Origin of the sequence: Mesorhizobium sp. M0904 (assembly GCF_040319475.1) — a bacterium.
In the GTDB taxonomy this organism is placed as follows: Bacteria; Pseudomonadota; Alphaproteobacteria; order Rhizobiales; family Rhizobiaceae; genus Mesorhizobium.
Map to the genome: position 1 here is coordinate 168,391 of NZ_JAMYOC010000007.1, position 56,642 is coordinate 225,032.

Consider the following 56,642-nt stretch of genomic DNA (forward strand, 5'->3'; position numbering starts at 1 on the left):
TAGCTCCCGCCAGTCTAGAAAAATGCAGCATTGGTTTCCTCCCGTTTTTGAAACGATGGCGGCAAGCGCCGTTAGAGCCGGTACGCCTTTTTCGCGAGCGTATAGGCAAGTTCCTGCGCCAGCTCGTGCGCCTCGTCTTCGCCGAGCCGATGCTCGGTGACGAGACGCGCCAGAAAAGCGCAATCGACCCGGCGCGCCACATCATGGCGAGCCGGTATGGATGGGAAGGCGCGGGTGTCGTCGTTGAAACCGACGGTGTTGTAGAAACCGGCGGTTTCGGTGGTCATCTCACGGAACCTGCGTATGCCTTCGGGGCTGTCGTGGAACCACCAAGCCGGCCCGAGCTTCAATGCCGGGTAGACGCCGGCGAGCGGCGCCAGCTCGCGCGCATAGCTGGTCTCGTCGAGGGTGAAGAGGATGACGGTGAGGTCGCGCTCCAGCCCGACGCAGTCGAGCAGCGGCTTCAGCGCCGTCACATAATCGGTTCGGGTCGGGATGTCGAAGCCTTTGTCCCTGCCGAACTTCTGAAAGATAGAAGGCGAATGATTGCGCCAGGAGCCGGGATGTATCTGCAGGACCAGCCCGTCGTCGCGGCTCATCTTGGCCATCTCGGTCAGCATCTGGGCGCGAAACAGTTTTCGCTCGCGCTCGTCGTCCGAGCCCCGGCGGATACGGTTGAACAGCTCCGCGGCGGCGGCATCCGAAAGATTGGCGGTGTCGGCCGTCGGATGGCCGTGATCGGAGGACGTCGCACCGAAACTCTTGAAGAAGGCGCGCCGCTGGCGATGCGCATCGAGATAGCCGGTCCAAGTACCGGTGTCGCGGCCGGTGATCTCGCCAAGCCGGTCGAGATTGGCTGAGAAGCCTTCGAAATCGGGATCGACGACCGCATCGGGCCGGTAGGCGGTGACGACGCGGCCCTGCCAGCCGCTCTCGCGGATCATCTGGTGCCATCTGAGATCGTCGAGCGCACCTTCGGTCGTCGCGATGACCTCGATGTTGAAGCGCTCGAACAGCGCCCGAGGGCGATAGTCTTCACGCTGCAGCAGCGTCGCGATCGTGTCGTAGTGGCGGTCGGCTGTCTTGGCATTCAGCGGCTCGCCGATGCCGAACAGATGGGCGAGCACATGGTCGAACCACAGCCGGGTCGGCGTACCCCGAAACAGGTAATAATGCTCGGCGAAGCGCCGCCAGATCGTTCTGCCGTCGGTCTCCACTGGCGAGCCGTCAAGCGTCGGCACCCCAAGCTCCTCAAGCCGAACGCCCTGGCTGAACAGCATGCGGAAAATGTAGTGGTCCGGCACGATCAGCAATTGCGCCGGATCGGGAAACGCCTCGTTGAGCGCATACCAGCGCGGATCGGTGTGGCCGTGCGGGCTGACGATCGGCAGATCCTTGACCGCGGCGTAGAGATCGCGGGCCAGCGAAAGCGGGCGCGCCTCGGCGGCAAACAGCAAATCCGGATCCGTCAATGCGGCCACGTAATCCTCCCAACTCGGACATCGGTAGGGTTGGAAAGAAATAATGTCAACATACAAAAACTGGGTTGTTGTATGATGACTTTTCGTCGGCCATTGCCCATTGTGCGTGACGGCATCGGGTGTTACGCCGCCTGCCAGCAGGACCCAACAATCTCGATCAGACACGTGGCGCAATGACCAATAGACGCCTTTCCAACAGCACGCTGAAGGCACTGCCGGCTTCGGTCGCGGTTCCGCGCTACGCCCGCGGCGGCGTCGCACCGGGCATCGTCCATCTCGGCGTCGGTGCGTTCCATCGCGCCCATCAGGCGGCCTATGTCGACCACTGCCTGGCGGCGGGAGAGGCGGACTGGGGCATTGTCGGCGTGTCCTTGCGCAGTCCAGACACACGCGACGCACTAGCGCCGCAGGATGGCCTCTACACGCTGGCGATCAGGAGCAGCATCGGCGAAGAGCTGCGCGTCGTCGGTTCGATCCTGTCGATGCTGGTGGCGCCGGAAGATCCGGCTGCGGTGCTCGCCGCTCTGACGGATCAGCGCACCCGCATCGTTACGCTCACGATCACCGAAAAGGCTTATCTGAGAGCAGCCGGCGGCGGTCTGGACAGCACCCATCCGGACATCGTCCATGATTTGGCTAACCCGCAAATGCCACGGACGGCGCATGGTTTTCTCACCGAAGCGCTGTCGCGCCGCCGTTTCGCCGGCATCAAGCCCTTCACCGTGCTCTGCTGCGACAACCTTCCGGCCAATGGCGCCACGCTGCACCGCCTGCTGGTCGAATTCGCGGCACTGCGCGATCCCGGCCTTGCCGGGCACATCGCCGACGGCGTCGCCTTCCCGTCGAGCATGGTCGACCGCATCGTGCCGGCGACCACCGATGCGGACCGGGCGCGTATCGCCGTCGAGCTCGGCGTCGAGGATGCCTGGCCGGTGATGACCGAGCCGTTCTGCCAATGGGTGGTCGAGGATGATTTCCCGGCAGGCAGGCCGGTCTGGGAAAAGTTCGGCGTCACCATGGTCGGCGACGTCGGGCCCTTCGAGGACATGAAGCTGCGGCTGCTCAACGGTTCGCATTCGGCAATCGCCTATCTCGGCCTGCTCAGCGGCTACGACACGGTCGACCGCGCCTTTGCCGATCCGGCGATCCGGCAATTCGTCGACGGACTATGGGCCGAAGCCATCCCGACGCTGCCGCAGGACGCCGGGCTCGATACGGCCGGCTACACGGCCCAGCTCGCCGAACGCTATTCGAACACCGCCCTCGCCCATCGCACGGCGCAGATCGCCAATGACGGCAGCCAGAAACTGCCGCAGCGCATCGTCGCCTCGGCCGTCGATCGGCTGGGTGCCGGTGACCCGCCCGCGCATCTCATGCTGGTGGTGGCGGCCTGGATCGCCGCTTGCGAGGCGCGCGGCAAAACTTTGCCGGAAGCCCATTTTACCGACCCGATCGACACTCGGCTTACTGTGCTCGGCAGCCGGCCAGCTATCGAAACGGTGACAGCGATGTTCGATCTCGCCGGCTTCGCCAAAGACCATTCCCACCGCATGACACTGATCGATCTGACGGCAGCCCATCTCGAGCGCCTGCGGCGAGGCGGACCTGCCGCTGCCTTCGTGGCGCTTGGCATAGGGAGTGAGAAGCCATGAGACAAACCTGGCGCTGGTTCGGGCCAGACGATCCGGTGACGCTTGCCCATGTCCGTCAAGCCGGCGCCGTCGGCATCGTCAGCGCGCTGCACCACCTCAACGACGGCCGCGCCTGGCCGGCGGACGAGATCGCCAGGCGCAAGGCCGACATCGAGGCAGCGGGCCTGACCTGGGATGTGGTAGAAAGCATTGTCGTCCATGAGGACATCAAGACCCGCAGCGGCAACTGGCGCACCCTGATCGACAATTACAAGGCGTCGGTCCGCTCCGTCGCCGCCGCCGGGATCAATACCGTCTGCTATAATTTCATGGCGATCACCGACTGGACGCGCACAGATCTCGATTATCCCATGCCGCATGGCGGCACGGCGCTGCGCTTCGATGTCGTCGAGCTCTGCGCCTATGACGTGTTCATCCTTGAGCGAGAAGGGGCGGAGGCCGATCACCCGCCGGCCCGCGTCGAGGCCGCGCGTGTGCGACTGCAAGGGATGAGCGACAGCGACAAGGCAAGGCTGGAGCGCAACCTGATCGGCTGGGTTCCGGCGCGCGAATTCATCTTCGATCGGGCAAGCTTCCGCCGTGCCCTCGACCTCTACAAGGACGTCTCAACCGAAGGTCTGCGCGAAAACCTGTTTGCCTTCCTGCGCGAGATCGTGCCGGTGGCCGAAGAGGCCGGCGTCAGGATGGCGATCCATCCCGACGATCCACCTTTTTCGCTGTTCGGCCTGCCGCGCATCGTTTCCAACGCCAATGATGCCCGCGCGCTGCTCGACGCCGTCGCTTCGCCGGCCAACGGGTTGACGCTGTGCACCGGCTCCTACGGGGCGGGCGCGCAGAACGATCTGCCGACGATGGCCAAGGCCTTCGCCGAAAACATCCATTTCGCCCATCTGCGCAACGTCACCAAGGAGCCAGACGGCTCCTTCCACGAAGCCGAGCACCTCGACGGCGACACCGACATGGTGGCGGTCGTGTCGGCGCTGATTGGCGAAGAGCGGCGGCGCAAGGCGGCAGGCAGGGCGGACTGGCAGATCCCGATGCGTCCGGACCATGGCCACGCGATCGTCGACGACATCGGCAAAAAGGTGAACCCCGGCTATTCCTGCATCGGCCGCCTGAAGGGCCTCGCCGAACTGCGCGGCGTCATGCGCGCAGTAGAGGCACTGACGGTGTGACCAGCCCCCCTTCTCCCCTTGTGGGAGAAGGTGGCCGAGCGGAGCTCGGTCGGATGAGGGGTGCTCCAGGGATCGCCGCCGTCTCGTTTCTTCCAACACCCCTCAACCGTCTCGGCGCTGCGCGCCGATCCACCTTCTCCCACAAGGGGAGAAGGCAGGGGGCGCCTGTTAAGCCGGCAACAGCGCGCCTTCAAGCGTCGTAAGCTGGTTGAGGAACTGCTCGGCCTTGCTGCGGGTCTGGTCGTCCTTGGCGTCGGCGGCGTCTTCCCTGGCCTCCTGGATGCGGCGGGCAAGGTCGGCGCGGTCGATGTCGCCCACGGCCACAGCCGATTCGGCGAGCAGCGTGCAGCCGGCCGGAACGATGTCGGCAAAGCCGCCGAACACCACATAGCGCTCTTCCTTGCCGGAAACGGTCTTCAGCGTGACGACGCCGGGCTTGATCGTGGTCATGACGGGTGCGTGATGCGCCATGACAGTCATCTCGCCTTCGGCGCCCGGAATGACGACGGATTCGACCTGCTCGGAAACCAAGAGGCGCTCCGGCGAGACCAGTTCGAATTTGAAAGCTTCAGGCATGATCAATTTAGCGACTGGTGAATGGTGAATGGTGAATGGTCAGAAAGAATGACCTTCACTCAGCCCCCGATTTCCTATCCGCTACTCCCCATTCACAATTCACTATTGACCATTCACCATCAGGCCGCTTCAGCGGCCAGGCGCTGTGCCTTCTCGACCGCTTCCTCGATGCCGCCGACCATGTAGAAGGCGGCCTCCGGCAGATGGTCGTAATCGCCGTTGCAAAGGCCCTTGAAGCCCTTGATGGTGTCGGCGAGGTCGACCAGCTTGCCCGGTGCGCCGGTGAACACTTCGGCGACGAAGAAGGGCTGCGACAGGAAGCGCTCGATCTTGCGAGCGCGGGCCACGGTCTGCTTATCCTCTTCCGACAGCTCGTCCATGCCCAGGATGGCGATGATGTCCTGCAGCGACTTGTAGCGCTGAAGGATCGACTGCACCTGGCGGGCGACCTGATAATGCTCTTCGCCGACAACCATCGGGTCGAGCATGCGCGAGGTCGAATCGAGCGGATCGACCGCCGGATAGATGCCCTTTTCCGAAATCGCGCGGTTGAGCACGGTCGTCGCGTCGAGGTGGGCGAACGAGGTCGCCGGTGCAGGGTCGGTCAGGTCGTCGGCCGGCACATAGATCGCCTGCACCGAGGTGATCGAACCCTTGGTCGTCGTGGTGATACGCTCCTGTAGCGCACCCATGTCGGTAGCCAGCGTCGGCTGGTAGCCCACGGCCGAAGGAATGCGGCCGAGCAGCGCCGACACTTCCGAGCCCGCCTGCGTGAAACGGAAGATGTTGTCTACGAAGAACAGCACGTCCTGGCCCTGATCGCGGAAATATTCGGCAACCGTCAGCCCGGTCAGGCCGACGCGGGCGCGGGCGCCCGGCGGCTCGTTCATCTGGCCATAGACGAGCGCGGCCTTGGAGCCTTCGCCGCCGCCCTTCTTGTTGACGCCGGACTCGATGAACTCGTGATAGAGGTCGTTGCCTTCGCGGGTGCGCTCGCCGACGCCGGCGAACACCGAGAAGCCGCCATGCGCCTTGGCGACGTTGTTGATCAGTTCCTGGATCAGCACCGTCTTGCCGACGCCGGCGCCGCCGAACAGGCCGATCTTGCCGCCGCGGGCATAGGGGGCCAGCAGGTCGAGCACCTTGATGCCGGTGACCAGGATCTGCGCTTCCGTCGACTGCTCGACATAGGTCGGCGCCGGCTGATGGATCGAGCGCATCTCGATGCCGTCGACCGGGCCTGCCTCGTCGACCGGCTCGCCGATGACGTTGATGATGCGGCCGAGCATGCCCGGGCCGACCGGCACGGTGATCGGTGCACCGGTATCATAGACGTCCTGGCCGCGGACCAGACCTTCGGTCGAGTCCATGGCGATGCAGCGCACGGTGTTTTCGCCCAGATGCTGGGCCACCTCTAGCACCAGGCGATTGCCGACGTTGATCGTCTCAAGCGCGTTCAGGATCGCCGGCAGATGTTCGCCGAACTGGACGTCGACAACGGCGCCGATGACCTGGCGAACCTTGCCTGCCAGGCCGGTTTTCTTGATGGTGGCGGCCGGCGCATTCACAGCGGCGACCTTGGTTGCTGCCGCTTTCTTGGCCGGAGCGGCCTTTGCTGCTGCTGGTGCCGCGGCCTTCGGGGCTGCCGTCTTCGGGGTCGCTGCTTTCGCCATCGTCCTTACCCTTTTCGTCTCTTTGTTTCTCACACGCTTGAGGTCGATGACCTCCTTGTGAGCGTGCCTAGAGCGCCTCGGCGCCCGAAATGATTTCGATCAATTCCTTGGTGATCTGCGCCTGCCGCTGGCGGTTGTAGGTGATCGACAATTTGTTGATCATGTCGCCGGCGTTGCGCGTCGCATTGTCCATGGCGCTCATCTTGGCGCCCATCTCGCCGGCAGCATTCTCGAGCAGCGCGCGAAAAACCTGCACGGAAATGTTGCGCGGGATGAGATCGGAGAGGATCTCGCCCGGCTCCGGCTCGTATTCGTAGACAGCGCTGCCGCCGTCCCTCACTTCCGCGCCAGCCGCAGGCGCGCCCGCCGGGACAATTTGCTGCGCCGTCGGGATCTGGCTGATCACCGACTTGAACTGCGAATAGAACAGCGTGCAGATGTCGAAGCCGCCTTCGTTGAACAGGTGGATCACCTTCTTGGCGATGGCATCGGCATTGACAAAGCCCAGCGTCTTGACCTCGCGCAGGTCGACACGCTCGATGATCAGCGCCCCGTAGTCGCGGCGCAATATGTCGAACCCCTTCTTGCCGACGCAGATGATCTTGACCTGCTTGCCGTCTGCCAGAAGCTTGCGGATGTGGTCGCGGGCAAAGCGGGCGATCTGCGAATTGAAGCCGCCGCACAGACCGCGTTCGGCCGTGCAGACGACAAGCAGATGCACGTCGTCCTTGCCGGTGCCGGTCATCAGCGCCGGGGCATCGCCGCCGCCGCCGATCGCCTGGGTGATATTGGCCAGCACCGCGCCCATGCGCTCCGAATAGGGACGCGCCGCTTCCGCCGCTTCCTGCGCGCGACGCAGCTTCGCCGCGGCGACCATCTGCATCGCCTTGGTGATCTTCTGCGTCGCCTTGACCGAGGCGATACGGTTACGAAGGTCTTTTAACGAAGGCATGCTTTAAACCTGATCCCGTCCGTCCTGCTCAAGCAAAGGTCTTGGCGAAGGCGTCGATTTCTGCCTTCAGCCTGGCGCGCAGATCGTCGGACAGCGCCTTCTCCTTGCGGATGCCGTCGAGCACGTCCTTGCCGGCCGAGCGCATATGCGACAACAGACCATGCTCGAACTTGCCGACCTGGTTGACCGCCAGCTTGTCGAGATAGCCGTTGACGCCGGCGAAGATCACCGCGACCTGCTCCTCGACTTTGAGCGGCGAGAATTGCGGCTGCTTCAACAGCTCGGTCAGACGCGAGCCGCGGTTGAGCAGGCGTTGCGTGGCGGCGTCGAGATCGGAGCCGAACTGCGCGAAAGCAGCCATTTCGCGGTACTGCGCGAGCTCGCCCTTGATCGACCCGGCAACCTGCTTCATCGCCTTGATCTGCGCCGAGGAACCGACGCGCGACACCGAAAGGCCGACATTGACCGCCGGGCGCACGCCCTGGAAGAACAGATTGGTTTCCAGGAAGATCTGGCCGTCGGTGATCGAGATGACGTTGGTCGGGATATAGGCCGACACGTCGTTGGCCTGCGTTTCGATGATCGGCAGCGCAGTCAGAGACCCACCGCCATTTTCGTCATTGAGCTTGGCGGCGCGCTCGAGCAGGCGCGAGTGCAGGTAGAAGACGTCGCCGGGATAGGCCTCGCGGCCCGGCGGACGGCGCAGCAGCAGCGACATCTGGCGATAGGCGACGGCCTGCTTCGACAGGTCGTCGTAGCTGATCAGCGCGTGCATGCCGTTGTCGCGGAAATATTCGCCCATGGTGCAGGCGGTGAACGGCGCCAGGAACTGCATCGGCGCCGGATCGGAGGCGGTCGCGGCGATGATGATCGAATAGTCGAGCGCGCCGCGCTCTTCCAGGACCTTGACGAACTGCGCCACCGTCGAGCGCTTCTGGCCGACGGCGACATAGACGCAGTACAGCTTTTCCTTCTCAGGGCCGTTGTCGTGCACCGATTTCTGGTTGAGCATGGTGTCGAGGATGATCGCGGTCTTGCCGGTCTGGCGGTCGCCGATGACCAGCTCGCGCTGGCCGCGGCCGACCGGGATCAGCGCGTCGATGGCCTTGAGGCCAGTCGACATCGGCTCGTTCACCGATTTGCGCGGGATGATGCCGGGCGCCTTGACGTCGACGCGCTTGCGTTCGGTGGCCTGGATCGGGCCTTTGCCGTCGATCGGGTTGCCGAGCGCGTCGACGACGCGGCCGAGCAGGCCCATGCCGACGGGCGCATCGACGATGGCGCCGGTGCGCTTGACGGTGTCGCCTTCCTTGATGTCGCGGTCGGCGCCGAAGATGACGACGCCGACATTGTCGGCTTCGAGGTTGAGCGCCATGCCGCGGATGCCGCCGGGGAACTCGACCATCTCGCCGGCCTGGACATTGTCGAGGCCGTAGACGCGGGCGATACCGTCACCGACGGACAGCACCTGGCCGACTTCGGAGACCTCGGCCTCCTTGCCGAAATTCTTGATCTGGTCTTTCAGAATTGCGGAAATTTCCGCGGCGCGGATGTCCATCAGCCGACCTCTTTCAGTGCAAGCTTGAGCGAATTGAGTTTGGTTTTGAGCGACGTATCGATCTGGCGCGAGCCGATCTTGACCACCAGTCCGCCGAGCAGCGATGGATCGACGGTGACCGTGATCGCCACGTCCTTGCCGGCGACGCGTTTCAGCGCAGCTTTCAGCTCGGTTTCCTGGGCAGGCGTCAGCGCATGTGCCGAGGTGACCTCGGCAGCGGTCTCGCCGCGGTGTTCGGCGGCGATCTGGCGGAACGCCTTGATCATGCCGGGCACGGCGAACAGCCGGCGATTCTGGGCAACGACGCGCAGGAAATTGCCGGTGAGGCCGGTAATCCCTGCTCTGTCGGCGATCGCGGCGATCGCCTTGGCCTGGTCCTCGCTGGAGAAGACAGGGCTCCTGATCAGCCGCGAAAGGTCAGCGCTGCCTTCGAGCATCGTTTCGAACCTGTTGAGGTCGGCCTCGACGCTGGCGACCGAATTGGCCTGCAGCGCGAGTTCGAACAGCGAACCCGCATAGCGTTCTGCGACACCTGAGATTGGCGATGACGATTGGGCCACGGACCGTCTTTTCTCTTGTCTGACAGGCCGCAGATTGTTGGCGCGAGCAAAAACTCTGGCTAAATCTTTGACCTTACTGCATTTTTCCAAGCACGGAGGCGCGGCTTCCGCTATCCCCGGTCGAAAGTCGATTGCCGTCTAGCACAGGCATTTTCAGACCGCAATGCGTCGTCCGGCATGGTTTTCAGGCACTATTGTCGCATCCGCCGGGCGAGTTCAGCAACCAACCCCGGATTGATCCCTGATTCAGGGCAAAAAGCCGAAGGCGAAGGCAAGCGGCAGCGCCGCCAGCACCAGCTCGACGACGATGGAAGCCCAGTTGAACGGCGTGTTGGCGCCGTCCGACATCATCGATAGCAGCCGGCCGAAGGCGGTGAACAGCCAGGAGAAGCCGAGCGCCATATAGAGCAGCGGCTGCGCCAAGAGGATGCAGCACAGGCTGACACCGAGATAGAAGCCCGACATCCTGCCGCGACCTTCGGCGATCGCCGCCGCCTTCTCGGGCTTGACCTGCAGCCTGAGAATCCGGAAGGCCAGCCCTGGCGCCAGGAACAGCAGCAGCCCGAAAAGCAAGGTCACCACGGCGCTTGACCATGCCAGCCACTCGCCCTGGCTCATCGGCCATGGAAACGCAAATTCCATCCTTGTCCCCTCGTAGATGCATCCCTGAAATCTCGGGCAGTTTAGCGAAGCAAGAGACATTCGCCAGATAGATATTGGACACTCACGCACGATCTCTTTCAGCGGGCGATAAGAGGTCGCCGCCGATTCCAGCTCATCCCGTCGAGCAAGCTAGGCCTGTTCCTTTCCTGTATAGTTGCTATATATTATGACCACATGAGACCACAGGAGAGCGGTTGTGAAAACGATGCAGGTTCGGGATGCCAAGGCAGGATTCTCGGCGCTCGTCGAGGCCGCGGAGAACGGCGAACCAACCATCATTACGAAGCATGGTAAACCAGCGGCGGCGATCGTCTCGATCGAGGACGTTCAAAAGCTGTATCCCGTCAAGCGCCGGAACTTCGGGGAATTTCTTTTGACCTATCCCGGAGGGATAGAACTTGAGAGGAACGAAGCACCCTCGCGGGATGTCGATCTTTGAATGGCTATCTCATCGATACATCGATTCTATCCGCCTTCGCGCCCGGAAAGCCGGAGCTTGCAAAAGATGTTTCCACATGGATTGTAACGCAAGGCGAAAAGCAGACGCTGTTCGTACCTGTAATAGCAATCGTTGAAATCGAGAAGGGCATACGCAAGCTCGATCGTGCGGGTGCTACAAAACGGGTGGAGAGTCTTACTACTTGGCTCAATGATATCATCGAAGGGTTTGCTGGTCAGATTCTGGAGGTCGATACCGATATTGCGCGAAGAGCAGGCCAAATGGAGGAAGCAGCCTCTGCGCAGGGGAGAAATCCAGGCTTAGCTGACATACTCATCGGCGCCACGGCAGCAATCAAAGAGCTTACTGTGATAACAGCCAATATCCGACACTTTGAAGCGCTCGACGTGTGGTGCTGGAACATACTGCAAGACCCGCCTGCGGCCGATTAATACACTCAAGCGAGTTACAAAAAGCTCTGCGGGTCGATGTCGACCTGGACTCGCACCGAGCCCCTTATCCTCGGTCCCTCAGCCAGCATGGTGCGAATGAACCCTTGCATGTCGGCGCGCCGTTCGCCTTGGATCAGCAGGCGAAAGCGATGGCGGCCGCCGATCAATGACAGCGGCGCCTCGGCCGGGCCGAGCACGAACAGGTCGGTGGCTTGCGGCGCGGCGCGACGCAGGCCACGGGCGTGCGCTTCGGCTTCGGCCCGTGTCACCGCGCTGACGATGACGCCGGCGAGCCTGCCGAAGGGCGGCAGCCCCGCCCGCTCACGCTCGGCGATCTCGCGCTCGTAGAAGGCCTCGGCATCGCCTGAGACGATCGCGCGCATCACCGGGTGGTCGGGTTGGAAGGTCTGCAGCAGGCCGAGGCTTTTCTTGCCGGTGCGACCGGCGCGGCCGGTCACCTGGCTGAGCAGTTGGAAGGTGCGCTCGGCGGCGCGCGGGTCGCCATTGGCAAGGCCGAGATCGGCATCGACCACACCGACCAGCGTCATATTGGGGAAGTTGTGGCCCTTGGCGACGAGTTGCGTGCCGATGACGATGTCGGCCTCGCCATTGGCGATGGCTTCAAGCTCGAGCCGCAGCCGCCGCACGCCGCCCATCAGGTCCGACGACAAGACGATGGTGCGGGCATCGGGGAAATGCGCGACGACCTCCTCGGCGATGCGCTCGACGCCTGGCCCGCAGGCGACCAGATGATCGAGCGTGCCGCATTCCGGACAGGCTTCGGGCCGGCGTTCATTGTGCCCGCAGTGGTGGCAGACGAGCTGGCCGCGAAAGCGGTGCTCGACCAGCCAGGCCGAGCAGACCGGACAGCCGAAGCGGTGGCCGCAGACCCGGCAGAGCGTCAGCGGCGCATAGCCGCGCCGGTTGAGGAACAGCAGCGACTGTTCCTTTCTTTCCAGCGTCTGCCGCATATGGCCGAGCAGCACCGGCGACAGGAAGCCGCCGCGTGCCGGCGGCGCGCGGCGCATGTCGACCGTCTTGAGATCGGGAAGTGCCGCCTCGGCAAAGCGCGCCGAAAGCACCGCCCTGCTATAGCGGCCCTGGCTGGCATTGACCCGGCTTTCGACCGACGGTGTCGCCGAGGCGAGCACGACCGGAAAGCCGCCGATATGGCCGCGCACCACGGCCATGTCGCGCGCGTTGTAAAAGACGCGATCCTCCTGCTTGTAGGCGGGATCGTGCTCTTCGTCGACGACGATCAATCCAAGCTCCCTGAATGGCAGGAATAGCGCCGAGCGCGCGCCTGCGACGACCCGCACGCCGCCTTCCGCTACCTGCCGCCAGACCTTTTCGCGCATCCTTGGCGGCAGGTCCGAGTGCCATTCCGCCGGCTTGGCACCGAACCGCTCCTGGAAGCGTTCGAGGAAGGCATGGGTCAGCGCAATTTCCGGCAGCAGGATCAGCACCTGCTTGCCGCGATCGAGCGCGGCCGCGACCGCCTCGAAATAGACCTCCGTCTTGCCGGATCCGGTTACACCGTCGAGCAGGGTGACCCCGAATGTACCGGTCGCGACATTGGCGCGCAGCGTCTCGGCGGCATCGCTCTGGTCGGGCATCAGTGAAGGCACGGCGTAGCCGGGATCGGGTGCTGCGACCACCGGCCGCGGCGGGATCATCACCGTCTGGAATACGCCCTGCGCCCGCAGCCCGTCCACCACCGTCGACGACACGCCTGCCGCATGCGCCAGGCCGGACCGCGTCCAGGCCAGTCCGCCTTCGGCTGTCTCCAGCACGCGCGTCCTCGCCTCCGTCATCCGGTCGGGTCTGGCGAAGGTGCGCTGCAGCCCTTCGATCCACGGCTCCGGATCGAACGCCTCTGGCGCCCTGAGCAGCATGCGCGCCACCATGCCGGGCGGCGACAGCGTGTACTGCGCCACCCAATCGACAAAACGCCGCATCGCGCGGTCGATCGGCGGGCAGTCGAAAACCTGCTCGATCGGCCGCAATTTCTTCGCGTCGACCTTTTCGACGACGCCGTCCCAGACGATGCCGGCGACCTGGCGGGGCCCAAGCGGAACGCGCACGATCGAGCCCGGCACCACGCGCATGCCAGCCGGCACCGCATAGGTGTAGGGGCGCTCGGCGGGCATCGGCACCAGCACCGGTGCGGCCGCGACAAAGGGCGAATCTTCGATCATGAGGCGTGACCTTGCCCCGACTTTGGTCTAGATCAAAGTCCGACCCCAAATGTGCATGACGTGCACATGAAAAATCTTCAGGAGACCGCCATGAAATTTTTTGTCGACACCGCCGATGTCAAGGAAATCCGCGAGCTGAACGATCTGGGGCTACTCGACGGCGTAACCACCAATCCGTCGCTGATCCTGAAATCCGGCGGCAAGATCGCCGACGTCACAAGAGAGATCTGCGAGATCGTCAAGGGCCCGGTCTCGGCCGAAGTCGTCGCCACCGAATACAAGGACATGATGGCGGAGGCCAAGATCCTGGCCAGGATCGCCGACAATGTCTGCATCAAGGTGCCGCTGACGCTCGACGGCCTGAGAGCCTGCAAGGACATCCGGTCGGACGGCCGCATGGTCAACGTCACGCTGTGCTTCTCGGCCACCCAGGCGCTGCTCGCCGCCAAGGCCGGCGCCTCCTTTATCTCGCCCTTCGTCGGCCGCATCGACGACAGCGGCTGGGACGGCATGGAGCTGATTGCCGATATTCGCACCATCTATGACAATTATGACTTCCAGACTGAAATCCTGACCGCTTCGGTGCGCACCGTGAACCATGTCAAGCAGGCGGCGCTGATCGGCGCCGACGTCATCACCGCGCCGCCGGCAACTCTCAAGGCACTGGTCAAGCACCCGCTGACCGACAAGGGCCTGGAGCTGTTCCTCGCCGACTGGGCAAAGACCGGGCAGAAGATCGGCTGAAGCGACTATCCTGCGAACAAAAAAGGCCGAGCAATCGGCCTTTTTTGCAGATTGCGCACTCTGGAAACACCTAGCTTGCCGCCGGCTTGCCGTGCTTGATCAGATCCTGGGCGATCGACAGCCGCAGCACATCCGCCAGTTCGCGCGCCGCACGGTTCTCGGCGTCGATCTGGGCTCGGTATGACGCGAATTCCTGGCGGGGCCTGTCGTATGACGACGGAATCGAGCGCTTGCCCCTCGCTATGACCGTGCCCGTCTTGGCATCGCTGAGCACATAGTTGGCGGTCAGCGTCACGGTGCCGGCGGTCGGCTCGTCCTCGTCGGTCGTGACCTGCTCGATTGCCGCCGATTCGACGAGTTCGGAGACGCCCAGATCAAGCGAATAGACCGGCGAAGCTGGCTCGCCGGCGCCCTGGCCGAGTGCGAAGATCAAATTGTTGCGGACCTGCTGGGCGTAGCGGGTCTTGACCGGCTTGACGGAGATCGATGCCAGCTCGGCAGCAGCGCCGACCTGCGAGCCGGCGACCAGCGGCGCGCTCGAATAGAGCGGCCGCACCGTGCAGGCGGAAACCAGCGCCACCGAGGCGAGCAGCCCGCAAAGCACGATACGGCGCACCGTCAGCTCTGTCTTTCGCGGCTTAGGCAACGACATTGACGATCCTCTGCGGCACGATGATCACCTTGCGCGGCGCCTTACCTTCGAGCGCTTTCTGAACGAAGTCGAGAGCCAGAACCGCCTTTTCGACCGCACCTTGATCCGCGTCGCGGGCAATTGTCAAATCGCCGCGTTTCTTGCCGTTGACCTGCACCGGCAGCACGATCTCGGCGTCGACGACAAGCGAGGGATCGTAGTCCGGCCAGGGCCGTTCGGCGACAAGGTCGGTGCCGCCGAGCGTCTGCCAGCACTCCTCTGCCAGATGCGGCATGACCGGCGCGATCAGGTGCACCAGGACCTCGACGGCCTCACGGCAGGCCGCTTGCAGCGCCGGACCGGCTTTGCCCTCTGCCGCCTCGTTGAGCGGTACGGTCAAGGCATTGGCGAGCTCATAGATGCGGGCGATGGCGCGGTTGAAGGCGAGCTTTTCGATGTCCTCGCCGACCGATTTCAAGATCTTGTGCGCGGCCTTGGACACTGTCCCGGCCTCGCCGTCCTTCGCCGCCTCTGGCCGGACTCCGGCGAGCGATTCGGCAGCCGTCGACACCAGGCGCCAGATGCGCTGGATGAAGCGATGCGCGCCGGCCGCACCCTCGTCGGTCCATTCGACATCGCGCTCGGGCGGCGAGTCCGACAGCATGAACCAGCGCGCCGTATCGGCGCCGTAGCCATCGGTGATCTCTTCCGGGCTCACCGTATTCTTCTTCGACTTCGACATTTTTTCGAGCGGACCGATCACCGCCTCTTCGCCGGTGGCGATTTCGAAGGCGCGGCGCTTGCCGTCGGCGTCTTCCAGCCTGACCTCGCTGGGCGCAAGCCAGCGGCCGTTCGAGGCGCCGCCAACCCGATAGGTCTCGTGCACCACCATGCCTTGCGTGAACAGGCCCCTGAACGGCTCGGCCAGATCGACATGGCCGGTCTCGCGCATGGCGCGGGTGAAAAAGCGCGAATAGAGCAAATGCAGGATCGCATGCTCAATGCCGCCAATATACTGGTCGACCGGCAGCCATTCAGTCGCGGCCTTGGGATCGGTCGGATCGTTTGCCCAGGGCGCCGTGAAGCGCGCGAAATACCACGAAGAATCGACGAACGTGTCCATCGTGTCGGTTTCGCGCCGCGCGTCCTTGCCGCAACGCGGGCATTTGACGTGCCGCCATGTCGGATGGCGATCGAGCGGATTGCCCGGCCGGTCGAACTCAATATCATCCGGCAGCTTGACCGGCAGGTCGGCTTTCGGCACCGGCACAACGCCGCAATCCTCGCAATGGATCATCGGGATAGGGCAGCCCCAATAGCGCTGGCGCGAAATGCCCCAGTCGCGCAGGCGGAAGTTCACCTTGCGCTCGGCCATCGGCCGGTTGCCGATGGTCTTTTGTTCCAGCAGCTTCGCCACCTCGTCGAACGCCTGATCAGGCTTCATACCGTCGAGGAAGCGCGAATTGATCATCACGCCGTCGCCGACATAGGCCTCATCGATGACCTGGAAGCTTCCTTGATTCTCGCCTTCCGGCATCACCACCGGAATGACCGGCAGGCCGTATCTGATGGCGAAGTCGAGGTCGCGCTGGTCACCGGACGGGCAGCCGAAGATGGCGCCGGTGCCGTAGTCCATCAGCACGAAATTGGCGACGTAGACGGGCAGCGTCCACTTCTCGTCGAACGGATGGACGACGCGGATGCCGGTATCGAAACCCTTCTTCTCGGCCGTCTCCAATGCCGCCACCGAAGTGCCCATATGGCGGACTTCGTCGATGAACTTTGCCGCCGCCGGATTGTCTTCGGCGGCCTTTTTGGCCAGCGGATGGTCGGCCGCAATCGCCATGAAGGAGGCGCCGAAGATGGTGTCGGGCCTTGTCGTATAGATTTCGAGCTCATGCTCGCCGGCGACTGGCTTGGCCAGCGGCCAGCGGATCAGCAGACCTTCCGAACGGCCGATCCAGTTCGCCTGCATCAGCTTCACTTTTTCCGGCCAGTCGTCGAGCTGATCGAGCGAATCCAGCAGGTCCTGCGCATAGTCGGTGATCTTGAAGAACCACTGCGTCAGCTCGCGCTGCTCCACCAAGGCCCCTGAGCGCCAGCCGCGTCCGTCGATGACCTGCTCGTTGGCAAGCACCGTCATGTCCTCCGGATCCCAGTTGACCTTGGAGGATTTGCGCGTCACCAGCCCCTTCTCGACGAAATCGAGGAACAGCATCTGCTGGCGGTGATAGTAATCGACATCGCAGGTGGCGAACTCGCGCGCCCAATCGAGCGACAGGCCCATGACCTTGAGTTGCTCGCGCATGGCGGCGATGTTCTGATAAGTCCAATCCTTGGGATGGACCTTGTTCTGCATCGCCGCGTTTTCGGCTGGCATGCCAAAGGCGTCCCAGCCCATCGGGTGCAGCACGTTGAAACCCTTGGCCCGCTTGTAGCGCGCCACCACGTCGCCCATCGTATAGTTCCGCGTATGGCCGATATGGATGCGCCCCGACGGATAGGGGAACATCTCCAGCACGTAATATTTCGGGCGCGGGTCGTCATTGTCGGCTTCGAACAGCTTCTTGGCGTCCCAGGCCTTCTGCCATTTGGGCTCTGACGCGCGCGGATTGTATCGTTCGGTTGCCATCGGGTGTTTTTCACTTAAAAGCATGCGCGAGCCGCCGGACAATGCCCGGGCGGCTCAGGAAATGTCGTCGCGGTGTTCACCATGGATTGCCGGACCCGTCAACTGCGGCGATCCGGCGAAAGCCAAACACAGGCAGGATATAGGCATGGCGAGCGCCGTCGAACAGCTTTTCACGGTCAAGGCAAGGATCGCTGCCGCTGAGCGCGAGGCAGGACGCGACGCCGGAGCGGTGACACTGGTCGCGGTCTCGAAAACCTTCGACGCCGCCGATATCCGCCCCGTCATCGAGGCCGGCCAGCGCGTCTTCGGCGAAAACCGGGTCCAGGAAGCACAAGCCAAATGGCCGGTGCTGAAACATGACTTCCCCGACATCGAGCTGCATCTGATCGGTCCTCTGCAATCGAACAAGGCGAAGGAAGCTGTCGCGCTGTTCGACGTCATCGAAACCGTCGACCGTGAAAAGATCGCCGCCGAACTCGCCAAGGAGATCGCCAGGCAAGGCCGGTCACCAAGGCTGTATGTCCAGGTCAACACCGGCTCCGAGCCGCAAAAGGCCGGCATCGAGCCGCGCGAGGCTGTCGCCTTCGTGGCCCGCTGCCGCTCGGTTCACGGCCTCGCCATCGAAGGGCTGATGTGCATTCCGCCGGCCGGCGAGAACCCCGGTCCGCATTTCGCGCTGCTGGAAAAGCTTGGGCTTGAGGCCGGCGTCGACAAGTTCTCCATGGGCATGTCCGGCGACTACGAAACCGCGATCGCCTTCGGCGCGACCAGTGTCAGGGTTGGATCGGCGATTTTCGGCGCCAGATGAGGCGCAGCCGGCCTTAGGCCACAGGCTGACATCGACTAAGCCAGGGTATAGAAACGGAACGTTTCGTTCCTATATGGGTCGAGTTATTCTCAACCCGTCTGGAGCCACCATGCGTTACAATCAACTTGGAAATACGGGGATGTTCGTGTCCGAACTTTGCCTCGGCACGATGACGTTCGGCGCGGCCGGCGAGAACGCCCAATGGGGCCTGATCGCCAGCCTCGACCAGAAGGGCGTTGACGAGATCGTTGCCCGCTCGCTCGCCGGCGGCGTCAATTTCTTCGACACGGCGGATGTCTATTCCTTTGGTGCCTCGGAACGGCTTCTCGGCCAGTCGCTCAGGAACCTTGGCGTCAACCGGCAGGACGTGATCATCGCCACCAAGGTTCATGGGGCCATGGGCGGAGGCCCGAACCAGCGTGGTTCCTCGCGCGGCCACATCATGGATTCGGTCGAAGGCAGCCTCCAACGGCTGCAGCTGGATCATATCGATCTCTACCAGCTGCACGGCACCGACACGGTGACGCCGATCGACGAAACGCTGCGGGCGCTAGACGACCTGGTTGCCGCCGGCAAGGTCCGCTATGTCGGCGTCTCGAACTGGCAGGCCTGGCGCATCGCCAAGGCGCTGGGTATTGCCGAGCGCAAAGGCTTTGCCCGCTTCGAGACCGTGCAGTCGTATTATTCGATCGCCGGCCGCGATCTCGAGCGCGAAATCGTGCCGCTGCTCAACGAGGAGAAGCTCGGGCTGATGGTCTGGTCGCCGATGGCTGGCGGCCTGCTCTCCGGCAAATACGGACCGGGCGCCCCCGGCAATGGCGAGGGCCGCCGCGCCAGCTTCAATTTCCCGCCGGTCAATGAGGACCGTGCCTGGGCAGCAGTCGCCGTCATGCGCGAGATCGCCGCCAAGCACGGCGTCAGCGTCGCGACGGTGGCGCTCGGCTATGTCCTGGCCAAGCCATTCGTGATGAGCGTCATCATCGGCGCCAGCCGCATGGAGCAGCTGGAACAGAACCTTGCAGCCACCGAGTTGCAGCTCGATGCCGATGATCTTGTTCGCCTCGACGAAGTCAGTGCCCTGCCCGCCGAATACCCGGGCTGGATGCTGGAGCGTCAGGCGGCCGGCCGGCGGCCGGCGCCCTTTGCGCCGAAACAGTAACTCAATCTTACCTTCTTACCTTCGTTGCTTCGGGAGCCGGCAGGCTCCCGATCGTTTTGGGCTCAGTTCAGCCGGACAGTCTCGACCAAAAAGTCCAAAAAGGCCCGCACCCGCGCCGGCAGATGCTTGCCTTGGCCGACATAGACGGCGTGGGTGAGTTCCTCGTCGCCGGGATTGAACTCTTCCAGCAGCGGCAGGAGCCGGCCGGCGGCAATGTCGGCCTCCACATGCCAGCTTGCCAGCCGGGCGATGCCTGCCCCCGAGAGCGCCATCAGCCGCATCGCTTCGCCGTCGCTGACCAGCGTATTTCCGATGATCGACAGGGTGATCGGCTTGCCGGCGGCATCGATAAAAGGCCAGCCCTCGAGGTGGCGTACGAAACGGAAGCCCATCCGGTTGTGACGATCGAGCTCGGCGGGCGTCATGGGCGTGCCACGCGCTTCGAGATACGATGGCGCCGCAACGACGACCACCCGGCTCTGCCCGAGCTTGCGCGCCACCAGCCGTGATTCGCCGAGCGGCCCGGCCCGGATGGCGACGTCAGCGCGCTCCTCCATCAGGTCGATGACATCGTCGGTCAACACCAGATCGACCGAGATTTCGGGATAGCGCTCCAGAAAACGCGGCAAAAGCGGGATCAGCCGATGCTGCCCGAAAGGCACGTAGCTGTTGATCCGCAGCCGGCCACGCGGCGCGGCACCCGCCGCCGCCTCGCGCTCGGCCGCTGCCATGTCGGCCAGGATACGCACGCCGCTGTCGAAAAAGGCCGCCCCCTCCGGCGTCAGTTGCAGCCTGCGCGTCGAACGGCTGACCAGCCGCGCGCCGAGCCGTGCCTCCAGCCGCGCGATCAGCTTGCTCACCGCCGACGGGGTCATCCGCAACGCACGGGCAGCGGCCGAAAAGCTGCCCGCCTCGACCACGCGGACGAACACTTCGATCTCGCCGGAGCGGTTGATGTCGGGTCTGGTCATTGGTGAATCTATTTCACAGACGATGTGCCCGATGCAAGGCTGGTTCACAGCACATCGCGACACGATCTTCCGAATTGGGGCGTGGGAGGAACACGGCGCCCGTCGTCAAAACTGGTCGTCATCGAAGTGGGAACCGCCATGCCCCTTGCTCTTTACGCTCTTGCCGCCGGTGCGTTCGGCATCGGCGTCACCGAATTCGTCATCATGGGCCTGCTGCTCGACGTCAGCACCGATCTCGACGTCTCGATCTCAGCTGCCGGCCAGCTTATTTCCGGCTATGCGCTCGGCGTTGTCATCGGCGCGCCGCTGCTGACGATCGCAACCGGCCGTTGGCCGCGCAAGACCGTGCTTCTGTCGCTGATGGCGATCTTCACGCTGGGCAACCTCGCCTGTGCGCTTGCCCCAGACTACTGGACGCTGATGGGTGCGCGCGTGCTGACCGCCTTCGCCCACGGCACCTTCTTCGGCGTTGGCTCGGTCGTGGCGACCGGGCTGGTGGCGCCCAACAAGAAAGCTTCGGCGATCGCCCTGATGTTCACCGGCCTGACCATCGCCAACATCCTCGGCGTGCCTTTCGGCACTTGGCTCGGCCAGGCCTTCGGCTGGCGCGCGACGTTCTGGGCGGTGACCCTGGTCGGCATCGCCGCCTCCGCCATCATTCTCTTGGTGGTGCCGCGCAGCCGAACAGAACCTGAGAAGAGCAATTTGCGTGCCGATCTCGCCGTGCTCGGCCGCACGCCCGTCCTGCTTGGCTTTGCCACCACCGTGCTTGGCTATGCCGGCGTCTTTGCCGTCTTTACCTACATCGCTCCGTTGCTGACCGAGATCACCGGTTTTGAGGAAGCAGCGGTGTCGCCTATCCTGCTGGTCTTCGGCGGCGGCCTCATCGCCGGCAACATCGCCGGCGGCAAGTTCGCCGACCGCCGGCTGCTACCTTCCGTTCTCGGCAGTCTCGTCGTCCTGGCGCTGGTGCTCGGCACCATGACGTTCGCCCTGCACAGCCAGGTCATGGCCGTTATCTATGTCGGCCTGCTCGGCGCCGCCGCCTTCGCCACCGTGGCGCCACTGCAGATGTGGGTGCTGGAAAAGGCACAAGGCGCCGGCCAGAGCCTCGCCTCGTCCTTCAACATCGCCGCCTTCAACCTCGGCAACGCGGCCGGCGCCTGGCTCGGCGGCGTGGTCATCGCGCACGGTCCCGGCCTCGGCGCCGTCACCTGGGTCGCGGCCCTGTTGCCGCTTTCAGCGCTTGCCGTGGCGGCGTTTGCTCTGCGCCTCGACCGAGACCCTGCCCTCTCCACACCGGAAATCGCGCCGTCATAGAACGGCAAACCTCAACCAATCCTTGAAACAGCCATCCTTCCACAAGGAGCAAACCCATGGATTATCGAAATCTTGGCGCATCAGGCCTGAAGGTCCCGGCACTCTCGTTCGGCGCTGGAACCTTCGGCGGCTCAGGCCCGCTGTTCGGCGCCTGGGGCAACAGCGATGCGACGGAAGCACGGCGGCTGGTCGACATCTGCCTAGAGGCCGGCGTCAACCTGTTCGACACCGCCGATGTCTATTCGATTGGCGCTTCCGAACAAGTGCTCGGCGCTGCCATCAGGGGCCGCCGCGACGCCGTGCTGATCTCGACCAAGACCTCGCTGCCGATGGGCGACGGTCCCAACGATGCCGGCTCGTCACGTTCACGCCTGATCAAGGCCGTCGAAGACGCGCTGAAGCGTATTGGAACCGATTACATCGACCTGCTGCAACTGCACGCCTTTGATGCCGCAACACCGATCGAGGAGGTGCTGTCGACGCTGGACGGTCTCGTGCGCGCCGGCAAGCTGCGTTATGTCGGCGTCTCCAATTTTTCCGGCTGGCAAGTGATGAAGTCGCTCGGCCTGGCGGATAGATATGGCTATCCCCGATACGTCGCCCATCAGGTCTACTACTCGCTGGTCGGACGCGATTATGAATGGGAGTTGATGCCGCTCGGCCTCGACCAGGGTGTCGGTGCGCTGGTGTGGAGCCCACTCGGCTGGGGCCGCCTGACCGGCAAGATCCGCCGTGGCCAGAAGCTGCCTGAGAAAAGCCGGCTGCACGACACGGCAAGCTTCGGACCGCCCGTCGAGGATGAGCATCTCTATCGGGTCGTCGACGCGCTTGATGTTGTCGCCGAGGAAACCGGCAAGACCATACCGCAGATCGCCATTAATTGGCTGCTGCAGCGGCCGACCGTCGCCTCCGTCATCATTGGCGCGCGCAACGAGGAGCAGTTGCGCCAGAATCTCGGCGCCGTCGGCTGGTCCTTGACAGCCGAGCAGATGAAGAAGCTCGACACGGCAAGTGAGGTCACCGCACCCTACCCGTATTTTCCCTATCGCCGGCAGGAGGGGTTTGCCCGGCTGAACGCGCCCGCAGTCTGACGCTCCAAAAGCTGGCGGCGGCTCCCGGGCTGCCGCCCCGGCTAATGCAGCACGAACTCGCCGTCGACCTTGCGCCATTCGTTCGGCGCGATCAGCTTCTGGTGCGTGTAGCTCACCGAATGCAGCGGGCCTTCGAGCTCGGCCTTCCAGAATTCGATGAAGCGGATCAGCACCGGAAATTTCGGGGCGATGTCGTAATCCTGCCAGATGAAGCTCTGCAGCAGATGCGGATGATCGGGAAAGTGATAAAGAATCTTGGCCGTGGTCAAGCCATAGCCCTTGAGCATCAGGTCCATTTCTGAATGGTCGCGCATTGCGGTCCCCTGGTTGATTCTCCTTCCTCCCAGCCTGAAATTGTGCACCCCATTTGCTTATTCGTCTATTGATATTTCTGCGATCAAACCAGATTCCTCCCGCAAAAACATGCGCTTAGCAGCCGCCTCACGAGAGTGCTGACACGACCCGGCAAGGCACCTGCGGCATCCCGCCGCGCGAATCCAACGTCTAATGTTGCCGTCACCGCCGAACTGTTAATAATGCGCGCGAATTCGCGGCCGCATCGCTGCGATCCTGCCGGCGGTCAAGCCGGCGGTTTGGTTTTGGGGAGGAAGGCGAAGAAATGTCCGATGTTCATGTCCATCGCGTCCAGCCGGCGTGGAAGAAGAACGCGCTGATTGACAATGACACCTACCTGAAATGGTACGCCGACAGCGTCAAGAACCCGGACAAGTTCTGGGGCACGCACGGCAAGCGCATCGACTGGTTCAAGCCCTACAGCAAGGTCAAGAACACGTCCTTCGACGGCAAGGTTTCGATCAAATGGTTCGAGGATGGCCAGACAAACGTTTCCTGGAACTGCATCGACCGGCATCTGAAGAAGCGCGGCGAACAGACCGCCATCATCTGGGAAGGCGACAACCCCTACGACGACAGGAAGATCACCTATAACGAACTTCACGCACATGTCTGCCGCCTCGCCAATGTGATGAAGAAGCACGGCGTCAAGAAGGGCGACCGCGTCACCATCTACATGCCGATGATCCCGGAGGCCGCTTATGCGATGCTCGCCTGCACGCGCATCGGCGCCATTCATTCGGTCGTCTTCGGCGGCTTTTCGCCGGACGCGCTGGCCGGACGCATCGACGACTGCAAGTCGACCTTCGTCATTACCGCCGACGAAGGCCTGCGCGGCGGCAAGACTATCCCGCTGAAGGACAACACCGACAAGGCGATCGAGATCGCCGCCAAGGCCGGAACGAAAGTCGAAAAGGTCTTGGTCGTGCGCCGCACCGGCGGCAAGACCGGCTGGGCCGCCGGGCGCGACGTCTGGTACCATGACGAGGTCGCCACGGTTAAGGCCGAATGCAAGCCCGAGAAGATGAATGCCGAGGACCCGCTGTTCATCCTCTACACATCCGGCTCGACCGGCAAGCCGAAGGGCGTGCTGCACACCACCGCCGGCTATCTCGTCTATGTCTCGATGACCCACCAATATGTATTCGACTATCATGACGGCGACATCTACTGGTGCACCGCAGATGTCGGCTGGGTCACCGGTCACAGCTATATCGTCTACGGGCCGCTCGCCAACGGCGCCACCACGCTGATGTTCGAAGGCGTGCCGAACTACCCGTCGCAGTCGCGTTTCTGGGACGTGATCGACAAGCACAAGGTCAACATCTTCTACACGGCGCCGACGGCGTTGCGTGCGCTGATGGGCGCCGGCGATGCCCATGTCACCAAAACGTCGCGCAAGTCGCTGCGCGTGCTGGGCACCGTCGGCGAGCCGATCAATCCGGAAGCCTGGGAGTGGTATTTCAACGTCGTCGGCAACGGCAAGGTGCCGATCGTCGACACCTGGTGGCAGACCGAGACCGGCGGCATCATGATCACGCCGGTTCCGGGCGCCACCCACCTCAAGGCGGGTTCGGCGACGCGGCCCTTCTTTGGCGTCAAGCCGCAGCTGGTCGACGCCGACGGCAAGGTACTGGAAGGCGAAGCCAGCGGCAATCTTTGCATTGCCGACTCATGGCCGGGCCAGATGCGCACCGTCTATGGCGATCACGACCGCTTCGTGCAGACCTATTTCTCGACTTACAAGGGCAGGTACTTCACCGGCGACGGCTGCCGCCGCGATGCTGACGGCTACTACTGGATCACCGGCCGGGTCGACGACGTCATCAACGTCTCCGGCCACCGCATGGGCACCGCCGAGGTCGAATCGGCGCTGGTTTCGCATGAGAAGGTCTCGGAGGCCGCCGTCGTCGGCTACCCGCACGATATCAAGGGCCAGGGCATCTACTGCTATGTCACGCTGATGGCCGGCGAGACGCCAAGCGAGGAATTGCGCCAGGAGCTCGTCGTCCATGTCCGCAAGGAGATCGGCGCCATCGCTTCGCCCGACAAGATCCAGTTCGCGCCCGGCCTGCCGAAGACCCGTTCCGGCAAGATCATGCGGCGCATCCTGCGCAAGATCGCCGAGGATGATTTTGCCGCGCTCGGCGACACCTCGACGCTCGCCGATCCGGCAGTCGTCGACGACCTGATCGCCAACCGGCAAAACAAGAAGGGCTGATGCAACCCGCATTGGGCGCCGTCACCGAGCTTTGGCGCTATCCCGCGAGCTCGCTCGCCGGCGAGTTTCAGGAGGCGATCTCCGTCGACTGGTATACCGTCGAAGGCGACCGCCTGTTTGGTCTTGTCGATACCTCGACCGATGAAATCGCACGGCCCGACCGCGAAGCGAAATGGCACAAGGTGCCCCGCATCCGCACCCGGCTGTCGCAGGCCGGCAGGCTGGAGGTCGCCATCCCCGACGGACGCTGGCTTTCGGCACCTGGCGCGCAAAGTGATCGCGCGGTTTCCGCGTATCTCGGCTTTGCGGCTTCCATCCGGCCGTTCCGCCGGGAAAATGCGGCTCCGGATTACGCCGGCCCTCTGCTGACGGAACGCTATGTCAAAGCCCCTATTCATCTGCTGACCACCGCCTCACTGGCGCGTTTGAAAGTGCTGCATCCAGAGGGCACCGCCGACGCGCGCCGCTTCCGCCCCAACATCGTCGTCGATATGCCGGAGGTCGAGGGGTCGTTCCCCGAGACGGAATGGATCGGGCGCAAGCTGGCAATCGGCGACCTGCTCCTGACCATCTCCGAGCCGTGCCGCCGCTGCGGCTTCACCATCATTGGCCAGGACGGGTTGGACCACGACCCGGCAATCCTGCGCAGCCTGGTCCGCCACAACGCCCATAATCTCGGCGTCTACTGCACCGTCGATCGACCGGCCCGCGTCGAGATCGGCGCCACGATGCGCCTCCTGTAGCTATCGGTACAAATCCGCCCGCGTCGGCGGCAGGCCGCTCGGCCCACGCGCGCGCCTTGTGGCGACGGTCTGGAAAACCTGCGCCGATGCACGTTCGAAAGTAATCGAGCAGCCGGTGAGATAAAGCAGCCAGAGCCGCGCCTTGGCTTCGCCGACCTCAGCGATGGCTTCGTCAAAACGTGCGTGGAGACGCTCTGCCCATAGCCTGCAGGTGCGCGCATAGTGCTCGCGCAAGTTTTCGACGTCGTAGACGAGGAAGCCGTGCGCCTCGAGATTGCCGAGCGTCATGCCGATCGTATCGAGTTCGCCGCCCGGAAAAATGTATTTGATCAGCGCCTTGAATTCCGGCCCCTTTCGCAGCGTCTTCTTCAAGCTGCCCTTGTCGCGCCGGGTGATGGCGTGGTGCAGATAGATGCCGCCGGGCTTGAGCAGGCGATGGATCCTCGAGAAATAGGCCGCATGGTTGGCAAGCCCCAGATGCTCGAACATGCCGATCGACGAGATCTTGTCGAAGGAGCCGGACAGCTCGGCATAGGACTTGATCTCGATGGTGATGCGGTCCTCCAGCCCCGCGGCGCGGATGCGTTCGCGGGCGAGCTCGGTCTGTGCCTCCGACAGCGAAACACCGTGGCCGACGACGCCATAATTCTTCACCGCATGGATGAGCATCGCTCCCCAGCCGCAGCCGATGTCGAGCAGTTTTTCGCCGGGCTTCAGCCGAAGCTTGCGGCAGATATGGTCGAGCTTGTCTCTTTGGGCCTGATCGATATCGTTGGCGAAATCCTTGAAATAGCCGCAGCTATAGACCATGCGCTCGTCGAGGAAGAGCCGGTAGAATGCGTTGGAAATATCGTAGTGATGCTGGATTGCCTCCCGGCTCGAACCGCTGACGAAAGGATTGCGGCCGGAAAGATCGGTTCGCGCCGTCATCTGTTTTCGCGAAAACAGCACCGCCGGCAGGTCGCGCAGGATCGCCAGCTTCGGCAACGTCTTGAGCTTCGTCCTGAGCTTGCCGTGCGTGGGCAAGGCGTAGAAATCAAACAGCGATCCGTCTTCGACGTCGACCGCCTTGGCAATCCACATCTCGATCAGCGTCGATAAAGAGGGCCGACGTACGATCTGCCAGACGATGTCCTGGTCGTTGATAGTGAGCACCGGGCCGGTAGCCGGGCCGATCCGCTCGCCTGTCCACAGCCTCACCGCGAAACCCGGTTTCAGCGTTTCGATGACCGTCCGAACAATCCGGGCCGCTCTTTCGGCTGCCTCCATCCCCATCCTCCCTTACCCGGCAAAAAGCGGCCCGGAACAATCGCGGCTCGATCTTGCCTGCCGGATCGGCCGGCCGCAAGCCGCCCGAGTGCACAAGCACGCTTGTTCAGGATTTTCGAGTGCCCCGCCTTGCCATTTGCCGGATGACACCCCATCATGAGCAAGTGTTCAACAAATCGAAAGGAGGTGATCCGATGTCGAGTGATTTCGTTTTCCAGAACGTGGCCTCAGCGGATCGCACTTTCGGGAAGCAGTCTTCCCGTTAAGGCGCGAGATGCGCGGCTGGCGACCAACCGTCGCAGCCAGGAGCCGCGCCATGGACGGAAACACGGAAGGCCGCCGACTTCGCAAGAAGCGGCGGCCTTTTCCTTTTTGGGCTGTTGTCCCTTATTTGGTTACGCTCAACATCTCGACGTTGCGCGCTATGTCCTGGAAAGCCTGGTTGAGTTCGGTTCCATTGGCAGCTTGGTAGAAGTGCTTGATCTTGGTGGTGTCCGGGCTCGCGCAATCCTGGAGCGTCGCCTTGGCATTCGTTTCGTTTAGGTCAAATCCAATAGTGAAGATCTCGATGCCCTTGTCGCGCATGGCAGCGCAAAGTTTCTTGGCTGCCGTGCGGGTCGGCTCCTTGCCGGCGTCATTGTAAACGTCGCTCACCGTGCTCGCATCGAAGTAGGACAGGTTGAATTCGCCGTCGGTCATCAGGATCGCGATTTTGGCGACCTTTTTTGGATCCATCTTGGCCGGCCGCTGCGAAGTCCTCATTATGCTCCCCCAGCTCTCCGAGAGCATGTACCAGGTCCACTGCACGCCGATATGGCCGGCAGTGCCGCCGGAGGCGACGAAATTCTTGATGACCGTCTTGAGCGCCGTCGCATCGGCCGTCAGCGGCATCAGCGTGGCGGCCGGGCAGGCGGCGGTGCCGGTTTGCCAGGCGAAGGACGACAGCAGGTAGTCGCGGTTGACCATGCTGGCGTCGGGGCCTGCGTCCGAATACTGGTAGGTCCCCTTGCGTTCTGTGGCGCAATTATCGGGACGGATGAAGCCCGAGACATACTGCACGGCGTCATTGGCCGGCGCCTGTTTGCGTTGGCTGGCGGTGGTTTCCACATAGACGCTGCTGGTGGCAAGTGTACCGGCATTCACCGAATTGGCATAAGGCACGATGGCAACCCGCACGCGCGGTTTGGACGGGTCCTGACCGCCCAGGAAGCTGTCGACAGCATTCGCCGCAGCCGTCCGCAGATCGATGATTTTCTGGCCTGCCATCGAGCCAGTAACATCGAGCATCATCGCGACTTCGATCTGCTTGTCCGAATAGAGAGCCGTCGTCGATGCGGGAACGCGCTGCATGCTACCCGTGCTGAAAAGCGGGAAATAATAGCTGACATTGACATGAACGTCCGCCTGAACGGTCTTGGCGATTCGGTCGACAGTCAGTTTGTCGAGAACGATCTGATTGTCCTGCAGGATACCCGCCGTGCTGTTGGCATCGAGAAAGGCCTGCACCGATTTGCTGGCGTCAGCCTCGCTGATGACGCTGGTCGTCAGGTCGCGGGCCGTCGAGGTGACCGCAGCATCGACGACGCCTTGCAGGCTCGATTTCACATTGTAGAGTTGGGAGACGTTGACGGCAAAGCCGACGCTCAGCGCCAGTACTGAGCCGATTATACCAAACAGCACCGCGAAATTTCCGCTGCGATCCCCGGCAAACCCGCCGATCGCCTGAACAAGACCCCCGAAACGCCGCATTCCTTCCGCCTCCATTCGCTACAGCCTGCAGCTGTCCGAACGCGCATTGCAGGAATCCGGCCGGATCGCGCCGCCGGGCGCGGGAAAGCGAGCGCCCCCCGCTCAGGGCATTGTTTCCAAACGGTTTCGAGCGGCGACAAGGTAAACAGCCGGTAAACGAAAGCCGCGTCGGCGCAGCTTTGTTCACAAAGCGCTTACCACGATCCGGCTCGCAATTCGGAACGGCCGGACTGCGTCCCGATCCGGTACAGAAGAGATGTCTCGAACCGGATCAGCACGACCGCGATGGCGGGACGTGGAAACACGGCTGTGGATGTCTCCGGGAGGATTAGGCCAGCACCCGTGCGGTGACGGTCCTGTCGAGGCCGCGATAGGGCGGCCTGAACAGGTTGCCTTCCTGCTCGTAGGTCCAGACCTTGAACAGGCTGAGCCGGTGCGGGCCGAAACTGTGCAACAGCGGCACATCGGTGGCGTCGCGGCCACGCGCAATGACGACACGGCCGATTCTCGGCACGTTGTGGCGGGGATCGAACGTGTACCACTTGCCGTCGAGGAACACTTCCATCCAGGCCGAGAAGTCCATCGGCGCCGGATCCGCGGGCACGCCGATATCGCCGAGATAGCCGTTCACGTAGCGGGCCGGGATATTCATGCAGCGGCAGAGCGTGATCGCCAGATGGGCAAAGTCGCGGCAGACGCCGACGCGTTCCTCATGCGCCTGCGCCGCCGTGCGGGTCGAGCGCGCATAACCGTAGCCGAAGGACAGGCGGTTGTGGACATAGTCGACGATCGCCTGCACCCGCGCCCAGCCCGGCGGAAGCTGGCCGAACAGTTGCCAGGCCAGGTCGCCGAGATGGTCGGTCTCGCAGTAACGGCTGCCGAGCAGATAGCCGAGCACCTCGTCCGGCAATTCGGCGACCGGAACTTCCCTGGCCAGCGTGTTGACTTCGTCCGCCTCACCGCTGTCCTCGACCACCGCGTCATAGAGGATGCGAAAGCTTCCGGCCGGCGCCGTGAAGCGGCGGCAGCTATTGCCGAAAAGATCGTGGTAGACCCTGGTCGGGACCGACGGCGAGGTCAGCACGCGCGTCTGCCGCTTGATGTCGACCTGGCGATCCCTGTGGATCTCGAGCAGCGAAACAATCGGCGTGGCTGCAGCGCATTCAATGCCAATTTCATAGCCGAGCCTGATCAGCATCGCCGTCCCCCTACGATCGTCATGGAAGATAGTGCTGGTCAACGCAGGAGAGTGCGCGGCGGTTCCTTGCGAACGTCGAAAACGACGCCTCGCGGCTTCCCATACGGACGCGGCAACGTTACGGTCGATCGACACGCGTCCTTCGAAAATAATCCCTCCAGGATGACCCGGGAAAACCGATGTTTGCAGGCAGAAAATTTGCGGCCTTCCTGTTCGATATGGACGGCACGATTCTCAATTCGATTCCCGCGGCGGAAAGGGTCTGGGCAGCTTGGGCGCGTCGGCAAGGTCTTGACGTCGCCGCATTCCTGCCGACCATCCACGGCGTGCGGGCGATCGAGACCATCGGCCGGCTGGCGCTGCCAGGCGTCGATCCTGCCCGCGAAGCCGATGCGCTTTTGCAGGCCGAGGCAGCCGATGTCGAGGGCATTCGCCCGATCGCCGGCGCCGCGGCGTTCCTCGCATCGCTGCCGCCTGGGAGTTGGGCGATCGCCACCTCCGCGCCGCGCGAACTCGCCCTGCTGCGCCTGCAGGCCGCCGGCATTCCGGCTCCCGCCGTGATCGTTGCGGCGGAGGACGTGGCCCGCGGCAAGCCGGCGCCCGACTGCTTCCGGCTGGCGGCCGAACGGCTCGGCGTCGATGTGCGCGACTGCCTTGTCTTCGAGGACGCGCCGGCCGGCATAGCGGCAGCCGAAGCCGCGGGCGCCGCAATCGTGGTGATCAGCGCCACGCACCGGCATCCTTTGCAGACGCCGCATGCCGCTATCGCCGGCTATGACGCGATCGGCATCGCCGTCGATGCCAGCGGCTGGATTGCCATCGAAGCGGAGCGGACGGCGCAGCCTGCGTAGTTTGGCGCCCTGCCTGGGCTAAAAGTCGCTGGTCAGGCCCTTGATCTCCCAGTCGCCGTAGCGGCCAGGCTCCTTGCCGCCGCGCCCGCCGATCTCCCTCGGCAGCGTGGCTTCCGTCTCGCGATATTTTTGCCGCCGGGCCTCGGCCTCCGCCAAAGCGCGCCGGGCTGCCGGCGTCAGCGCCTTTTGCGGCGCGTGGTGAGCCTGTGTTTTGTTGGATTCGTCGATCATGCGATCTTCCGGTAGATTGAAACGGGCCCCCGATTGAAACGAGAACCGCTGTTTCCCATCATATAGCGATGGGTCCACAAGGGATCGACCCCTTTGTTGGGCAGAACGGAGCAGACAATGAACACCCTTCGCACCGCCATGCTTTTGGCCGCAATGACGGCCCTGTTCATGGGCGTCGGTTATCTGGTCGGCGGATCCGGCGGCATGATGATCGCTTTGCTGATCGCTGCCGGCACCAATCTGTTCAGCTATTGGAACGCCGACAAGATGGTGCTGGCGATGCACCGAGCGATCGAGGTCGACGAAAGCAACGCGCCTGAATATTACGCCATCGTGCAGGGCCTCGCCCGACGCGCCGGTCTGCCGATGCCGAGGACCTATCTCATCGACAATCCGCAGCCCAATGCCTTCGCCACCGGCCGCAATCCGCAAAATGCCGCTGTCGCCGCCAGCACTGGCCTGCTCGAGCGGCTATCGCATGAAGAAGTCGCGGCGGTGATGGCGCACGAGCTCGCCCATGTGCAGCACCGCGATACGCTGACCATGACGATCGTCGCCACCTTCGCCGGCGCAATTTCGATGCTCGGCAACTTCGCCTTCTTCTTCGGCGGTAACCGCGACAACAACAATTCCTTCGGCATCGTCGGCGTGCTGGTGGCAATGATCGTCGCGCCTTTGGCCGCCATGATCGTGCAGATGGCGGTGAGCCGCACTCGCGAATACGAGGCCGACCGGCGCGGTGCCGAAATCTGTGGACACCCGCTGTGGCTCGCCTCGGCGCTTGACAAGATCGCCCGTGGCGCCGAACGCATCCGCAACCCGGATGCCGAGCGCAATCCGGCAACCGCCCATCTCTTCATCATCAATCCTCTTTCCGGCGAGCGCATGGACAATTTGTTCTCCACCCACCCGAGCACCGAAAACCGCATCGCCGCCCTGCAGCGGATGGCGCAACAGATGGCCGGCGCACCCGAAGCGGCCGCGACGCCAAGCCCGGCGCCGGACGGGATCGGGCAGCAGCCGTCGGGTCCGTGGGAAAGGGCCGCCCGGCCCGAAAGGCCGGCCGAGCCGGCCAGGCCGAAACCCAATCCCTGGGGACGCAATCCGACCGGGCCTAAAGGTCCGTGGTCGTGACGAGCGCGACAGACAAAAAAGGCGGGATCTCGCTGGCGGAAATACGCGATCTTTGTGCAAGGCACTGGAACCCTATCGGCATACCGATGGCGAACATGGAAACATCAAGTGAACTGGAATTTCGTCCGCTTCCTGAAAACGAATATGACACCTATCTCCACCACATCGTCCGACTTGTCGGGGATGGTGCATCTCCAAAGCAAGTCGCGGACTATGTTGACAAGGTTGAGAAAGACTACATTCAGGTGACCTCACCCCTAGGAAGCAAAGAAGATTTTGTCAGCGCCATATTTAAACTAGTCAACCGATCGCCGGCACAATGAGGCCAACTCACAGTGAGGCTTCAGAAGCTCGCGGTCTCGCCGCGCGCAAGGCAGCCGCGCGGCTGCTTGCCGCCGTCATCGACGCGAGAACGCCGCTCGACGGGCTGACCGACCATGAAAACGGCCATCCGCAATACAAGGCGCTCGACCTGCGCGACCGCGCCCTGGTGCGCGCCATTCTGGTCACCGCCCTGCGCTACCGCATGACCATATCAGGCCTGTTGGCCCGCCGCCTGGAAAAGCCGCTGCCGCCCAACGCCACGGCGCTTTCGCACATCTTGCATGGGGCGGCGGCGCAGATCCTGTTCCTCGATGTTCCCGACAGCGCCGCCGTCGACCTCGCCGTGACGCATGCCAAGTCCGATCCGCGCACGGCGCGCTTTTCCGGCCTCGTCAACGGCGTACTGCGTACGTTGGCGCGGGCCAAGCAGGATGAGCTCGCGGCGGCGGTTGCGGCCACCGACGAGGCGCCAAAATGGTTTTCCGACCGTTTGAAAACGGTCTACGGCCTCGACAAGACCAGGCAGATACTGCTCGCCCATCGCCATGAGGCGCCGGTCGATTTCACCGTCAAGTCGGGCCCGGCGCTGTGGGCCGAACGGCTCGGTGGCTTCGTCTTGCCGACCGGCACGGTGCGGGTGGAAAAGCTCAGCGCTTCCGTGACCGAACTGCCCGGCTTTGGGGAAGGCGCCTGGTGGGTTCAGGACGCGGCGGCCAGCCTGCCGGCCCGGCTGTTCGGCGACATCAATGGTTTGCGAATCGCCGACCTCTGTGCCGCGCCGGGCGGCAAGACCGCCCAGTTGATCCTCGCCGGCGCCCACGTCACCGCCCTCGACATGTCCAGAACGCGGCTGGCACGGCTGACGCAGAACCTCGAACGGCTCGGCCTGGCCGCGGAGATAGTGCAGGCCGATCTGCTCAAATACGAGCCGAAGGACCGCTTCGACGCCGTCCTCCTCGACGCACCTTGCTCTTCGACCGGCACGGTGCGCCGGCACCCCGACGTCCCCTGGACGAAGACGGCGGCCGACGTCGAAAAACTGGCCGACCTGCAACGCCGGCTGCTTGCCCGGGCCGTCACCCTGGTCAAGCCTGGCGGACGCATCGTCTTTTCCAACTGTTCGCTCGATCCGCTCGAAGGCGAAGAGCTTTATCGCGGCTTTCTCGCCGGCAATGCGGAAATCATCGACGACCCGCTTCGGCCGGGTGAGATCGCCGGCATCGACCCGTTCCTGACGCCGCAAGGCACGTTGCGCACCACGCCTGCCGACCTGGAGCTTGGCTCCCCTGCCCGTTCCGGGCTGGACGGCTTCTTCGCCGCCCGCATGCGCAGAGCCGGCTAAGGGCAGATATCGAAGCGCGTCCGGCCTTTTGGAGCGAGGAGGCACGGAAAACAGGCTGAACGGCCACGCTGCCGCGGAATTCGCCTTCGCACAAGTTCTTGAATCATATAAACTTGTGCCTGGGTGAGGACGATCAGGAGAGATTTTGGCAATCGCTGCCGGTAACACGACGCGTCTGTGGACGCTTGTCGCGAGGGAGTTCTGGCGCAAGGCGCGCCGGCGCTTGCGTGCCGGACCACTCTATCGCTGGCGCTACTCAGGCCGCACGCCGGAGCGCGTCCTGATCGCCCCGCCGGACCTGCGCCTCGCCGATCCTCAGATTGCGCTCGAGATCTATTACGGCCGCTATCCGCTTTCGGGGCATCTGGTCGAGACCGGCGGCAAATCGCCCTTCCAGATCGACGTGCCCAATCCCGGCTGGCAAAAGACGCTGCATGGCTTTCGCTGGCTGCGCCACATGCGTGCCGCGCGTACCGAGCTCGCCGCCGCCAACGCGCGGGCGTTGGTTTCCGACTGGATTGCAATCCATGGCAGCCATATTTCCGGCGTCGCCTGGGAGCCCGGCACGACGGCCAAGCGCGTCATTGCCTGGCTGCAGCATTCCTCGATCGTGTTGCAGGGCGCCGAATTTCCGTTCTACCGCGCCTTCCTGAAATCGCTTGCCGTCCAGATCCGCTATCTGCGCGCCATGGCGCGCGAGATGCCGGACGGCAAGGACAGGCTGCGCGCGCGCATTGCGCTGGCCTTTGCCGCTTTGTCGCTGCCGGCGCCGGCCTCGGCGCTGCGCGGTGCCACCCGCAGTCTCGCCGAGGAGATCGACCGCCAGATCCTGCCTGACGGCGGCCATATCTCGCGCAATCCGATGGCCGTGCTTGAAATCCTCGCCGACCTTCTGCCGTTGCGCCAGACATACGCCAATCAGGCCGAGACACCGCCGGCCGCCCTGATCGGCGCCATCGACCGGATGCTGCCGGCGCTGCGCTTCTTTCGCCATCAGGATGGCAGCCTTGCCCGCTTCAACGGCATGGGCGCCACCATCCACGACCGTATCGCCAGCATCCTGCATCACGACGACACCGCCGGCGCACCATTGCTGCACGCGCCGCATTCGGGTTATGAGCGCCTGTCGATGGGGGGTGTCACCGTGATCGCCGATACCGGACCGCCGCCGCCCGTCGACGTGTCCAATGCCGCTCACGCCGGGTGCCTCGCCTTCGAATTGTCGTCGGGCCGCCAGCACTATATCGTCAACGCCGGCATAGACACCTATGGCGCCGCCGAGTTCCGGCCGCTTGCCCGCGCCACCGCCGCCCATTCGACCGCCACCATCAACGACACGTCGTCGGCGCGCTTCAACCACTCCCTGCGCGTCAACGACCTGCTCGGCACGCCTTTGATCGGCGGACCGCAGCATGTGCCTTGCAAGCGCACCGACCAGAAGGGCAGCCAGGGCTTCATCGCCCGCCATGACGGCTATGGGGCGCGCTTCGGCTTCCTGCATGAGCGCGAGCTGAAATTATCGACCGAAGGCAATGTGCTTGCCGGCAGGGACCGCTTCCTGCGGCCGGGCGGCGCCTCTATCCGCAACAATGGCCGTGATTTCGTCACGGTGCGTTTCCATGTCCATCCCGACATAAACCTGCTCCAGGATGAGCATGACCGTCTGGTGCTGGCCGCCGACCATGCCGACACCTGGGTGTTTACCTCCACCGAAGTGGCACCCGAGGTCGAGGAATCGATCTATTTCGCCGGGCTCGGCGGCCCGCGCCGCAGCCGGCAGATCGTGCTTGCGTTCAAAGCCTCGGAGATTTCCGAGGTCCACTGGCAATTGACGCGGACTACTATCGGTGGTCATCCGGAAAAAGCTGAAGCCAGTGGCAACGGCAAACACTGATCAAGCCTTGCTGCTTGATTTCCGGGCCTCATGTGCTACGGCCCGCGGACGCTCTCCAACCAGAACTGGAAAGGCCGCCAGCCCATGGCCGTCGCCGCCAAGAACATTCCCGCGCCCGACCTTGTTCCGATCCGTCGCGCGCTGCTCTCCGTCTTCGACAAGACCGGCCTGATCGACTTCGCCAAGGCGCTGGCTTCGGCCGGCGTCGAGCTGGTTTCGACCGGCGGCACCGCAAAGGCGATCGCCGAGGCCGGCATGGCCGTGCGCGACGTATCCGAGCTCACCGGCTTTCCCGAGATCATGGACGGCCGCGTCAAGACGCTGCACCCGTCGGTGCATGGCGCACTGCTCGGCGTGCGCGACGATCCCGAGCACGCCGCTGCGATGCGCGACCACGGTATCGAGCCTATAGATCTCGTCGTCTCCAATCTCTATCCATTCGAAGAGGTGCGCCGCTCCGGCGCCGACTACGCGGCGATCGTCGAGAACATCGATATTGGCGGCCCGGCGATGATCCGTGCCTCGGCCAAGAACCACGCCTATGTCGGTATCGTCACCGACCCTGACGACTATGCCTCGGTGCTCAACGCGCTGGAGATGAATTTCGGCTCGCTGTCGCTGGATTTCCGCAAGAAGCTGGCAGCCAAGGCCTTTGCCCGTACTGCCACCTACGATGCGGCGATCTCGGGATGGTTCGCCGAGGCGCTCGAGATCGAGCATCCGACATGGCGCGCCTTCGGCGGCAAGCTGCAATCGGTGATGCGCTATGGCGAAAACCCACATCAGGGCGCCGGCTTCTATGTCAATGGCGACAGGCGGCCGGGCGTCGCTACGGCGCGCCAGCTTCAGGGCAAGCAGCTTTCCTACAACAACATCAACGACACCGACGCCGCCTTCGAGCTGGTCGGCGAATTCGATCCGACCCGCTCCGCCGCAATTGCCATCATCAAGCACGCCAACCCGTGCGGCGTCGCCGAAGCCGCTTCGCTGCACGCGGCCTATGCCAAGGCGCTGGCCTGCGATCCGGTCTCTGCCTTCGGCGGCATCGTCGCCATGAACCGCATCCTCGACGCCGGAACCGCCGAAGAGATCGTCAAGACCTTTACCGAAGTGATCATCGCACCGGAGGCGTCCGAGGAAGCAGTCCGCATCATTGCCGCCAAGAAGAATCTACGCCTGCTGGTTACCGGCGGCCTGCCCGACCCGCGCGCGGCGGGCCTTGGCTTGAAATCGGTTGCCGGCGGCTTGCTGGTCCAGGGCCGCGACAATGCGGTGATTGATGACCTCGACCTGAAAGTGGTGACCAGCCGCGCTCCGACGCCGGCCGAATTGGCCGATCTGAAATTCGCCTTTCGCGTGGCAAAGCACGTCAAGTCGAACGCCATAGTCTATGCCAGGGATGGCGCTACAGTCGGCATCGGCGCCGGCCAGATGAGCCGGGTCGATTCCTCGCGCATCGCCGCGCGCAAGGCGCTCGACGCGGCCGAGGCTGCCGGTCTGACGGAGCCTTTGACCAAGGGCTCGGTCGTCGCCTCGGATGCCTTTTTCCCGTTCGCGGATGGGCTTTTGTCGGCAATCGAAGCCGGCGCCACCGCCGTCATTCAGCCCGGCGGCTCGATGCGCGACGACGATGTCATCGCCGCCGCCGATGCTCACGGCATCGCCATGGTGTTTACCGGCGTGAGGCATTTCAGGCATTGAACTCCCTCCCTTCCCTCTGTGGGAGAAGGGACGAGCAGATCACTCCGCCGGCCGATCCGCCGGATAGGGCGTGCCGATCAGGATCGCCATGCCCGCTCCGAGGAACAGCACGATCGCCGCCATGCCGAGCCGCGCCGAGCCGCTGGCCAGGGTGATCGTGGCCACCATGAAGGGTGCGGCAAAACTGGTTGCTCGGCCGGCCAGTGCATAGATGCCGAAATAGCGGCCCGATTCGGCCGCGGAGACGCTGCGCGCCATGTAGGAGCGCGACGAAGCCTGCACCGGACCGAAAGCAAGCCCGATCAGCAGGCCGTAGAAAATGTAGGCTTTTTCCGCCGCCGTGCCGAACAATCCGCCGCCGTCCAGTCCGGGCATCACCCAGGCGCCGAACAGCGTATAGCCCGGGCCGGTCGAGACGATGCCCAGCGTGGCGATGCTCAGCATGACCAGCGAAATCATCACTATGGACTTGGAACCCAGCGCCGCGTCGAGGCGTGCGGCAACCAAGCATCCGACTATGGCGACGACGTTGAGAATGATGCCGAACAGGCCGATCTCGGTAATCGACCAATGGAACATTGCCGCCGCAAACGTTCCGCCCAACGCCAGCAGCGCGTTGACGCCGTCCTGATAGATCATGCGGGCGACGAGAAAGCGAAAAATGCCGCTGCGCTTGCGCACTTCGGCCAGCGTCGACTTCAGTTCCGACAGTCCCTCGCGCACCGCCGGCCCGATTGGAATGCCTTTGATTGCATCCGGCGTGAAGAAGAACATCGGCAGGATGAACAGGAAATACCAGGCCGCCGACAACGGTCCGGTGGCGCGCGCGTCCTCGCCGAGCCTGGGATCGAGGCCGAAGATCGGGTCCAGCCCAACAACGGTCTTGCCGGTTTCAGGCGAGCCGGCCATGACGGTAACGACGAAGATCAGTGCGATCATACCGCCGAGATAGCCGAGCCCCCAGGCCATGTTCGAGATCCTGCCGATGTCGCTCTTCGGCACCAGGCGGGGCATCATCGAATCATTGAACACGGTCGAGAATTCCGCCGCGACCGACGCCAGCGAGAACAACGCCACGATCAGAAAAAGATCAGAGCCGGGCGCGGCGAACCACAGCAGGGTGAGGCAGGTGATCTTGACCGCGGCGAAGAAGGCTATCCACGGCTTTCGCGGTCCTGTCTGGTCGGCGATCGAACCGAGGACCGGCGACAAAACGGCGATGACGAGGCCGGCGGCGGCAATGCCGTAGCCCCAGGACGCTTGCCCGGTTTCGGGATTGCTGGCCATGCGCGAGACGAAATAAGGACCGAAGATGAAGGTGGTGACGACCGTGAAAAACGGCTGTGCCGCCCAGTCGAACAGCATCCATCCCCAGATGCCGCGTCCCGACGCCCGCTGCACTGCCATCTCAGCCATGTCCCCTCCGCTGGAGCTTGCTCAATGCCGATCGAATCGGAATGACGCTCCACCTTGTTGTTGAGCACGATCTTGTCCAAAAGCCGATCGTTAGGTTCGGCATCATGCTCCGGCGCTCCCAAAAGCAGCGCGCCGTTCGCTCTATTGCGCAGTTCTTCCCGGCAATCCCGCGCGATATGGAAGACGTCTCACAGCCCCGTCAGATCGCTCATCAGGCCGGACGCCACCGACAGCCGCGACACGGTGATGTCGCCGCCCTCGGTCAGCGCCTGCAGCCGCTCGCGGATGCGTCCGACCCGTTCGCCGCCGGCCTCCAGCCATGCCGCCACCGGATCCACCGCCTCGGCATGGCTGGTGAGTGCCGCCACGGCGATGCCGCGCCTGGCCGCGCCGATCGTGTCGGTGGCACGGGAAAGCGCCAGTTGATCGTAATAATCCGAGGGGGTGATCGAGCGCGCCGCATCTTCGACGCGCGGGATGCGAAAGACATCGCTGACCGCGAAAAATGCCTTGGCGGCAGCGACGATGCCGGCATTCGCCGTCCGCGCCGTCAGGGCAATGTCGGGGATGAGTTCCGCCACATCGGTCAACGCCAATTGTTCGGCAAGGCTCCCCGGCGCGCCGCCCTTCGACAGATTGTGCCGCCGCTCCTCGATCCGCTCGCGCGAGAAGGCCGGCAGCAGCGAAACCAGCTTCGGCTCCAGCGCCTTGCGTGCGTCCTGCAACTCGGCGATCCGCTGCCCGAGCGGCGCGGTGCCGGCATCGTTTTTCAGGTACCAGCCGCTCGTCACATAGATCAGCCGGCTGACCGCCTGATAAAGGTCGAGCTGGATTTGCCCGTCGATCTGGTTGTCGAGCGCGTCGATCTGCCGGTAGAGCGCCGGCAGCGCAAAGCCGTCCCGCACCACGGCGAAGGTGCGCACGACATCGGCGGCACTGCGGCCGGTTGTTTCCTGCAGCCGGTTGACGAAGGACGGACCGCCGCGATTGACCAGATCATTGGCGACGACACGGGCGATGATCTCGCGGCGCAGGCGATGGTCGTGGATCTCTCCCGCATATCTCTTCGCCATGCGATCGGGGAAATAGCCCATGAGATCACGGTCGAAATGCGGATCGTCGGGCACGTCGCTGGCGACGATATCGGAAAACAGCACGATCTTGGCATAGGCGAGCAGTACGCCGAGCTCGGCCCGGGTCAGCGGCTCGCCGCGCGTCTCGCGCTCGACAAGGGCCGCCGGCGACGGCAGCGCCTCGACGGCACGGTCGAGCAGTCCGCGCGCCTCCAGCGCCGCCATGAAGCGGCTCTGATGGGCGATGTCGGCGAGGCCGCGCTTGCGGGCAAGCGACAGCGCCAGCGTCTGCTGGTAATTGTTGGACAGCACCAGGGCGCTGACCTCATCGGTCATCTCGGCCAGCAATTTGTTGCGCGCCGGCCGGGTCAACGATCCCTTGCGCATCGCGGAAGCCAGCGCGATCTTGATGTTGACCTCGACGTCGGAACAGTTCACGCCGCCAGAATTGTCGATCGCGTCCGAATTGCAGCGTCCGCCATTCAATCCGAATTCGATGCGCGCCCGCTGCGTGACGCCGAGATTGGCGCCCTCACCGATCACCTTGGCGCGCAGGTCGAGCGCGGTGATGCGGATCGCGTCATTGGCACGGTCGCCGACATCCTGGTTGGTCTCGCCCGATGCCCTGACATAGGTGCCGATGCCGCCGAACCACAAAAGGTCTGCCGGCGCCTTGAGGATGGCACTCATGATCTCGACCGGCGTGGCCGTTGTCTTGCCGAGGCCGATCGCTGCAGCCGCGGCGGCCGGCAATGTGATCGACTTCTGGCTGCGCGAGACGATGATGCCACCTTCGGACAGCTTCGTCTTGTCGTAATCCTGCCAGCTTGAGCGGGCGAGAGCGAACATACGCCGGCGCTCGGCCATCGAAGCCGCCATGTCGGGATCGGGATCGATGAAGATGTCGCGATGATCGAAGGCGGCGATCAGCCGGGTCTGCTCCGACAGCAGCATGCCGTTGCCGAACACGTCGCCCGACATGTCGCCAACGCCGACGACGGTGAACGGAGTGGTTTGGATGTCGCGGTTCATCTCGCGAAAATGCCGCTTGACCGCTTCCCAGGCGCCCTTGGCGGTGATGCCCATCTTCTTGTGGTCGTAACCGGCCGAACCGCCGCTGGCGAAAGCGTCGTCGAGCCAGAAGCCGTGCTTTTCACTGATGGCGTTGGCGATGTCCGAGAAGGTCGCCGTGCCCTTGTCCGCGGCAACGACGAAATAGGGATCGTCCTGGTCGCGCCGCACCACGCCCGCCGGCGGGATGACGCCGTCCAGGCCGATATTGTCAGTGATCGACAACAGGCTGGAAACATAATTCTTGTAGGCGGCTGTGCCGGCCTCGAAAATGGCGTCGCGCCCGGCGCTCATCGGCAGCTTTTTCGGGTAGAAACCGCCCTTGGCGCCAACCGGTACGATCACCGCATTCTTGACCTGCTGTGCCTTGACCAGGCCGAGTACTTCGGTGCGATAGTCCTGGGCACGGTCCGACCAGCGCAGGCCGCCGCGCGCGACCGGGCCGAAGCGCAGATGCACACCCTCGACCTCAGAGCCATAGACAAAGATCTCCCGCCATGGCCGCGGCGCCGGCAGCCCGTCCACCGATTGCGAATCGAGCTTGATCGCCAGCGATTGGCCTTTCTCTTTCGTATCGGCAACGAAATGATTGGTGCGCAGCGAGGCCTCGATCAGGTTCAGATAACGGCGGATGATGGTGTCGTCATCGATGTTGGGAACGTCTTCCAGCGCATCCGTGATCTTGGCCTTCAAATGTTTGGCCTGGACGACACCTTCCGTTTCCGCCGTCGGGCCGAGGCGGGCGACGAACAGCGCATGCAGGCCGCGGGCGATCTCGGGATAGCGATTGAGCGCGGCGGCGATGAAATCCTGGCTCTGCGGGATACCGGCTTGCTGCAGATAGCGGCCATAGGCGCGCAGGACGGCGATCTCGCCCGACCACAGGCCGGCGGTCTGGGCAAGGCCGTTATAGCCGTCATTGTCGACATCGCCGCGCCAGACGGAAAGGAACGCATCCTCGAACAGCGCGCCGCCATTGCCGAGGTCGATCGGCCTGCCGTAGCTGTTCTCGAGTTCCATGTCGTGGATAAAGACCATGCCGGATTGATTGTCGCCGACCTCGAAAGTGCGCTCGCTGATGACGCGGAAACCGATGTTTTCCAGCACCGGCACGCGCCGCGACAGCGCCACCGGGCTGCCGTGGTGATAGATCTTCAGCGCCGCCTGATGCGGCTTCTGGCCGGCGTGACGGTAATAGTCGATGGCGATCGGATTTGACGCATCGAGCTTGGCGATGCGCCCGGCGTCGGCCAGCGCCACGGCCGGTGGAAAACTGTCGCGATAGCTTTCCGAAAAACGCGAGGCGATGGCCGTGAGTCTCGCATCGGCGCCGGTCTCTGTCGCGGTCTCGCGCAGTGCATCGTCCCAGGTCCGTACGATGTCGCGGATCGCCGCCTCGATCGTCGCCTGCTCGACCTTCGGCGTCTTGCCGCCGGAGCGGCCGATGATGAAATGGACACGCGCCAGCCCGCCTTCCGGGAACGCCGGATAATAGGCCGACAGCCGGCCTTCGAAGACGGTCTTCAGATACGTGCCGATCTTCTCGCGCACGACGCTGTCGTAGCGGTCGCGCGGCACGAAGACGAGCACGGAGACGAAGCGGTCGAACTGGTCGACACGCACCAATGCCCTGACGCGCGGCCGCTCGATCAAGCCCAGGATGGCTTCGGCATGCTTGCGCAGGATCGGCACCGGAACCTGGAACAGCTCGTCGCGCGGATAGCTCTCCAGCACGTTGATCAATGCCTTGCCGGAATGGTCGCTTGGATTGAAGCCGGATTTGGCGATGACCGTTTCCGCCTTCGAGCGCAGATAGGGGATTTTCATCACCGAGCGCGTATAAGCGGTCGACGTGAACAGGCCGACGATGCGGAGCTCGCCCGAAAGCACGCCTTTGCCGGTGTAGGTCTTGACGCCGATGTAGTCGAGGTAGATGCGGCGGTGCACCGATGACTTGGCGTTGGCCTTGGTGACGATCAGCGGTTCCGGCCCATGCAGGAAGGCGCGGATTTCCGGCGTCGTGCTTACCGCTTCGGTGCCGCGCCTGAGCACCAGCACGTCAGGATCGGAAAGGATGCCGAGGCCGGGCTTCTCGGCGCGCTCGAGCATGCCGCTCGTCTCGCCGCCGGTGTAGTTGAATTCGCGCATGCCGAGGAAGGTGAAATTGTCGTCGCGCAGCCATTCGAGGAAGGCGATCGCCTCGGTGACATGGGCCTTGTCGAGCGGCACTGGCGAGTAGCGGAATTCCGAGATCGCCTGGTCGAGGCGGGCGAGCATCGGCTTCCAGTCTGTGACGGCGGCCCGCACTTGGCCGAGCAGCTTGGTCAGGCGTGCGGCCAGACCTTCAGCCTGCTCGGCCGAAAGGCGGCCGATATGGACATGAATGACGCTCAGCCGGTCATGGCTGTGGTCGCCCTTGGCATAACCCCCGTCGCCGAGGATTTCCTCGACGCCGTTTTTGCCGTGCCTGACGACTATGACGGGGTGGGTAACCAGCAGCGGCTCGCCCGCGCTCTCGGTGATTTCGCCGAGGACGGAATCAAACAGGAACGGCATGTTGTCGTTGACGACGGTGATCACCGTCATCGGCCGGCCCTGGCGGACGACACCGGAATCGACGTCTATAGCAACGACGCAGTCGTCCTTCTTGTGCCTGGCCACTGCGCGGCCGGCGAGTTCGGCAGCGCGTTCGAGATCGATGACGTCATAGGCGGCGACATCTTCGGCCGGAGCTCGGGCCAGCAGGTAGTCGGCAAGCCTGCCGGGCTTTTCGCCACCCGCGGCTTCACCCCTCGTCAGGCCGGCTTTTTTCAACCGGCTCGCTGACTTTACACTGGCCATGAGTCCCTCCCGTCGCATGTTTTTGCGGCTATGCTAACAGATGACGGGTATTTGGCGACAAAGGTTTGACGGCTTGCGACGAAATGTCGGAATTCACCGGCAGCCTGGCGAAAAACGAGGAGAAATCCGCCATGACGGACAAAATCACCGCACTTGACCTGGCACCGGCGGAGCTGAGCGACGCGACCAAGGCCTATTTCGCCAAATGCCGGGAGAAACTCGGCCTCGTTCCCAATGTGCTACTCGTCTATGCCTTCGACGAGAAGAAGCTGCGCGCTTTCACCGACATGTACAATGATTTGATGCTGGGTGAATCCGGCCTGTCGAAACTCGAGCGCGAGATGATCGCGGTGGCCGTCTCTTCGGTCAACCATTGCTACTATTGCCTGGCCGCGCATGGCGCGGCGGTGCGCCAGCTTTCCGGCGACCCCGCCTTCGGCGAGATGATGGTGATGAATTTTCGCGCCGCCAAGCTGTCGGACAGGCAACGCGCCATGCTCGAATTCGCGGTGAAGCTGACCGAGCAGCCGGCAAAGATCGTCGAAGCGGACCGGGCGGCGCTGCGGCAAGTCGGCTTTTCCGACCGCGACATATGGGATGTCGCCTCGACCGCGGCATTCTTCAACATGTCGAACCGGCTGGCATCGGCAATCGATATGCGGCCGAACGATGAATACCACGCGATGGCTCGATAGGGCGCCGCCGTTGCGGGCCAACCGCACATTATATTAGCTACTTCGCATTCTCGTTGCTTGTTTGCCGGTTTGGTCAGATGATCGGCATGCGGCATGACCGCATGCCGGTTCGATGCCGCCGATCAGAGGAGGAGAACATGGCGAAATTTCTCTACGTCTATCATGGCTCAGGCAAGATGCCGACCGAGGAGGCCGAACGGAAGGCAGCGATGGATGCCTGGAACGGCTGGTATGGCAAGCTTGGCTCAGCCGTGATCGACGGTGGCAATCCAGTCGGCATGTCGAAGACCGTACTGCCTGGCGGCAAGGTCGAGAACAACGGCGGCAGCAATCCGACCGCTGGTTACACCATCATCGAAGCAAAAGACATCGACGATGCCGTCGGCAAGGCCAAGGATTGTCCTATCTTGACCGACCCAGCCTTTAGTATCGAGATCGCGCCGATCATCGAAATGGGTTGACGCGCCGGCTCAGGACCGCGCCGCGATCGCCGCCGCAGCGCCGGCCATGGTACCGGCGCTGATGCGGTTGGCGATCTTCATCGCCCGCTTGCTTCTCAAGAGCTTGCGCGCCTGCGATGCGGCGAGCACCCAGGTCAAATCGATGGCGACCAGGACCACTGCCATGGTCGCCGTCAGCTCGACCCAGCCGACCACGCTGACCGAACCGAGATCGATGATGGTCGGCAGCAGCGCCAGATAGAACATCATGATCTTGGGGTTGCCCAGCGTTACCGCCATGCCGGCAAAGAACAGTCTGGCGGGCGAATCTTCGCGCGGCAGCGAACCCTCCTTCGCCTCGACCGGTGCCGTCCACATCTTCCAGGCAAGCCAGCCGAGATAGGCGACGCCGACCCACTTCACGACGACGAAGGCAAAATGGAACGTCTGCGCTACCACGGCGAGACCAAACACCGCCAGTGACAGCCAGATCGCTTCGCCGATCCACATGGCAAGCAGGAATGGAAACACGTCGCGGAAGCCCTTTGCGATGACCCGCGCCACAAGAGCGGCGATCGACGGGCCGGGCGAGCCGGCGGCAACAAGCAGGGCGCCGGCAAAAATCAGCAGCGACGTGAAATGCATGACGGGGTCTCGTTTGAAGTGTTTGGGGTGTTCAACATAACCCAACTGTTCCGGCGACGGTAGCGTCTACCGAAAGAAGGCTTGTCCGCCAGGCACCTCACGGCTAGAGATGTCGTTCCGAAATCCTTTCCGAGCTTCACTTTGCCTACGTAACCGCCGGTCTCGTCAACTCCCCCAACACAGAGCAGGGCGTCGCAGTCGCGGTGCCTGTTTTCACATGACCTGTTCTTCAGGGTGGCGGTTCGAGACCGGTTTGGCACTGCTGAACCGCTGTCGCGCATAACCACCCGCGACACCTGATTTCCAACTGCCGCAGTCTCTCGCCACGCCGTGCCCGCAAGGGGTTCTCGATATCGCCGATCTGACGAACTTCCCGGCGGGAAGGGCTTTTCGGCATGCCTTCGATACTGCGCATCCGCTGGGCGATCGCGCCCAAAACCGCACCTCGACCTCACCTCAACTGCAATCGCTGCGGCGGCCTGAAAGCCTATCGCTGCAGCGGCAAATTCCGCGTCAATGCCAATGGCAAGCGCATTGACGCTTGGTTGATCTACCGCTGCATCGACTGCGACAATTCCTGGAATTTCGGCATTCTGGAGCGCTGCAGCCGCCGGGATATCGAACCGGCAATATTGCAGGCGCTCGAAAGCAACGATCCGGTCCTGGCGCGGCGCCATGCCTTCGATGTTGCCGCATTGCGAAGCAGTATCGGGCGCGTTGAGGAGTGCCCCGAAGCCGCCGTTCAAAAGGAGGTGCTCGGGGATAGACCGGAAAATACCAGAGCGCTCGAGCTCCAGCTCGGGCTCGAAACGCCGACAGCGCTGCGGCTCGACCGGTTGCTGGCCAGCGAACTCGGTGTCTCGCGATCGCGGCTTCAGGTTTGGGAAGAGAAACGATTGCTGGCCGTTGGTCCGGACGGAGCCAAAGCCTTGCGCAGGCCGGCGCGGACGGGAACGGCGATCCGCATCCACCTGTCTGGCGAACCAGACCGGGACGATATCATTTCGGCTGCAGGCGGATGAGGCAACGGCAAGGGCATCCGCAATCGGAGACAGTTGCGGCCACGGGTCAACCGCCCCGAGCCGATCAAACCCTTGGCCGCATCGAGATCGCTATCGGCGACTTGCACATGGATCAAGCCGAGCCCGTGTCGAGAAGACAACTCGCGAGAGCATAAATTCCATACGCGTCGAGCATCGACACGCAAACTTCGGCCTCGGGTCGATTGTCGTATATGACAGCCGTGACGAGTTTACCGCTCATTGCGCGGTATTGCCCTTTATGCCGCGCCGACCACTTTCGCCGACTTTTCAAAACGCTTGCGCTCGTTCGGGTCGAGATAGAGCTTGCGCAGGCGGATGGTCTTCGGCGTCACCTCGACCAGCTCGTCATCCTGGATCCAGGCCAGCGCGCGTTCCAGCGTCATGCGGATCGGCGGCGTCAGCTTCACCGCCTCGTCCTTGCCGGCGGCGCGGATGTTGGTCAGCTTCTTGCCCTTGAGCACGTTGACCTCGAGATCGTTGTCCCTGGAATGGATGCCGATGATCATGCCCTGATAGACCTTGACGCCGGGATCGATGACCATCGGGCCGCGGTCTTCCAGGTTCCACATGGCATAGGCCACCGATTCACCCTGTTCGTTGGAGATCAGCACGCCGTTGGTGCGGCCCGGCAGCTCACCCTTATAAGGCTCGTAGGCATGGAACAGCCGGTTCATCACGGCGGTGCCGCGCGTGTCGGTCAACAGTTCCGACTGGTAGCCGATCAGGCCGCGCGTCGGCGCGTGGAAGACGATGCGCTGGCGATTGCCGCCCGAAGGGCGCAACTCGACCATCTCGGCCTTGCGCTCCGACATCTTCTGCACGACGACGCCGGCATGCTCCTCGTCGACGTCGATGACGACTTCCTCGACCGGCTCCAGCAATTCGCCGTTATCGCCCTTCTGCATGACGACGCGCGGCCGCGACACGGCGATCTCAAAACCTTCGCGGCGCATCGTCTCGATCAGCACGGCCAGCTGCAATTCGCCGCGGCCGGAAACGAAGAACGAATCCTTGTCAGGTGATTCCTCGATCTTCAGCGCGACATTGCCTTCGGCCTCGCGCAACAGGCGGTCGCGGATGACGCGGCTGGTCACCTTGTCGCCTTCGGTACCGGCCAGCGGCGAATCGTTGACGAGGAAAGACATCGTCACCGTCGGCGGATCGATCGGCTGCGCGTGCAGCGGCTCGGTCACCGTCAGGTCGCAGAAGGTGTCGGCGACAGTGCCTTTCGACAAGCCGGCGATGGCGACGATGTCGCCCGCCTGCGCTTCCTCGATGGGCTGGCGCTCAAGCCCGCGGAAGGCGAGGATCTTCGAAATGCGGCCGGTTTCGACCTGGGTGCCGTCATGGTGCAGCACCTTGACCGCCTGGTTGGATTTCAGCGTGCCGGATTCGATACGGCCGGTGATGATGCGGCCGAGGAACGGATTGGCTTCCAGGATGGTGCCGATCATGCGGAACGGGCCGGGATGAACGGTCGGCGCCGGCACGTGCTTGATGACGAGGTCGAACAGCGGCGCCAGAGCCTGGTCCTTCGGGCCTTCGGGGTTTTCCGAGACCCAGCCGTCGCGGCCTGAACCGTAAAGGATAGGAAAGTCGAGCTGCTCGTCGGTGGCATCAAGTGCTGCAAAAAGATCGAACACCTCGTTGACCACTTCGACATGGCGCGCATCCGGCCGGTCGATCTTGTTGATGACGACGATCGGCTTCAGCCCAACCTTGAGCGCCTTGCCGACGACGAATTTGGTCTGCGGCATCGGGCCCTCGGCGGCGTCGACCAGCACGATGGCCGAATCCACCATCGACAGGATGCGCTCGACCTCGCCGCCGAAATCGGCGTGGCCGGGCGTGTCGACGATGTTGATGCGGGTATCCTTCCAGTCGACCGAGGTCGCCTTGGCCAGGATGGTGATGCCGCGTTCCTTTTCAAGATCGTTTGAATCCATGGCGCGCTCGGCGACGCGCTGGTTGTCGCGGAACGAGCCGGACTGTTTCAGGAGCTGGTCGACGAGGGTGGTTTTTCCATGGTCGACGTGCGCGATGATCGCGATATTGCGGATTTTCATGTTTTGGTCTCGGGAGCGTTGCAGGCAGCAGGCCAAAAGGCGCTGCCTCTTTCGGTTGGGCGGCTCATACAGGGTTTTTCGCAATTGCGAAAGAGGAGGCGAGCCACCAAATAAAGTCACCAAATCTTAAATGTCTTGGTGTGAAGTGGAATTATTAACCAAGGCGGAACCTTTCGTGGTCCGGACAGTTCGAATTTCATGATCGAGACAGGCATCAAACTCCGGCCGATTTTGGCATGTACCGCGCTCGCCGTCCTCCTCGCGGCAAGCGCGGCGCAATCGGCCGCGCCGTCCAAGGAGACGCGGTCTGCTCTGCCGTCCGACAAGCGCTCGGCAGAGCAGCTTTTTGCCGATGCTCCGGACGGCGTCGACCCGGTGGTAACCGGACCGGTCAGCACCGCCTTCAAGCAAAGGCAAAAAAACGCCGGATGCGACAGCGCCGTCTGGCCCAAGATTCCCGTCGTCTGCTATCCCGATTGATGCACATCCACCTTCCGGGTGGTCCTAAAAGGCAATCTCACGCCGATCGCACCGGATCGAGCGTGACCTTGTAGAGTTCGCTGTCGTCGCGATCCATCAGCCGCACCGTCAACTGCTCGGTGGCTCCATCGATGTCGACGAGCCCGAAGAACTGCAGGCCGGCCGACGGCGGCAGGTTCTGACCCTGTTCGGCGGTCGGTGCCTTGATGAACCTCAGCTCCGGGCCGAAAGTCATGTCGAAAGCATTCGGTCCGAATGTGCCGGCGTGGATCGGACCCGAAACGAATTCCCAGAACGGATTGAAGTCCTGGAACTGCGCCTTGTCCGGATTGTAATAATGCGCGGCTGTGTAATGCACGTCTGCGGTTAGCCAGACGGTATTGCTGATCCCCGCGTTCTTTATATAGCGAAGGAGGTCGGCAATTTCCAGCTCGCGCCCCTTGGCCGGGCCATTGTCGCCATTGCTGATTGCCTCGGCCCCGACCTTCTTGGTGCCGTCGTTCCAGACGACGAGGCCGAGCGGCATGTCGGCGGCGATGATTTTCCAGGTTGCATTGGAATTCGCCAGCTCGCGCTTCAGCCATTTCGTCTGTTGTTCGCCGAGGATGCGCGATTGCGGCGTCATCGTCTCCTGCATATTCTGACCGTTGGGGCCGCGATAGGAACGCATGTCGAGGAAGAACACGTCGAGCAACGGCCCATAGGCGATTTTGCGGTAGACACGGCCGGGCTCCGATGGCTCGTAGCGGATCGTCGTCATTTCGTGGAAGGCGCGCGCCGCGCGTGCCGCCAGTACATGGATGGATTTTTCGGTGTAGCGGTCGTCGGCGCTCAGATCCTTCGAATCCGACCAGTTGTTCACCACCTCGTGGTCGTCCCACTGGTAGAACGTCGGGCAGATGGCGTTCAGCGCCAGCACGTTCCTGTCCATCAAATTGTATTTCCACTGACCCCGGTATTCGTCCAGCGTCTCGGCAACCTTGCGTTTTTCGTCGATCAGCACGGTGTTCTTCCACTTGCCGCCGCCGGGCAGGTCGACCTCGTCCTTCATCGCGCCATCGGCATAGATCGTATCGCCCGAATGCAGGAAGAAGTCCGGCGTGTGCTTGGCGATAGTGGCGTAGGTCTTCATGCCGGTGTCGTCGATGCCCCAGCCCTGGCCAGCGGTGTCGCCCGACCAAGCGAAACGAATGTCGCGCTTCGAGGCAGGTGCCGTGCGGAAGCGGCCGACGATCGGCTCGGAAACGGCGTTAATATCGGAAAGATCGGCCGCGACCATGCGGTAGAAGATGTCCTGGTCGGAGGCGAGATCGGTAAGCAGCCGCTTCACCGTATAGTCGCTGGCCGGCGAGCTATCGAGCGGCGCCAGGCGGACGGCATTGGCGAAGCTCTCCGTCGGCGACACTTCGAACATGACGCGCGACGGCCGGTCCGTGCGCGCCCAGACCATGCCGCTGGTCGCATCGACGTCGCCGGATTGGATCCCGTGGGTAAAGGCCGGGCGCTGATTGGCGCGCGAGTAATAGGGAAGCGCGAGGCCCGACGCGCCGACCAGGCCAACGGCGCTGGCCGACGTGACGAAAGCGCGCCGCGTCATCGAAATCTTGTTCATGGCTGTCTCCTGGATGGCGTTGAACGTCGCCGCCAAGCTCCAGCTTCAATGTTTCAAGCACATTTCGAAACGATGAAGGTTTTCTGACATCAACAGGATGGCGAATCTCCCTCCTTGAGGGGGAGATGTCGCCGGAGGCGACAGAGGGGGTCGTCTCGCATGGAGCACCGACCTCTTGCGCCTGCGATAAGGGGCCGAGCCCGGTCGGACCGACCCCCTCTGGCCGCTTCGCGGCCATCTCCCCCTCAAGGGGGAAGATTAGCGCTCAGCCGTTGCAACTCAAGCCGCCTGCGGTTCCGGCTCGAAGGCCGGGCGGCTGGTGTTGATCAGCAGCGAGATGCAGGCGGCGGCTATTGCCGTCATACCGGCGATCAGGAAGGCAAGCTCGTAATTGCCTTGCAGCTCGCGCATGGTGCCGCCGAAGAAGGCCGCTGTCGCGGCGCCAACCTGATGGCCGGCGACGATCCAGCCGAAGACGATCGGTCCGCTGCGGTCGCCGAACGCCTCGTTGGAAAGCCTCAGCGTCGGCGGCACCGTGGCGATCCAGTCCAGTCCGTAAAACACGGCGAAGATGATCAAGCTGGTGGCCGAAAAGCCGGAATAGGGCAGATAGATCAACGACAGGCCGCGGATGCCGTAATAGACGCCGAGCAGCTTGCGCGGATCGAAACGGTCGGTGAGCCAGCCCGATAGCGTCGTGCCGATCAGGTCGAAAATGCCCATCATCGACAGCAGGCCGGCGGCTTGCACTTCGCCTATGCCCATGTCGCCGCAAAAGGCGATCAGGTGCGTGCCGACCAGCCCGTTGGTGGTGAAGCCGCAGACGAAGAAAGTGGCGAACAGATACCAGAACACGCGCGTGCCGGCGGCGCGGCGCAGCGTGCTCAGCGTATGCGAAAGGAAATTGCCTTGCGCGGCCGGCGGCGCCGGCGGCACGTCGTCGGCATCGGCGCCATAGCGGACCATGCCGATCGAGGCCGGGCGCTCCGGCACCAGCATATAGACCAGCGGCACCAGGCAGGCGGTGGCCACGGCAATGGCGATGGCGACCGGCTTCCAGCCGCCTGACTGGGCGAGCGAGGCGAGCAACGGCAGGAAGACCAGCAGCCCGGTGGCGCTGGACGCCGACATCAGTCCCATCACCAGGCCGCGATTGGTCTTGAACCAGCGGTTGACGATGGTTGCGCCGAGCACGGTGGCGACGGCGCCCGAGCTGACGCCGGAAAGCACGCCCCAGGTGAGGAGCAGATGCCACGGCTTGGTCATCAACAGGCTGAGCGCGGTCGATCCCGACATCAAAAGCAGCGCGGCAAGCAAGGTGCGGCGCAGCCCGATCCGCTCCATCAGCGCCGCGGCAAACGGCCCGGTCAGGCCATAGAGGAAGATGCCGGTGGCAGCGGCCAGCGAGACGACGTCGCGCCGCCAGCCGAAACTGTTCTCCAGCGGCAGCATCATGACTGCCGGCGCCGAACGCAGGCCCGCTGCGATCAGCAGGCAAAGGAAGATGACGGCGACCACGACGAAAGCGTAGTGCTGGCCAAACGGGCGGGATTGAGCTATCATGTTACTGACCGGTACGTTGCAGGAGCGCGGAACATACGTACCGACCGGTAACATTGTCAACCAGCTAATCGGCACACCAGACATGAAAAGCATTGAACCAACGATCAAGGCGAATGACGCACCGCCGCCTCGCGCCGCCGAACGGATTCTCCAGGTGGCGCGCGACCTGTTTTACCGGCAAGGCATCAGGGCGATCGGGGTCGACGAGATCGTACGGCGTGCCGGCGTCACCAAGCCCAGCCTTTACCGCAGCTTTCCGTCCAAGGATGAGCTGGCCGCATCCTATCTCCGGCACTATGACCTCGAATTTTGGGAGCGCTTCGACGAGGCTGTGAACGCCCATCCCGGCGATCCGCGCGCGCAGATCCTCGCCTTCCTGACGCGTGTCGGCAAGCGTACGCAAAGGCCCGATTATCGCGGCTGCGGCATGACCAATGCCGCGGTCGAGTATCCCGAACATGGCCATCCGGCGCGCATCGTGAGCGAAGCCAACAAGCGGGAATTGCGCCGGCGCCTGCGTGCCATGGCGGCAGAGATGGGCGCCGGCGACGCCGACACGCTGGGCGACGGGCTCCTGCTCCTGATCGAGGGCGCCTATATCAGCGGCCAGCTGTTCGGTGTCGGCGGGCCGGCGCAGTCGGTCGCCCGCAACGCCGACCTTCTGATCGAGGCAAGCCTGAAGAAATAGCGTTCCGTTTACCAGATCACTGTGAGCCAGCCTGAGTTCGTCTAGGCTGCTGCTAGATTTGACGGTACGCTGCGGCAGCCCGAACGGAGTTGTCCGCCATGCGCGCTCTTTTGATCCCGCTTGCCTTCGCCGGCTTCTGCAATGCCGCCCGGGCTGGCGACATATCCAGCGTCTATACCGATCTCGTCTGGGAGAAGGACTGCGTGACTTATGCCCAGGCGGAGGAAGGCGACGGCGACTGGGCCGACCTCGCCTGTTCGGGTTATGGCGGCTACCCGGTGATGGTTTCCTACGACGACGCGCGGGAATCGCTGTTCTACGGCTTTCCACCCGGCGATATGACCTCGGTCTGGGAAAGCTTTTCCGGCCTCAACTCGGCTGGACCTAAAGTCGAGTGGCGGATCGAAACCAACGGCAAAACTACCATTCCGTTCGCCGTCATTCATCGTCGCTCGATCAGCGATACCGAGGGCGAGAACAAGTCGACGGAAGTGTTGATCGTCGCCAAGGTTGCCCAGCCTGACGCCCACGAGGGCTGCACGATCGGCCTTGTGCTCGCCACCGGCAATCCCGCCGCCAACGATCAGGCGCGCAAGCTTGCCGACGAGAAGGCACGCACCTTCGCCTGCGGCAAGGACAAGCGCGTAGTGATCGGCGACGCGCCCGCTTTCGGCCGCGTCGACAACTGATTATTTGCGCCCGATAATTACTTGCGCTTGGCCCGCTCGATTGCCTCGACGATCATCTTCTTGGCATAGGCCGCATCGTACCAGCCTTCGATCTTGACCCATTTGCCGGGTTCGAGATCCTTGTAGTGCTCGAAGAAATGCTGCACTTGCTGGCGGGTAATGTCAGGCAATTGCGTGTATTCGTGGACGTCTTCGTAGCGTAAGGTCAGCTTGGGCGAAGGCACCGCGATGACCTTCTCGTCCTGGCCGGCATTGTCCTCCATCACCAGCACGCCGATCGGCCGCACATTGATGACGCAGCCTGGCACCAGCGCGCGCGTGTTGCAGACCAGCACGTCGATCGGGTCGCCGTCGCCCGATAGCGTGTGTGGTACGAAACCGTAATTGCCGGGATAGCGCATCGAAGTGTGAAGGAAGCGGTCGACGAACAGCGTGCCGGCCTCCTTGTCCATCTCGTATTTGATCGGCTCGCCGCCGATCGGCACCTCGATAATGACGTTGACGTCCTCGGGCGGGTTCTTTCCGCTGGCAATCGCTTCGATCCGCATCGCTTTATCCCTCTCTCGATTGAAGATCGATAGCGGCCGATGGCGAATGGTGCAATGCGGCGAATGGTACTGGGGGGATCGTCCGAACCGAAACCGGCCGGATCATGCGCTGGCCGTCATTCCCAGACGAAAGCGACCTTCTTCAGCGCCTTCTGCTCGAAGATCTCAACGCCCTCGGCCACATCGCGTCCGCCGGCGCCGGCATAGAAGGCAAGTGCGTTCTGATTGTCTTCCAGCGCCCACACCACCATGCCTTTCAGGCCATGGTCGGCCAGCCGTGCCCGTGCGGCTGCGAACAGCCGGCTGCCGAGCCCGATGCCCTGATACTCCGGCCGCAAGTAAAGCTCGTAGATCTCGCCCTGCTGCCTGAGTTCACGTGCTCGGTTCTTGCCGATCGTAGCGTAGCCGGCAATTTTGCCGCCGATTTCGACGACCAGGACGGTGGCGGCCCGGCGAATGGCATTTGCCCACCAATCGGCACCGCGGCGGTTGATCATCGATGTCAGTGTACGGTGCGGGATGATGCCCGAATAGGCGCCGCGCCAGGCCTCGAGATGCACGTCGGCAATGGCGGCTGCATCGCGTGGTTCGGCTTTCCTGATGTCGATGCTCAGCGTGTTCATGATTGGTTAACCATAAACCCGCCGCGCCCGATTGCAAGAGTCCGGTCAGCCGCTGCGATGCTTTCACACAGCCGGACCGCGACACCGAAAGGGCCTGCCTGAAAACGCGCTCTGCCGAGGCGAATGGCGTGATTTTCGAGAATCGAAGCGCAGCGGACATTTGAGTCCGTGAGCATCGGAAGCGCAGAAAATCGCGTCAGTCGTCCGGCAGAGTAGCGTTTTCAGGCTGGCCCTTAGATTTCGACCAGATGGTCGTCCAGTTCGTTGCTGTCGCCGGTCGAGACCGGAAAATGCTCGGCCAGTACCGCACCGACCGCTTCGATCGCCTTGACGAACCCGTCGGCAAGCCGATCGTCGCCGGCATGCGCCGTAAGGTCGCGGACGACACCGTCCCAGACATGCTGGCCGACACGAGAATCGATGCCGCTGTCGGCGACCACCTCGGCATAGCGCTCGGCGATCGAGACGAACACCAGCACGCCCGTGCGCGCCGTGGTGCGGTGGACGTTGCGGGCGAGGAACTGCTTCATCGCATTGGCGTGGGCGGCTTGGTAGCGCAGACGCCTCGGCACCAAATGGATGCGCAATGCGGGCAATGCCCACAACAGGATGAGCACACTGGCAAGCGCCAGAAGCTCGGCGATGACGAAATGCGGCAAGCGGATCGACAGCCACCAGGCTTCCAGCCCGTAACCGACGGCGAGGCTGACGACGAGCATGCCGAGCATCGCCATGAAAGCGGCCGGGAAAAAATAGCCGTCGCTGGCATGCGCCACGACGCAGTAGATCTCGCCGTCGGTCTTTGCTTCGGCAGCGCGGATCGCATCGGCGATGCGCTCATGATCCTCGGGGCTGATCGGTCGTGTTGCCATGATTGATGTCTCACCAGCTTCCTGAAGAACCGCCGCCGCCGGACGAACCGCCGCCGCCTGAAAACCCACCGCCCGAACTTCCGGACGACCAACCGCTGCCGGAACTTCCAGACGACCAGCCACTGCCGGACGAGGTCCCCGACGTCCAGCCAGCGCCACCGGAGGATGACGAAGCTGGCCCACGGCCGTAGCGGAACGTCATGCCCAGCCACTTGTACACGCCCGGCGACAGCTTCGTGCCGAAGATCGGCGGCAGGAATGCCATTGCCAGGCCGCCGAAGAACATCGTCGCCCACAGGACGATGAACAGAACGAAGATGGGATCGACAGGATTGTCATTCGCCGGATTGCGTTTACCGCGCGCTTCCAGCTCTTCGGGATTGCCTTCCAGCACCATGATCATGTCGTCGACGGCCTTGCTGATGCCGCCAGAGAAATCGCCGGCACGGAAGGCCGGCACCATGTCGTTTTCGATGATCAGCTTGGTGTGCAGGTCGGTCAGCGTGCCTTCCAGCCCATAGCCGACCTCGA

The 56,642-nt window shown here is 63.3% G+C and carries 50 protein-coding genes (1 of these 50 running past the window's edge); 23 read left to right on the forward strand and 27 right to left on the reverse strand.

The features are described from left to right. Together NKH80_RS10045 and uxaC are read right to left on the reverse strand one after the other, a co-directional pair. Nucleotides 1-31: the beginning of a TRAP transporter substrate-binding protein gene (locus NKH80_RS10045; RefSeq protein WP_352479586.1), read on the reverse strand. Its footprint begins 947 nt before the window's first position; the window shows 31 of its 978 coding nt (coding positions 1-31); the start codon lies at nt 29-31; its stop codon lies off the left edge, out of view. Nucleotides 32-71: 40 nt separating this feature from the next. After that, on the reverse strand, nt 72-1,481 hold the full coding sequence (uxaC, locus tag NKH80_RS10050; RefSeq protein ID WP_352991346.1) for a glucuronate isomerase: 1,410 nt from the start codon (nt 1,479-1,481) through the stop codon (nt 72-74). Between the two features lie 173 nt (nt 1,482-1,654). Between uxaC and NKH80_RS10055 the strand changes: the two genes are divergently transcribed. Beyond that, nucleotides 1,655-3,133, forward strand: coding sequence for a mannitol dehydrogenase family protein (locus tag NKH80_RS10055; protein ID WP_352504892.1), 1,479 nt, complete (start codon nt 1,655-1,657; stop codon nt 3,131-3,133). Continuing rightward, on the forward strand, nt 3,130-4,308 hold the full coding sequence (gene uxuA / locus NKH80_RS10060; protein WP_352991349.1) for a mannonate dehydratase: 1,179 nt from the start codon (nt 3,130-3,132) through the stop codon (nt 4,306-4,308). Before NKH80_RS10055 ends, uxuA begins: the two co-directional genes overlap by 4 nt. A gap of 168 nt (nt 4,309-4,476) precedes the next feature. Here the strand turns inward: uxuA and NKH80_RS10065 are convergent, their stop codons facing one another. From NKH80_RS10065 to NKH80_RS10090, 6 genes are all read right to left on the reverse strand, one after another. Continuing rightward, nucleotides 4,477-4,884 (reverse strand): F0F1 ATP synthase subunit epsilon, encoded by a 408-nt coding sequence (locus NKH80_RS10065; RefSeq protein WP_352504890.1) that lies wholly within the window; start codon nt 4,882-4,884, stop codon nt 4,477-4,479. Nucleotides 4,885-5,003: 119 nt separating this feature from the next. Then, nucleotides 5,004-6,557: a F0F1 ATP synthase subunit beta gene (atpD, locus tag NKH80_RS10070; RefSeq protein WP_352504889.1), complete on the reverse strand. Its 1,554-nt coding sequence runs from the start codon at nt 6,555-6,557 to the stop codon at nt 5,004-5,006. A gap of 67 nt (nt 6,558-6,624) precedes the next feature. Then, nucleotides 6,625-7,509, reverse strand: a complete 885-nt coding sequence (locus NKH80_RS10075; RefSeq protein WP_352504888.1) for a F0F1 ATP synthase subunit gamma — start codon at nt 7,507-7,509, stop codon at nt 6,625-6,627. A gap of 28 nt (nt 7,510-7,537) precedes the next feature. Further along, nucleotides 7,538-9,067 carry a F0F1 ATP synthase subunit alpha gene (atpA, locus tag NKH80_RS10080; RefSeq protein ID WP_352450899.1) on the reverse strand — a complete coding sequence of 510 codons (1,530 nt, stop codon included), beginning with the start codon at nt 9,065-9,067 and terminating at the stop codon, nt 7,538-7,540. Beyond that, nucleotides 9,067-9,627 carry a F0F1 ATP synthase subunit delta gene (locus tag NKH80_RS10085; RefSeq protein ID WP_352991356.1) on the reverse strand — a complete coding sequence of 187 codons (561 nt, stop codon included), beginning with the start codon at nt 9,625-9,627 and terminating at the stop codon, nt 9,067-9,069. The genes atpA and NKH80_RS10085 overlap by 1 nt, the downstream gene beginning before the upstream one ends. Nucleotides 9,628-9,873: 246 nt before the next feature. Then, entirely contained in the window at nt 9,874-10,269 is a 396-nt protein-coding gene (locus NKH80_RS10090; RefSeq protein WP_352500793.1) for an AGROH133_08824 family phage infection protein, read from the reverse strand. 217 nt (nt 10,270-10,486) lie between these two features. Between NKH80_RS10090 and NKH80_RS10095 the strand changes: the two genes are divergently transcribed. Both NKH80_RS10095 and NKH80_RS10100 read left to right on the forward strand, forming a co-directional pair. Next, nucleotides 10,487-10,729 carry a type II toxin-antitoxin system Phd/YefM family antitoxin gene (locus NKH80_RS10095; protein WP_352479579.1) on the forward strand — a complete coding sequence of 81 codons (243 nt, stop codon included), beginning with the start codon at nt 10,487-10,489 and terminating at the stop codon, nt 10,727-10,729. Beyond that, nucleotides 10,726-11,181 (forward strand): PIN domain-containing protein, encoded by a 456-nt coding sequence (locus tag NKH80_RS10100; protein WP_352767533.1) that lies wholly within the window; start codon nt 10,726-10,728, stop codon nt 11,179-11,181. The genes NKH80_RS10095 and NKH80_RS10100 overlap by 4 nt, the downstream gene beginning before the upstream one ends. Before the next feature lie 14 nt (nt 11,182-11,195). Here the strand turns inward: NKH80_RS10100 and NKH80_RS10105 are convergent, their stop codons facing one another. Beyond that, a complete protein-coding gene (locus tag NKH80_RS10105) occupies nt 11,196-13,379 on the reverse strand; it encodes a primosomal protein N' (RefSeq protein ID WP_352991358.1) in 2,184 nt (727 codons plus the stop codon). Between the two features lie 90 nt (nt 13,380-13,469). On the opposite strand from NKH80_RS10105, the gene fsa reads away from it, so the two are divergent. Further along, complete coding sequence (fsa, locus tag NKH80_RS10110) at nt 13,470-14,123, forward strand: fructose-6-phosphate aldolase (protein WP_023678103.1); 654 nt, start codon at nt 13,470-13,472, stop codon at nt 14,121-14,123. A gap of 70 nt (nt 14,124-14,193) precedes the next feature. Here fsa and NKH80_RS10115 read toward each other — a convergent pair whose 3' ends face one another. Beyond that, the gene (locus NKH80_RS10115) at nt 14,194-14,775 is read right to left on the reverse strand and encodes an LPS assembly lipoprotein LptE (protein WP_352479576.1); all 582 of its coding nucleotides are present in this window, start codon (nt 14,773-14,775) and stop codon (nt 14,194-14,196) included. Next, nucleotides 14,762-17,386, reverse strand: a complete 2,625-nt coding sequence (gene leuS / locus NKH80_RS10120; protein WP_352991362.1) for a leucine--tRNA ligase — start codon at nt 17,384-17,386, stop codon at nt 14,762-14,764. Before leuS ends, NKH80_RS10115 begins: the two co-directional genes overlap by 14 nt. 145 nt (nt 17,387-17,531) lie before the next feature. Here leuS and NKH80_RS10125 point away from each other — a divergent pair, with 145 nt between their 5' ends. Both NKH80_RS10125 and NKH80_RS10130 read left to right on the forward strand, forming a co-directional pair. Next, a complete protein-coding gene (locus NKH80_RS10125) occupies nt 17,532-18,194 on the forward strand; it encodes a YggS family pyridoxal phosphate-dependent enzyme (protein ID WP_352991365.1) in 663 nt (220 codons plus the stop codon). A 109-nt stretch (nt 18,195-18,303) separates the two neighbouring features. Further along, entirely contained in the window at nt 18,304-19,353 is a 1,050-nt protein-coding gene (locus NKH80_RS10130) for an aldo/keto reductase (RefSeq protein ID WP_352991368.1), read from the forward strand. A 62-nt stretch (nt 19,354-19,415) separates the two neighbouring features. Here NKH80_RS10130 and NKH80_RS10135 read toward each other — a convergent pair whose 3' ends face one another. Beyond that, a complete protein-coding gene (locus tag NKH80_RS10135; RefSeq protein WP_352991371.1) occupies nt 19,416-20,324 on the reverse strand; it encodes a LysR family transcriptional regulator in 909 nt (302 codons plus the stop codon). Between the two features lie 138 nt (nt 20,325-20,462). Here NKH80_RS10135 and NKH80_RS10140 point away from each other — a divergent pair, with 138 nt between their 5' ends. Further along, nucleotides 20,463-21,644, forward strand: a complete 1,182-nt coding sequence (locus tag NKH80_RS10140) for an MFS transporter (protein ID WP_352687073.1) — start codon at nt 20,463-20,465, stop codon at nt 21,642-21,644. 56 nt (nt 21,645-21,700) lie between these two features. Continuing rightward, nucleotides 21,701-22,735 (forward strand): aldo/keto reductase, encoded by a 1,035-nt coding sequence (locus NKH80_RS10145; protein WP_352504877.1) that lies wholly within the window; start codon nt 21,701-21,703, stop codon nt 22,733-22,735. Between the two features lie 41 nt (nt 22,736-22,776). Here the strand turns inward: NKH80_RS10145 and NKH80_RS10150 are convergent, their stop codons facing one another. Then, nucleotides 22,777-23,049, reverse strand: a complete 273-nt coding sequence (locus tag NKH80_RS10150; RefSeq protein WP_254820441.1) for an usg protein — start codon at nt 23,047-23,049, stop codon at nt 22,777-22,779. A 305-nt stretch (nt 23,050-23,354) separates the two neighbouring features. On the opposite strand from NKH80_RS10150, the gene acs reads away from it, so the two are divergent. Then, on the forward strand, nt 23,355-25,310 hold the full coding sequence (gene acs, locus NKH80_RS10155; RefSeq protein ID WP_352504876.1) for an acetate--CoA ligase: 1,956 nt from the start codon (nt 23,355-23,357) through the stop codon (nt 25,308-25,310). Beyond that, nucleotides 25,310-26,053 carry an MOSC domain-containing protein gene (locus NKH80_RS10160; RefSeq protein WP_352504875.1) on the forward strand — a complete coding sequence of 248 codons (744 nt, stop codon included), beginning with the start codon at nt 25,310-25,312 and terminating at the stop codon, nt 26,051-26,053. Before acs ends, NKH80_RS10160 begins: the two co-directional genes overlap by 1 nt. Here NKH80_RS10160 and NKH80_RS10165 read toward each other — a convergent pair whose 3' ends face one another. From NKH80_RS10165 to NKH80_RS10175, 3 genes are all read right to left on the reverse strand, one after another. Beyond that, nucleotides 26,054-27,322 (reverse strand): class I SAM-dependent methyltransferase, encoded by a 1,269-nt coding sequence (locus tag NKH80_RS10165; protein WP_352504874.1) that lies wholly within the window; start codon nt 27,320-27,322, stop codon nt 26,054-26,056. Nucleotides 27,323-27,709: 387 nt separating this feature from the next. Then, complete coding sequence (locus NKH80_RS10170; protein WP_352479566.1) at nt 27,710-29,071, reverse strand: pilus assembly protein TadG-related protein; 1,362 nt, start codon at nt 29,069-29,071, stop codon at nt 27,710-27,712. Between the two features lie 328 nt (nt 29,072-29,399). Beyond that, nucleotides 29,400-30,269, reverse strand: coding sequence for a transglutaminase-like domain-containing protein (locus NKH80_RS10175; protein WP_352504873.1), 870 nt, complete (start codon nt 30,267-30,269; stop codon nt 29,400-29,402). A gap of 179 nt (nt 30,270-30,448) precedes the next feature. Between NKH80_RS10175 and NKH80_RS10180 the strand changes: the two genes are divergently transcribed. After that, complete coding sequence (locus NKH80_RS10180; RefSeq protein ID WP_352991374.1) at nt 30,449-31,120, forward strand: HAD-IA family hydrolase; 672 nt, start codon at nt 30,449-30,451, stop codon at nt 31,118-31,120. Between the two features lie 18 nt (nt 31,121-31,138). Here the strand turns inward: NKH80_RS10180 and NKH80_RS10185 are convergent, their stop codons facing one another. Then, entirely contained in the window at nt 31,139-31,351 is a 213-nt protein-coding gene (locus NKH80_RS10185) for a DUF1674 domain-containing protein (RefSeq protein WP_352504871.1), read from the reverse strand. Between the two features lie 117 nt (nt 31,352-31,468). Here NKH80_RS10185 and htpX point away from each other — a divergent pair, with 117 nt between their 5' ends. From htpX to purH, 5 genes are all read left to right on the forward strand, one after another. Beyond that, nucleotides 31,469-32,485 carry a zinc metalloprotease HtpX gene (htpX, locus tag NKH80_RS10190; RefSeq protein ID WP_352504870.1) on the forward strand — a complete coding sequence of 339 codons (1,017 nt, stop codon included), beginning with the start codon at nt 31,469-31,471 and terminating at the stop codon, nt 32,483-32,485. Continuing rightward, the gene (locus tag NKH80_RS10195) at nt 32,482-32,808 is read left to right on the forward strand and encodes a hypothetical protein (protein ID WP_352504869.1); all 327 of its coding nucleotides are present in this window, start codon (nt 32,482-32,484) and stop codon (nt 32,806-32,808) included. The genes htpX and NKH80_RS10195 overlap by 4 nt, the downstream gene beginning before the upstream one ends. Further along, a complete protein-coding gene (locus NKH80_RS10200; RefSeq protein ID WP_352504868.1) occupies nt 32,805-34,151 on the forward strand; it encodes an RsmB/NOP family class I SAM-dependent RNA methyltransferase in 1,347 nt (448 codons plus the stop codon). The genes NKH80_RS10195 and NKH80_RS10200 overlap by 4 nt, the downstream gene beginning before the upstream one ends. Before the next feature lie 145 nt (nt 34,152-34,296). Beyond that, nucleotides 34,297-36,045: a heparinase II/III family protein gene (locus NKH80_RS10205; RefSeq protein WP_352504867.1), complete on the forward strand. Its 1,749-nt coding sequence runs from the start codon at nt 34,297-34,299 to the stop codon at nt 36,043-36,045. Nucleotides 36,046-36,129: 84 nt separating this feature from the next. Next, entirely contained in the window at nt 36,130-37,746 is a 1,617-nt protein-coding gene (gene purH, locus NKH80_RS10210; RefSeq protein ID WP_352687063.1) for a bifunctional phosphoribosylaminoimidazolecarboxamide formyltransferase/IMP cyclohydrolase, read from the forward strand. A gap of 39 nt (nt 37,747-37,785) precedes the next feature. Here the strand turns inward: purH and NKH80_RS10215 are convergent, their stop codons facing one another. Together NKH80_RS10215 and NKH80_RS10220 are read right to left on the reverse strand one after the other, a co-directional pair. Continuing rightward, on the reverse strand, nt 37,786-39,162 hold the full coding sequence (locus NKH80_RS10215) for an MFS transporter (RefSeq protein WP_352877357.1): 1,377 nt from the start codon (nt 39,160-39,162) through the stop codon (nt 37,786-37,788). Nucleotides 39,163-39,350: 188 nt separating this feature from the next. Then, complete coding sequence (locus NKH80_RS10220; RefSeq protein WP_352991377.1) at nt 39,351-44,147, reverse strand: NAD-glutamate dehydrogenase; 4,797 nt, start codon at nt 44,145-44,147, stop codon at nt 39,351-39,353. A 131-nt stretch (nt 44,148-44,278) separates the two neighbouring features. Between NKH80_RS10220 and NKH80_RS10225 the strand changes: the two genes are divergently transcribed. Then, nucleotides 44,279-44,842, forward strand: a complete 564-nt coding sequence (locus tag NKH80_RS10225) for a peroxidase-related enzyme (protein WP_352803481.1) — start codon at nt 44,279-44,281, stop codon at nt 44,840-44,842. A 137-nt stretch (nt 44,843-44,979) separates the two neighbouring features. Continuing rightward, nucleotides 44,980-45,303 (forward strand): YciI family protein, encoded by a 324-nt coding sequence (locus tag NKH80_RS10230; RefSeq protein ID WP_352877352.1) that lies wholly within the window; start codon nt 44,980-44,982, stop codon nt 45,301-45,303. A gap of 9 nt (nt 45,304-45,312) precedes the next feature. Here the strand turns inward: NKH80_RS10230 and NKH80_RS10235 are convergent, their stop codons facing one another. Further along, nucleotides 45,313-45,927: a LysE family translocator gene (locus tag NKH80_RS10235; protein WP_352648884.1), complete on the reverse strand. Its 615-nt coding sequence runs from the start codon at nt 45,925-45,927 to the stop codon at nt 45,313-45,315. Nucleotides 45,928-46,322: 395 nt separating this feature from the next. Between NKH80_RS10235 and NKH80_RS10240 the strand changes: the two genes are divergently transcribed. Beyond that, nucleotides 46,323-46,949 carry a DUF1062 domain-containing protein gene (locus NKH80_RS10240; protein WP_352877350.1) on the forward strand — a complete coding sequence of 209 codons (627 nt, stop codon included), beginning with the start codon at nt 46,323-46,325 and terminating at the stop codon, nt 46,947-46,949. 257 nt (nt 46,950-47,206) lie between these two features. Here the strand turns inward: NKH80_RS10240 and typA are convergent, their stop codons facing one another. Then, nucleotides 47,207-49,036 (reverse strand): translational GTPase TypA, encoded by a 1,830-nt coding sequence (gene typA / locus NKH80_RS10245; protein ID WP_352877347.1) that lies wholly within the window; start codon nt 49,034-49,036, stop codon nt 47,207-47,209. 198 nt (nt 49,037-49,234) lie between these two features. On the opposite strand from typA, the gene NKH80_RS10250 reads away from it, so the two are divergent. After that, nucleotides 49,235-49,516 (forward strand): hypothetical protein, encoded by a 282-nt coding sequence (locus tag NKH80_RS10250; RefSeq protein ID WP_352479551.1) that lies wholly within the window; start codon nt 49,235-49,237, stop codon nt 49,514-49,516. 37 nt (nt 49,517-49,553) lie between these two features. Here the strand turns inward: NKH80_RS10250 and NKH80_RS10255 are convergent, their stop codons facing one another. Together NKH80_RS10255 and NKH80_RS10260 are read right to left on the reverse strand one after the other, a co-directional pair. Next, nucleotides 49,554-51,128, reverse strand: coding sequence for an alkaline phosphatase D family protein (locus NKH80_RS10255; protein WP_352877345.1), 1,575 nt, complete (start codon nt 51,126-51,128; stop codon nt 49,554-49,556). A gap of 279 nt (nt 51,129-51,407) precedes the next feature. After that, a complete protein-coding gene (locus NKH80_RS10260) occupies nt 51,408-52,691 on the reverse strand; it encodes an MFS transporter (RefSeq protein ID WP_352877343.1) in 1,284 nt (427 codons plus the stop codon). An 82-nt stretch (nt 52,692-52,773) separates the two neighbouring features. On the opposite strand from NKH80_RS10260, the gene NKH80_RS10265 reads away from it, so the two are divergent. Further along, a complete protein-coding gene (locus NKH80_RS10265; RefSeq protein ID WP_352877341.1) occupies nt 52,774-53,379 on the forward strand; it encodes a TetR/AcrR family transcriptional regulator in 606 nt (201 codons plus the stop codon). A 98-nt stretch (nt 53,380-53,477) separates the two neighbouring features. Next, a complete protein-coding gene (locus NKH80_RS10270; protein ID WP_352991385.1) occupies nt 53,478-54,068 on the forward strand; it encodes a hypothetical protein in 591 nt (196 codons plus the stop codon). Between the two features lie 17 nt (nt 54,069-54,085). Here the strand turns inward: NKH80_RS10270 and ppa are convergent, their stop codons facing one another. The 4 genes from ppa to NKH80_RS10290 form a co-directional block, all read right to left on the reverse strand. Further along, nucleotides 54,086-54,616, reverse strand: a complete 531-nt coding sequence (gene ppa / locus NKH80_RS10275; RefSeq protein WP_023721304.1) for an inorganic diphosphatase — start codon at nt 54,614-54,616, stop codon at nt 54,086-54,088. 116 nt (nt 54,617-54,732) lie between these two features. Next, nucleotides 54,733-55,239 carry a GNAT family N-acetyltransferase gene (locus tag NKH80_RS10280; protein WP_254817749.1) on the reverse strand — a complete coding sequence of 169 codons (507 nt, stop codon included), beginning with the start codon at nt 55,237-55,239 and terminating at the stop codon, nt 54,733-54,735. 233 nt (nt 55,240-55,472) lie between these two features. Next, the gene (locus NKH80_RS10285; protein ID WP_254817750.1) at nt 55,473-56,111 is read right to left on the reverse strand and encodes a TPM domain-containing protein; all 639 of its coding nucleotides are present in this window, start codon (nt 56,109-56,111) and stop codon (nt 55,473-55,475) included. 10 nt (nt 56,112-56,121) lie between these two features. Then, nucleotides 56,122-56,642, reverse strand: a 521-nt coding sequence (locus NKH80_RS10290) for a TPM domain-containing protein (protein ID WP_352991389.1), incomplete at its 5' end; no start/stop codon positions are given.

Excerpts from the sequence above, each read along its gene's own strand:
- NKH80_RS10090 (WP_352500793.1), bottom strand. The coding sequence starts at position 10,269 with ATGGAATTTGCGTTTCCATGGCCGATGAGCCAGGGCGAGTGGCTGGCA.
- NKH80_RS10115 (WP_352479576.1), bottom strand. The coding sequence starts at position 14,775 with ATGTCGTTGCCTAAGCCGCGAAAGACAGAGCTGACGGTGCGCCGTATC.
- NKH80_RS10165 (WP_352504874.1), bottom strand. The coding sequence starts at position 27,322 with ATGGAGGCAGCCGAAAGAGCGGCCCGGATTGTTCGGACGGTCATCGAA.
- NKH80_RS10225 (WP_352803481.1), top strand. The coding sequence starts at position 44,279 with ATGACGGACAAAATCACCGCACTTGACCTGGCACCGGCGGAGCTGAGC.
- NKH80_RS10175 (WP_352504873.1), bottom strand. The coding sequence starts at position 30,269 with ATGCTGATCAGGCTCGGCTATGAAATTGGCATTGAATGCGCTGCAGCC.
- typA (WP_352877347.1), bottom strand. The coding sequence starts at position 49,036 with ATGAAAATCCGCAATATCGCGATCATCGCGCACGTCGACCATGGAAAA.
- NKH80_RS10255 (WP_352877345.1), bottom strand. The coding sequence starts at position 51,128 with ATGAACAAGATTTCGATGACGCGGCGCGCTTTCGTCACGTCGGCCAGC.
- NKH80_RS10125 (WP_352991365.1), top strand. The coding sequence starts at position 17,532 with ATGGCGAGCGCCGTCGAACAGCTTTTCACGGTCAAGGCAAGGATCGCT.
- NKH80_RS10235 (WP_352648884.1), bottom strand. The coding sequence starts at position 45,927 with ATGCATTTCACGTCGCTGCTGATTTTTGCCGGCGCCCTGCTTGTTGCC.
- NKH80_RS10130 (WP_352991368.1), top strand. The coding sequence starts at position 18,304 with ATGCGTTACAATCAACTTGGAAATACGGGGATGTTCGTGTCCGAACTT.
- NKH80_RS10105 (WP_352991358.1), bottom strand. The coding sequence starts at position 13,379 with ATGATCGAAGATTCGCCCTTTGTCGCGGCCGCACCGGTGCTGGTGCCG.
- leuS (WP_352991362.1), bottom strand. The coding sequence starts at position 17,386 with ATGGCAACCGAACGATACAATCCGCGCGCGTCAGAGCCCAAATGGCAG.
- fsa (WP_023678103.1), top strand. The coding sequence starts at position 13,470 with ATGAAATTTTTTGTCGACACCGCCGATGTCAAGGAAATCCGCGAGCTG.
- atpA (WP_352450899.1), bottom strand. The coding sequence starts at position 9,067 with ATGGACATCCGCGCCGCGGAAATTTCCGCAATTCTGAAAGACCAGATC.
- NKH80_RS10075 (WP_352504888.1), bottom strand. The coding sequence starts at position 7,509 with ATGCCTTCGTTAAAAGACCTTCGTAACCGTATCGCCTCGGTCAAGGCG.
- NKH80_RS10065 (WP_352504890.1), bottom strand. The coding sequence starts at position 4,884 with ATGCCTGAAGCTTTCAAATTCGAACTGGTCTCGCCGGAGCGCCTCTTG.
- NKH80_RS10260 (WP_352877343.1), bottom strand. The coding sequence starts at position 52,691 with ATGATAGCTCAATCCCGCCCGTTTGGCCAGCACTACGCTTTCGTCGTG.
- NKH80_RS10055 (WP_352504892.1), top strand. The coding sequence starts at position 1,655 with ATGACCAATAGACGCCTTTCCAACAGCACGCTGAAGGCACTGCCGGCT.
- htpX (WP_352504870.1), top strand. The coding sequence starts at position 31,469 with ATGAACACCCTTCGCACCGCCATGCTTTTGGCCGCAATGACGGCCCTG.
- NKH80_RS10140 (WP_352687073.1), top strand. The coding sequence starts at position 20,463 with ATGCCCCTTGCTCTTTACGCTCTTGCCGCCGGTGCGTTCGGCATCGGC.
- purH (WP_352687063.1), top strand. The coding sequence starts at position 36,130 with ATGGCCGTCGCCGCCAAGAACATTCCCGCGCCCGACCTTGTTCCGATC.
- NKH80_RS10250 (WP_352479551.1), top strand. The coding sequence starts at position 49,235 with ATGATCGAGACAGGCATCAAACTCCGGCCGATTTTGGCATGTACCGCG.
- NKH80_RS10220 (WP_352991377.1), bottom strand. The coding sequence starts at position 44,147 with ATGGCCAGTGTAAAGTCAGCGAGCCGGTTGAAAAAAGCCGGCCTGACG.
- NKH80_RS10135 (WP_352991371.1), bottom strand. The coding sequence starts at position 20,324 with ATGACCAGACCCGACATCAACCGCTCCGGCGAGATCGAAGTGTTCGTC.
- NKH80_RS10160 (WP_352504875.1), top strand. The coding sequence starts at position 25,310 with ATGCAACCCGCATTGGGCGCCGTCACCGAGCTTTGGCGCTATCCCGCG.
- atpD (WP_352504889.1), bottom strand. The coding sequence starts at position 6,557 with ATGGCGAAAGCAGCGACCCCGAAGACGGCAGCCCCGAAGGCCGCGGCA.
- NKH80_RS10145 (WP_352504877.1), top strand. The coding sequence starts at position 21,701 with ATGGATTATCGAAATCTTGGCGCATCAGGCCTGAAGGTCCCGGCACTC.
- NKH80_RS10180 (WP_352991374.1), top strand. The coding sequence starts at position 30,449 with ATGTTTGCAGGCAGAAAATTTGCGGCCTTCCTGTTCGATATGGACGGC.
- NKH80_RS10230 (WP_352877352.1), top strand. The coding sequence starts at position 44,980 with ATGGCGAAATTTCTCTACGTCTATCATGGCTCAGGCAAGATGCCGACC.
- NKH80_RS10240 (WP_352877350.1), top strand. The coding sequence starts at position 46,323 with ATGCCTTCGATACTGCGCATCCGCTGGGCGATCGCGCCCAAAACCGCA.
- ppa (WP_023721304.1), bottom strand. The coding sequence starts at position 54,616 with ATGCGGATCGAAGCGATTGCCAGCGGAAAGAACCCGCCCGAGGACGTC.
- NKH80_RS10150 (WP_254820441.1), bottom strand. The coding sequence starts at position 23,049 with ATGCGCGACCATTCAGAAATGGACCTGATGCTCAAGGGCTATGGCTTG.
- NKH80_RS10185 (WP_352504871.1), bottom strand. The coding sequence starts at position 31,351 with ATGATCGACGAATCCAACAAAACACAGGCTCACCACGCGCCGCAAAAG.
- NKH80_RS10215 (WP_352877357.1), bottom strand. The coding sequence starts at position 39,162 with ATGGCTGAGATGGCAGTGCAGCGGGCGTCGGGACGCGGCATCTGGGGA.
- NKH80_RS10280 (WP_254817749.1), bottom strand. The coding sequence starts at position 55,239 with ATGAACACGCTGAGCATCGACATCAGGAAAGCCGAACCACGCGATGCA.
- acs (WP_352504876.1), top strand. The coding sequence starts at position 23,355 with ATGTCCGATGTTCATGTCCATCGCGTCCAGCCGGCGTGGAAGAAGAAC.
- NKH80_RS10285 (WP_254817750.1), bottom strand. The coding sequence starts at position 56,111 with ATGGCAACACGACCGATCAGCCCCGAGGATCATGAGCGCATCGCCGAT.
- NKH80_RS10200 (WP_352504868.1), top strand. The coding sequence starts at position 32,805 with ATGAGGCCAACTCACAGTGAGGCTTCAGAAGCTCGCGGTCTCGCCGCG.
- NKH80_RS10270 (WP_352991385.1), top strand. The coding sequence starts at position 53,478 with ATGCGCGCTCTTTTGATCCCGCTTGCCTTCGCCGGCTTCTGCAATGCC.
- NKH80_RS10265 (WP_352877341.1), top strand. The coding sequence starts at position 52,774 with ATGAAAAGCATTGAACCAACGATCAAGGCGAATGACGCACCGCCGCCT.
- uxuA (WP_352991349.1), top strand. The coding sequence starts at position 3,130 with ATGAGACAAACCTGGCGCTGGTTCGGGCCAGACGATCCGGTGACGCTT.
- NKH80_RS10170 (WP_352479566.1), bottom strand. The coding sequence starts at position 29,071 with ATGCGGCGTTTCGGGGGTCTTGTTCAGGCGATCGGCGGGTTTGCCGGG.